The 57671-nt window shown below is 48.2% G+C and carries 50 protein-coding genes and 2 tRNA genes (1 of these 52 running past the window's edge); 37 read left to right on the forward strand and 15 right to left on the reverse strand.

Going from position 1 to position 57671, the window contains the following annotated elements; all coding sequences use genetic code 11:
- From Q0882_RS15795 to Q0882_RS15815, 5 genes are all read left to right on the forward strand, one after another.
- Positions 1-77: transfer RNA gene (locus Q0882_RS15795), tRNA-Arg, on the forward strand.
- Positions 78-151: 74 nt separating this feature from the next.
- The gene (thiI, locus tag Q0882_RS15800) at positions 152-1615 is read left to right on the forward strand and encodes a tRNA uracil 4-sulfurtransferase ThiI (RefSeq protein ID WP_299183680.1); all 1464 of its coding nucleotides are present in this window, start codon (positions 152-154) and stop codon (positions 1613-1615) included.
- A 227-nt stretch (positions 1616-1842) separates the two neighbouring features.
- Positions 1843-2082, forward strand: a complete 240-nt coding sequence (locus Q0882_RS15805) for an OadG family transporter subunit (protein WP_299183683.1) — start codon at positions 1843-1845, stop codon at positions 2080-2082.
- A 55-nt stretch (positions 2083-2137) separates the two neighbouring features.
- The gene (oadA, locus tag Q0882_RS15810; protein ID WP_299183686.1) at positions 2138-3919 is read left to right on the forward strand and encodes a sodium-extruding oxaloacetate decarboxylase subunit alpha; all 1782 of its coding nucleotides are present in this window, start codon (positions 2138-2140) and stop codon (positions 3917-3919) included.
- Positions 3920-3930: 11 nt separating this feature from the next.
- A complete protein-coding gene (locus Q0882_RS15815; RefSeq protein WP_299183689.1) occupies positions 3931-5232 on the forward strand; it encodes a sodium ion-translocating decarboxylase subunit beta in 1302 nt (433 codons plus the stop codon).
- A gap of 110 nt (positions 5233-5342) precedes the next feature.
- Here the strand turns inward: Q0882_RS15815 and Q0882_RS15820 are convergent, their stop codons facing one another.
- A complete protein-coding gene (locus Q0882_RS15820; RefSeq protein ID WP_299183692.1) occupies positions 5343-6266 on the reverse strand; it encodes a histone deacetylase family protein in 924 nt (307 codons plus the stop codon).
- A 291-nt stretch (positions 6267-6557) separates the two neighbouring features.
- Here Q0882_RS15820 and Q0882_RS15825 point away from each other — a divergent pair, with 291 nt between their 5' ends.
- Positions 6558-8162: a tetratricopeptide repeat protein gene (locus tag Q0882_RS15825; RefSeq protein ID WP_299183694.1), complete on the forward strand. Its 1605-nt coding sequence runs from the start codon at positions 6558-6560 to the stop codon at positions 8160-8162.
- A gap of 12 nt (positions 8163-8174) precedes the next feature.
- Here the strand turns inward: Q0882_RS15825 and Q0882_RS15830 are convergent.
- The 4 genes from Q0882_RS15830 to flgA form a co-directional block, all read right to left on the reverse strand.
- A tRNA-Arg gene (locus Q0882_RS15830) sits at positions 8175-8251 on the reverse strand.
- 75 nt (positions 8252-8326) lie between these two features.
- Entirely contained in the window at positions 8327-8806 is a 480-nt protein-coding gene (locus tag Q0882_RS15835; RefSeq protein ID WP_299183696.1) for a flagella synthesis protein FlgN, read from the reverse strand.
- A gap of 7 nt (positions 8807-8813) precedes the next feature.
- Complete coding sequence (gene flgM / locus Q0882_RS15840; protein ID WP_299183699.1) at positions 8814-9128, reverse strand: flagellar biosynthesis anti-sigma factor FlgM; 315 nt, start codon at positions 9126-9128, stop codon at positions 8814-8816.
- Positions 9129-9252: 124 nt separating this feature from the next.
- The gene (gene flgA, locus Q0882_RS15845; protein WP_299183702.1) at positions 9253-9864 is read right to left on the reverse strand and encodes a flagellar basal body P-ring formation chaperone FlgA; all 612 of its coding nucleotides are present in this window, start codon (positions 9862-9864) and stop codon (positions 9253-9255) included.
- A gap of 159 nt (positions 9865-10023) precedes the next feature.
- Between flgA and Q0882_RS15850 the strand changes: the two genes are divergently transcribed.
- From Q0882_RS15850 to Q0882_RS15965, 24 genes are all read left to right on the forward strand, one after another.
- Positions 10024-10962 (forward strand): chemotaxis protein CheV, encoded by a 939-nt coding sequence (locus Q0882_RS15850; RefSeq protein WP_299183705.1) that lies wholly within the window; start codon positions 10024-10026, stop codon positions 10960-10962.
- A 20-nt stretch (positions 10963-10982) separates the two neighbouring features.
- Positions 10983-11834: a protein-glutamate O-methyltransferase CheR gene (locus tag Q0882_RS15855; protein WP_299183708.1), complete on the forward strand. Its 852-nt coding sequence runs from the start codon at positions 10983-10985 to the stop codon at positions 11832-11834.
- Positions 11835-12075: 241 nt separating this feature from the next.
- A complete protein-coding gene (flgB, locus tag Q0882_RS15860) occupies positions 12076-12471 on the forward strand; it encodes a flagellar basal body rod protein FlgB (RefSeq protein WP_299183710.1) in 396 nt (131 codons plus the stop codon).
- A gap of 2 nt (positions 12472-12473) precedes the next feature.
- A complete protein-coding gene (gene flgC / locus Q0882_RS15865; protein WP_299183722.1) occupies positions 12474-12911 on the forward strand; it encodes a flagellar basal body rod protein FlgC in 438 nt (145 codons plus the stop codon).
- A 23-nt stretch (positions 12912-12934) separates the two neighbouring features.
- On the forward strand, positions 12935-13633 hold the full coding sequence (locus tag Q0882_RS15870) for a flagellar hook capping FlgD N-terminal domain-containing protein (RefSeq protein ID WP_299183725.1): 699 nt from the start codon (positions 12935-12937) through the stop codon (positions 13631-13633).
- 10 nt (positions 13634-13643) lie between these two features.
- Complete coding sequence (locus tag Q0882_RS15875; protein WP_299183728.1) at positions 13644-15617, forward strand: flagellar hook protein FlgE; 1974 nt, start codon at positions 13644-13646, stop codon at positions 15615-15617.
- Positions 15618-15751: 134 nt separating this feature from the next.
- Positions 15752-16495 carry a flagellar basal body rod protein FlgF gene (locus Q0882_RS15880; RefSeq protein WP_299183731.1) on the forward strand — a complete coding sequence of 248 codons (744 nt, stop codon included), beginning with the start codon at positions 15752-15754 and terminating at the stop codon, positions 16493-16495.
- A 21-nt stretch (positions 16496-16516) separates the two neighbouring features.
- A complete protein-coding gene (gene flgG / locus Q0882_RS15885) occupies positions 16517-17302 on the forward strand; it encodes a flagellar basal-body rod protein FlgG (RefSeq protein ID WP_299183733.1) in 786 nt (261 codons plus the stop codon).
- A 23-nt stretch (positions 17303-17325) separates the two neighbouring features.
- The gene (gene flgH, locus Q0882_RS15890; RefSeq protein WP_299183735.1) at positions 17326-18003 is read left to right on the forward strand and encodes a flagellar basal body L-ring protein FlgH; all 678 of its coding nucleotides are present in this window, start codon (positions 17326-17328) and stop codon (positions 18001-18003) included.
- A gap of 10 nt (positions 18004-18013) precedes the next feature.
- The gene (locus Q0882_RS15895) at positions 18014-19102 is read left to right on the forward strand and encodes a flagellar basal body P-ring protein FlgI (protein ID WP_299183738.1); all 1089 of its coding nucleotides are present in this window, start codon (positions 18014-18016) and stop codon (positions 19100-19102) included.
- Positions 19102-20145, forward strand: a complete 1044-nt coding sequence (gene flgJ / locus Q0882_RS15900; RefSeq protein WP_299183741.1) for a flagellar assembly peptidoglycan hydrolase FlgJ — start codon at positions 19102-19104, stop codon at positions 20143-20145. The genes Q0882_RS15895 and flgJ overlap by 1 nt, the downstream gene beginning before the upstream one ends.
- An 82-nt stretch (positions 20146-20227) precedes the next feature.
- Positions 20228-22486: a flagellar hook-associated protein FlgK gene (gene flgK, locus Q0882_RS15905; RefSeq protein ID WP_299183743.1), complete on the forward strand. Its 2259-nt coding sequence runs from the start codon at positions 20228-20230 to the stop codon at positions 22484-22486.
- Positions 22487-22497: 11 nt separating this feature from the next.
- Positions 22498-23703 carry a flagellar hook-associated protein FlgL gene (gene flgL, locus Q0882_RS15910; protein WP_299183746.1) on the forward strand — a complete coding sequence of 402 codons (1206 nt, stop codon included), beginning with the start codon at positions 22498-22500 and terminating at the stop codon, positions 23701-23703.
- A 319-nt stretch (positions 23704-24022) separates the two neighbouring features.
- The gene (locus Q0882_RS15915; protein WP_299183748.1) at positions 24023-25810 is read left to right on the forward strand and encodes an acyl-CoA dehydrogenase C-terminal domain-containing protein; all 1788 of its coding nucleotides are present in this window, start codon (positions 24023-24025) and stop codon (positions 25808-25810) included.
- 9 nt (positions 25811-25819) lie between these two features.
- A complete protein-coding gene (locus Q0882_RS15920; RefSeq protein WP_299183751.1) occupies positions 25820-26248 on the forward strand; it encodes an SCP2 sterol-binding domain-containing protein in 429 nt (142 codons plus the stop codon).
- 93 nt (positions 26249-26341) lie between these two features.
- Positions 26342-28006, forward strand: coding sequence for an AMP-binding protein (locus Q0882_RS15925; RefSeq protein ID WP_299183753.1), 1665 nt, complete (start codon positions 26342-26344; stop codon positions 28004-28006).
- A gap of 13 nt (positions 28007-28019) precedes the next feature.
- Positions 28020-28586, forward strand: coding sequence for a DUF2889 domain-containing protein (locus Q0882_RS15930; RefSeq protein WP_299183754.1), 567 nt, complete (start codon positions 28020-28022; stop codon positions 28584-28586).
- A 5-nt stretch (positions 28587-28591) separates the two neighbouring features.
- Positions 28592-29344 carry an enoyl-CoA hydratase-related protein gene (locus tag Q0882_RS15935; protein ID WP_299183757.1) on the forward strand — a complete coding sequence of 251 codons (753 nt, stop codon included), beginning with the start codon at positions 28592-28594 and terminating at the stop codon, positions 29342-29344.
- Positions 29345-29477: 133 nt separating this feature from the next.
- On the forward strand, positions 29478-30050 hold the full coding sequence (locus Q0882_RS15940; RefSeq protein WP_299183760.1) for a DUF3365 domain-containing protein: 573 nt from the start codon (positions 29478-29480) through the stop codon (positions 30048-30050).
- A 307-nt stretch (positions 30051-30357) separates the two neighbouring features.
- Positions 30358-31107 carry an electron transfer flavoprotein subunit beta/FixA family protein gene (locus Q0882_RS15945; RefSeq protein ID WP_299183762.1) on the forward strand — a complete coding sequence of 250 codons (750 nt, stop codon included), beginning with the start codon at positions 30358-30360 and terminating at the stop codon, positions 31105-31107.
- Between the two features lie 13 nt (positions 31108-31120).
- On the forward strand, positions 31121-32050 hold the full coding sequence (locus Q0882_RS15950) for an FAD-binding protein (RefSeq protein ID WP_299183764.1): 930 nt from the start codon (positions 31121-31123) through the stop codon (positions 32048-32050).
- A 68-nt stretch (positions 32051-32118) separates the two neighbouring features.
- Positions 32119-34278, forward strand: coding sequence for a fatty acid oxidation complex subunit alpha FadB (gene fadB / locus Q0882_RS15955; protein WP_299183767.1), 2160 nt, complete (start codon positions 32119-32121; stop codon positions 34276-34278).
- Positions 34279-34290: 12 nt separating this feature from the next.
- The gene (gene fadA / locus Q0882_RS15960; protein WP_299183770.1) at positions 34291-35466 is read left to right on the forward strand and encodes an acetyl-CoA C-acyltransferase FadA; all 1176 of its coding nucleotides are present in this window, start codon (positions 34291-34293) and stop codon (positions 35464-35466) included.
- Between the two features lie 152 nt (positions 35467-35618).
- Entirely contained in the window at positions 35619-36260 is a 642-nt protein-coding gene (locus Q0882_RS15965; RefSeq protein WP_299183773.1) for a hypothetical protein, read from the forward strand.
- A gap of 85 nt (positions 36261-36345) precedes the next feature.
- Here the strand turns inward: Q0882_RS15965 and Q0882_RS15970 are convergent, their stop codons facing one another.
- The 3 genes from Q0882_RS15970 to Q0882_RS15980 all read right to left on the reverse strand — a co-directional run bounded on the left by Q0882_RS15970 (position 36346) and on the right by Q0882_RS15980 (position 39107).
- On the reverse strand, positions 36346-37515 hold the full coding sequence (locus Q0882_RS15970; protein WP_299183776.1) for a PilT/PilU family type 4a pilus ATPase: 1170 nt from the start codon (positions 37513-37515) through the stop codon (positions 36346-36348).
- Between the two features lie 196 nt (positions 37516-37711).
- The gene (locus tag Q0882_RS15975) at positions 37712-38488 is read right to left on the reverse strand and encodes an alpha/beta hydrolase (protein ID WP_299183781.1); all 777 of its coding nucleotides are present in this window, start codon (positions 38486-38488) and stop codon (positions 37712-37714) included.
- A gap of 7 nt (positions 38489-38495) precedes the next feature.
- Entirely contained in the window at positions 38496-39107 is a 612-nt protein-coding gene (locus tag Q0882_RS15980; RefSeq protein WP_299183783.1) for a TetR/AcrR family transcriptional regulator, read from the reverse strand.
- Positions 39108-39225: 118 nt separating this feature from the next.
- Here Q0882_RS15980 and Q0882_RS15985 point away from each other — a divergent pair, with 118 nt between their 5' ends.
- Positions 39226-40086, forward strand: a complete 861-nt coding sequence (locus Q0882_RS15985; protein ID WP_299183785.1) for a crotonase/enoyl-CoA hydratase family protein — start codon at positions 39226-39228, stop codon at positions 40084-40086.
- Positions 40087-40127: 41 nt separating this feature from the next.
- Positions 40128-42152: an NADPH-dependent 2,4-dienoyl-CoA reductase gene (locus Q0882_RS15990; RefSeq protein ID WP_299183787.1), complete on the forward strand. Its 2025-nt coding sequence runs from the start codon at positions 40128-40130 to the stop codon at positions 42150-42152.
- Positions 42153-42202: 50 nt separating this feature from the next.
- On the opposite strand, the gene Q0882_RS15995 is transcribed toward Q0882_RS15990, so the two are convergent.
- From Q0882_RS15995 to Q0882_RS16010, 4 genes are all read right to left on the reverse strand, one after another.
- On the reverse strand, positions 42203-42751 hold the full coding sequence (locus tag Q0882_RS15995) for a hypothetical protein (RefSeq protein WP_299183789.1): 549 nt from the start codon (positions 42749-42751) through the stop codon (positions 42203-42205).
- A gap of 135 nt (positions 42752-42886) precedes the next feature.
- Positions 42887-43492, reverse strand: a complete 606-nt coding sequence (locus Q0882_RS16000) for a membrane integrity-associated transporter subunit PqiC (RefSeq protein WP_299183791.1) — start codon at positions 43490-43492, stop codon at positions 42887-42889.
- Positions 43485-45134, reverse strand: coding sequence for an intermembrane transport protein PqiB (gene pqiB / locus Q0882_RS16005; protein WP_299183793.1), 1650 nt, complete (start codon positions 45132-45134; stop codon positions 43485-43487). Before pqiB ends, Q0882_RS16000 begins: the two co-directional genes overlap by 8 nt.
- A 2-nt stretch (positions 45135-45136) precedes the next feature.
- On the reverse strand, positions 45137-46432 hold the full coding sequence (locus Q0882_RS16010) for a paraquat-inducible protein A (RefSeq protein WP_299183794.1): 1296 nt from the start codon (positions 46430-46432) through the stop codon (positions 45137-45139).
- A gap of 146 nt (positions 46433-46578) precedes the next feature.
- Here Q0882_RS16010 and Q0882_RS16015 point away from each other — a divergent pair, with 146 nt between their 5' ends.
- From Q0882_RS16015 to Q0882_RS16030, 4 genes are all read left to right on the forward strand, one after another.
- Entirely contained in the window at positions 46579-48066 is a 1488-nt protein-coding gene (locus tag Q0882_RS16015; RefSeq protein ID WP_299183796.1) for a glutamate-cysteine ligase family protein, read from the forward strand.
- Between the two features lie 14 nt (positions 48067-48080).
- Complete coding sequence (locus Q0882_RS16020; RefSeq protein ID WP_299183798.1) at positions 48081-49109, forward strand: succinylglutamate desuccinylase/aspartoacylase family protein; 1029 nt, start codon at positions 48081-48083, stop codon at positions 49107-49109.
- Positions 49110-49239: 130 nt separating this feature from the next.
- Positions 49240-51438 carry an EAL domain-containing protein gene (locus tag Q0882_RS16025; protein ID WP_299183800.1) on the forward strand — a complete coding sequence of 733 codons (2199 nt, stop codon included), beginning with the start codon at positions 49240-49242 and terminating at the stop codon, positions 51436-51438.
- 112 nt (positions 51439-51550) lie between these two features.
- Entirely contained in the window at positions 51551-52288 is a 738-nt protein-coding gene (locus Q0882_RS16030) for a glutathione peroxidase (RefSeq protein ID WP_299183802.1), read from the forward strand.
- Positions 52289-52322: 34 nt separating this feature from the next.
- Here Q0882_RS16030 and Q0882_RS16035 read toward each other — a convergent pair whose 3' ends face one another.
- From Q0882_RS16035 to Q0882_RS16045, 3 genes are all read right to left on the reverse strand, one after another.
- Positions 52323-53159, reverse strand: a complete 837-nt coding sequence (locus Q0882_RS16035; protein WP_299183804.1) for a S1-like domain-containing RNA-binding protein — start codon at positions 53157-53159, stop codon at positions 52323-52325.
- 146 nt (positions 53160-53305) lie between these two features.
- On the reverse strand, positions 53306-54649 hold the full coding sequence (locus Q0882_RS16040; protein ID WP_299183806.1) for a DUF1329 domain-containing protein: 1344 nt from the start codon (positions 54647-54649) through the stop codon (positions 53306-53308).
- A gap of 25 nt (positions 54650-54674) precedes the next feature.
- Positions 54675-56480, reverse strand: coding sequence for a DUF1302 domain-containing protein (locus Q0882_RS16045; protein ID WP_299183807.1), 1806 nt, complete (start codon positions 56478-56480; stop codon positions 54675-54677).
- A 313-nt stretch (positions 56481-56793) separates the two neighbouring features.
- Between Q0882_RS16045 and Q0882_RS16050 the strand changes: the two genes are divergently transcribed.
- On the forward strand, positions 56794-57671 hold the 5' portion of the coding sequence (locus Q0882_RS16050) for an AraC family transcriptional regulator (protein WP_299183809.1). The gene runs 181 nt beyond the window's last position; the window shows 878 of its 1059 coding nt (coding positions 1-878); its start codon is at positions 56794-56796; its stop codon lies off the right edge, out of view.

Here is a 57671-nt window from a genome sequence, read left to right on the forward strand (position 1 = left end):
GCGCCCGTAGCTCAGCTGGATAGAGTACCTGGCTACGAACCAGGCGGTCAGAGGTTCGAATCCTCTCGGGCGCGCCATCTGCACTATATATAACACCCCTCCTCGTTTTATAATTGCTATCCAATCCCATTGCCTGTTTGAGCTCAATACTATGAAGTTCTCTATCCGTTTGTTTCCCGAAATTACTATCAAAAGCCGTCCTGTTCGAAAGCGCCTGATTCAGCGCTTGCAGAGTAATTTGCAAAATATGCTGCGCAGAATCGATGAAAGGATACGAGTGCGCGGTCAGTGGGATAAGCTTGATGTTGAATGTGATCAGCTCGAGCCGGAATTGGTAGAAAAGGTTGTTGATCAGCTCTCTAGAACACCGGGTATTCACAGTTTTATTGAAGTGACCGAATACCCATTAGGTGATTTTCATGATGTATATGAAAAGGCCTATGCGATCTATGCCCCGCAGTTGAAGGGCAAAACGTTTAAAGTGCGTGTGAAGCGTTCAGGAAAGCATGACTTCAGATCGGTTGATGTGGAGCGCTATGTGGGCGGCGGTCTAAACCAGCATGCTGATTCAGCGGGTGTTGATGTTCATAAACCGGACGTATATGTCGATCTTGAAATCCGCAATGACAAACTTCATGTGGTAACAAACCTATATAAAGGGTTGGGTGGTTTCCCGCTGGGTACTCAGGAGGCAACACTATCGTTGATTTCCGGCGGCTTTGATTCCATCGTTGCCAGCTATATGTCGATGCGTCGTGGTTGTAAAACGCACTTCCTGTTTTTTAATCTGGGTGGTCATGCTCATGAGATTGGCGTAAAACAGGTCGCTTTGTATCTGTGGCAACGTTACGGTTCATCCGCGAGAGTTAAATTTATCACGATTCCTTTTGATGAAGTGGTCGGAGAGATTCTGCAGTCTGTGCATCACTCTCATATGGGGGTGGTACTGAAGCGGATGATGATGCGTGCGGGCGAGAAAGTTGCGGACAAGATGAAAATTGATGCATTGGTTACTGGGGAGAGTATCGCTCAGGTGTCCAGTCAGACGCTTCCTAACTTAGCAATTATTGATGCGGCAACTGAGAAGCTGGTAGTGCGGCCATTAATTACGATGGATAAGCAGGATATTATCGATGTGACGCGAGAGATTGGTGCCTATGATTTCGCGAAAAATATGCCAGAGTATTGCGGTGTTATCTCGGATCGGCCAACAACCTGTGCCAAGAAAGAGCGAGTCAGCGAAGAGGAAGCTGAGTTTGATTTTGATGTCTTGGAGAGAGCCTTAGAAAGGCGTCAGGTTATTAGTATTGATGAGATTGAAGAGGATGTGAATATCCATGCAGAGGTTGAAGCACTGACTAAAGTCGCGGATAACCAGATTGTGGTTGATATCAGGGCTCCTCATGAGCAGGAGAAAAAACCTCTCAACATTCCTGGATGTGAAATACAGCTGATCCCATTCTTCTCATTGTCTGCAGCTGCAGATGAATTCTCCGAGGAGAAAGAGTACTTACTTTACTGTGAAAAAGGGGTAATGAGTCAGATGCATGCTCATCAGATGCAGGAAAGGGGCTTCTCTAATGTGAAGGTCTACCGCCCCGGTAAAAGTGAATAAATTAATGAATCACCTGAATGGATCGAAAGTTGCAGTGTTTTTTGGTTCATTCTCCTTCTTTGATCGAATTTTCACCTCAATTTATTGCCTGAAATGGACTTTTCGGGTTTAATTGTGGTCCATTTGCAACTAGTACATCCGCCAATTAAGTTCTGCTTACAAGCAGTTGGGCCAAAAGCTACTTAAAATGGCGAATGGGTTTCGATAAGTACAGGAGCACCCATTAGATGGATAATCTGTTATCAGAAGGCCTTGAATTAATGGTCTTTGGTATGGGCTTCGTTGTTGTCTTTCTAACTTTGTTGGTTTTCGCTACGTCAGGAATGTCCAAAGTTGTAGACAAGTTCTTCCCTGAAGCACCACCGCAGCCTAAAGCAAAAAAAGCTGCGCCTGCAGCCGTTGCGGCTAACAACAATGATGAATTAGTGGCTGTTATGACAGCTGCGGTTCATAAATACCGTTCATAAAAAAGAACGGATCAATAACGAATAATCTGCATTAATCGACAGAAGGCCATTACCCATGACCGACGCAAAGAAACCACTTGGCATTACCGACGTAGTTCTGCGTGACGCACACCAGTCGCTGTTTGCTACTCGTATGCGAGTTGAAGACATGCTGCCGATCGCGGAAAAGCTGGATAAAGTAGGCTTTTGGTCCCTAGAAAGCTGGGGCGGCGCAACATTTGACTCATGTATTCGCTTTATCGGAGAAGATCCGTGGGAGCGCATTCGTCTGCTTAAGCAGGCAATGCCAAACACTAAACAGCAGATGCTACTACGCGGGCAAAACCTGCTAGGCTATCGCCACTACGCTGATGATGTAGTGAATAGATTTGTAGAACGTGCTGCAACAAACGGCGTTGATGTATTCCGTATCTTTGATGCGATGAATGACCCTCGTAACCTGGAAACAGCTATCAAGGCTGTTAAAGCTACAGGTAAGCACGCTCAAGGCACCATCTCTTTTACTAAGAGCCCTGTTCATACCATCGATATGTGGGTTGAATACGCTAAGACTCTTGAAGATAAAGGTGCTGATTCTATCGCGATTAAGGATATGTCCGGTATCCTGACGCCGTATGATGCATTTGATCTGGTTTCACGTCTAAAAGCTCAAACTGATCTGGAAGTACAGTTGCACGCTCATGCAACTTCGGGTCTGTCTGATATGACAATTCTTAAGTCTGTAGAAGCGGGTATTGATCGTGTCGATACTGCGATCTCATCTATGTCCATGACTTACGGTCATACAGCGACTGAATCCGTAGTAGCTGCTTTGCAGGGTACTGACCGTGATACAGGTCTGGATCTGCTTCAGCTGGAAGAAATTGCTGCTTACTTCCGTGATGTTCGTAAGAAGTACGCTAAATTTGAAGGTTCTTTGCGCGGTACCGACTCACGTATCCTGGTAGCTCAAGTACCTGGTGGCATGTTGACCAACATGGAAAGCCAGCTGAAAGAGCAGGGTGCTGCGGATAAATTTGATGAAGTACTGGCCGAAATCCCGCGTGTACGTGAAGATTTGGGGCATATCCCGCTAGTAACACCGACTTCACAGATCGTTGGAACTCAGGCTGTAATCAACGTCCTGATGGGCGAGCGTTACAAAACAATCTCTAAAGAAGTTCAGGGGATCCTGAAAGGTGAGTATGGTGCAGCTCCAGCGCCATATAATGCTGATCTTCAGGCTCGTGTCTTGGATGGCGGTGAAGCACTTACATGCCGTCCAGCGGATCAGCTTGAACCAGAAATGGATAAGTTGGTAGAAGAACTTAAAGGCCTTGCAGCTGAGAAAGGTATTGAACTGACGACAGGTGAGAACGAAATTGATGATGTTCTGACCTATGCTCTGTTCCCTCAGATCGGTCTTAAATTCCTAGAAAATCGTAACAACCCTGATGCATTTGAACCTGCACCTACATTAGAGGACGCACAAGCAATGGCTGCACCGAAGAATACAGGTCCACAGACTTACACTATTACTGTTAACGGCCAGAACTACGTTGTTCAAGTTACTGAAGGCGGAGATATCTCTGCTGTCGCTCCTGCAGCGGCTCCAGCTGCAGCTCCTGCGGCACCTGCTGGGGATGCTGAAGCTGTTGCAGCGCCATTGGCGGGTAATATCTGGAAAGTACAGGTTGCTGCTGGTCAGGCTGTGCAGGAAGGTGATGTGCTCGTAATACTGGAAGCGATGAAGATGGAAACTGAAGTACGTGCGGCGCGTGCGGGTACAGTTTCTACCGTCGATGTTAAGGAAGGTGACGCTGTACAGGTTGGCGACACTCTGCTGACTCTGGCTTAAGGTACTGTTTGATGGATAAGTTAATCGAACTGTTTCTTGCCTCTGGTGCGTATAACATCTCTGGCGGTCAGGTCGTAATGATTTTGGTGGGCCTGTTACTTCTGTTTCTGGCCATCAAAAAGAATTTCGAACCTTTACTGCTGGTGCCGATTGGTTTCGGTGGCATCATGGCAAATATTCCGGAAGCTGGTCTTGCATATACAGCGGTAGAAAATGCCGTGCATTTCGCTGTGCCGGAAGTTCTGAATGGATTGGCGGCTGCGCTGAATATTACCAGCACAGACCCACATGACATTCTACATGCCTACCACAGCTCTTCTGCTGCTGAGCATCAGGCCGCAATTAATGTGGCGCTCGACGGTGGTTATGCCAACGGTATGCTGTACAACTTCTATAGCGTTGCAATTGGCTCTACAGCTGCTCCTCTGTTGATCTTCATGGGTGTAGGCGCGATGACCGACTTCGGTCCTCTGCTTGCTAACCCGCGTACCCTATTCCTGGGCGCTGCGGCTCAGTTCGGTATCTTTGCTACCGTACTTGGTGCAGTAACTATGTCTTCTATGGGTATCATGGACTTCAATATTCAGGAAGCGGCGGCAATCGGTATCATTGGTGGTGCTGATGGTCCAACTGCTATTTACGTAACCAGTCTTCTGGCTCCGCATCTGCTGGGTGCTATTGCGGTCGCAGCATATTCTTATATGGCGCTTGTGCCTTTGATTCAGCCGCCAATCATGCGTGCGCTGACTACAGATGCTGAACGCAAAATTAAGATGAGTCAGCTACGTCACGTAAGTAAGCTGGAAAAGATCATGTTCCCGATTGTACTGCTGATTTTGGTAGCGCTGCTGCTGCCAGATGCGGCTCCACTTCTGGGTATGTTCTGCTTCGGTAACCTGATGCGTGAGTGTGGTGTGGTAGATCGTCTGAGCGATACTGCGCAGAATGCTCTGATCAATATCGTGACTATCTTCCTGGGTCTGTCGGTAGGTTCCAAGTTATCTGCAGATAAGTTCCTGGATCTACAGACTCTGGGTATTATGTCTCTGGGTATCGTTGCGTTCTGTATCGGTACGGCTGCAGGTGTCCTGATGGCTAAGCTGATGAACAAGATGATGGGTGGTAATGCCATTAACCCTCTAATCGGTTCAGCAGGCGTATCGGCGGTGCCAATGGCTGCGCGTGTATCTAACAAGATCGGTCTGGAGTATAACTCTCAGAACTTCCTGTTGATGCATGCGATGGGTCCAAACGTAGCGGGTGTAATCGGTTCTGCGATTGCCGCTGGCGTAATGATCAAGTTCGTAAGCTGAGTAACACTCTGTATAGTAAAAAGGCTGCCAATTGGCAGCCTTTGTTGTTACTTATTTCTTCCGGTAGTTCTTCCGGTAGTAGCGGTATCTAAAAGCTATGGAAGAATTTTCTAATGTCCTGCAAGTACTTCTAAATGTGCCTGTACACTGAATGCAAGCGATACAGGGTTATAGCCGCCTTCTAGAACTGACACAAGTCGGTTCTGACTATAGGTTCTAGCGGAATCCATTAGCATCTGAGTAACCCAGCGGTAATCCTCTTCATTCAGTTTGATATCTGCCATTGGGTCTTCATGGTGGGCATCAAAACCGGCAGAAATCAGAATCATATCCGGTTTGTGTGCCTGAATGGCAGGTAGCCACTTTCCTTCAACAAGAGATCTGAACACCATACCGTCGCTGTGTGCATCCATAGGGCAGTTGATGATGTTATCCCTTTGAATATCGCTATAACGTTCTGGGTAAAATGGGTGTTGAAATGTAGAGCAAACCAATACTTCAGGTCGATCTTTAAAGATATCAACAGTGCCATTACCGTGATGTACATCAAAATCAAAAATGGCAACACGCTCAATCCCTGGCTGCTGTAGGGCGTGCATGGCGGCTATAGCGACGTTATTATAGAAGCAGAATCCCATTGGGATATTATGCTCTGCGTGATGCCCTGGCGGACGGACCGCGCAAAATGCATTCTGTGATTTTCCTGCAATGACCCTATTAACAGCCATGACCGCTGATCCCGCTGCCAGGCTGGCGGCATGTAGAGAGTGAGGGCACAGAGCAGTATCATCGTCTGTATAGACAACGCCGTGTTCCGGTAACTTCATCTCAAGCCGCTTTTGATGCAGGTGGGCATGCGCAAGTTGAATCTGTTCGGGGAGAATGTGAACTGATTCCAGCTGCTCCATCTCTTGAATTAAACCGGTTTTTTCTAAAACCTTTTTAATTGCTAGAAGTCTGACAGGGCTTTCTGGATGTTCCGGCCCCATATTGTGAAGGCCACAATCATCGTGCGTAATAAATGCAGTAGTCATAGGTATCTGTTTTTATGGGTTTTTGTTTAGTGTAACTGAAACCTGACAGGCATGATCTCATCATATTGTCTCAATACTTTAGCGTACGCCTGTGCAGATCGTTTTTTCTTGATCTGCGTCATTAGTGTTTGCGGCTTCTGAGGATAGGATGTTTCTACAGCATAGAACTGTCTTGGCACCGTGTGTTTCACCCTACACTCGGTGCTTTTTTTTGTTTGCAGTAAATGCTTTTGTCATAGCTGTTACGCTTTTATACTAACGGGACAAGTCTTTCTGTTGGTGGATAGCTGAGTGGCGAAAGTGGATTATTCAGATAAGCAGGTGTTGCTGATTGAAAGCAGTGGCAACATGCGCTCAACTATCTTCTATATGTTACGAAGTCTTGGGGTGGTTAACCTTAAGGCCGTTACCATCAATGATCGTGTGATTACCGAGGTTTCGGAAAATAATTATGATGTGATTCTGCTAGGTCATAATGTCAGTGATAGTGTAACGGGCATCCAGATTCTAGAAGAGTGCCGCTATCGCGATTTCATAAAGCCCAGTGCGTGCTGGATCTTTATGACGAGTGATGCATCGCAAGAGATTGTTCTTCACGCGATTGATAGTCGCCCTGATGATCTGATCATGAAACCGTTTTCTGTCGATGAGCTTAAACACAGGCTAGACAGTATTCTTTACCGTAAATCTGTTTTCAAGCCAGTAGATGAGGCTTTGGAAATTGGTGACCTCCCTGCTGCAATCAATTTTTGTAAACGAAATTTTTCCACATATGATCCCGAATATGCAGAATCCCAACTGATTCTGGCCAAGCTATTGCTCCAATTCCAGAAGTTCGATGAATCAATCGGTGTAGCTGAGCAGATCTATTGGAACTCGCATGACAAGGAAGCAGGGTTGATCTGGGCAGAAGGTTTGGTGGCAAAGGGGAGCTACACTGCTGCACGAGATACTCTCATTGATCTGATAGAAGAGTACCCATTGTATATGGCTGCTTATGACCTTCTTGCGATAGTCTTTGAAAAGGAGGGGGATCTGGATAAGGCGCGCGATACAGCGGTCGAAGCAACTCAGAAATGTCCAATGGGGATTCCAAGGCAGATGGAGTTGGGTCGCTTGGCTACTCAGACGAAGCAACTTGATGTTGCAGGCGGGGCATATAAAAAATCTATAGTTTTAGGGCGTCACAGTTGCTACCGCTCACCGGAACCTTATCTGCGCTTTGCCAATGTTAAGCGCCTGGAGATGAATGGCGCGCTAGGCGGCGTGGCTAAAGAGCTGGAGGGGGAGTTTGAAAAAACACTGGCTCAGGCATTTCAGGCGTTTCCTAATGATAGAGTATTGCAAGTGAAGGCGTCGCTTTTAAAAAGCGAAATGTATCAGCAGCTTGGTGAAACCGATACAGCTAACCGTGCAACCCGGGAAGCGCAACTGATTAATTCTGAGCTTGATGCGCCGCTGGATCTTGATCGTGAGCTTCTGAGTGTGACTGGAGATGCTGTACCAATCCTGGAGCCTGAAGACTCCAGCGTCGAAGGCGCTTCAAGAGGGAAGAAAGTGGATCCTGAGATGAGTGGTAAGGTGAACCGTCTAGGTGTGAAGCATTACTTATCGGGTAAGATCCCTCAGGCGTTGAAATATTTTGGTTTAGCTACCGAGTATGATGCGAGTAATGCCAGTGCATTGCTCAACTTGGCGCAACTGTTTTTGGAATCTGCTCGCGACAGTGTTGATAAGCGCGAAGAGCGTTTGAAAATGGTAAGGCGTTATATGAAACTGTCTGAACGGCTCAGCTTGGATATCCATGAAAAATCTAAACAGAGTGAGCTGAAGCGTTATCTGGAACATGAAATAGATCAGTTGCCCCATGGAGGGTTGGGAAATTTACTAAGGTAAATGTCAATCTGATGGTGTCCCAGAGAGGATTCGAACCCCTGGCCTGTCCCTTAGGAGGGGACCGCTCTATCCAACTGAGCTACTGGGACACGGAAAATCCTCAGATTGGACGTGGATTCTAGCTTGAAAATTACTATGAGTCACTATCACTCAGCTTAATTCTCTTAGGCTTTGCCAATCCTGCTTTGGGCTTTATAGAGGCCTGAACTGCCTGTTTTGTTATAAAGCTGATCCTGCTTCTTGTGGCCGCGAACTATAGCTAATAGTTGGCTGACATTTTGTTGGTTGCGGTAGATCGCTTGTTCGTTACGTTTGTTTTTCTGCTGGAGCTCTTTTAATAGTTGTTTGATGCGTGTGTTGTGCTCTGCCAGTGTAGGTGCAGGTAGGGATTGATCTTCAGGGGTGGAGTAGTTCTCAGCTTCTATCTCATATCCATAGGACTTAAGCAGTTCAACGCGTTCAAGCGTGAAGTTGTGGAAGTTATTAAGCAGTCCCATCTTCTCTTGAGTCGTATCGCTAAGTAGCTCAAGGTCTTTGCTGCTGAGTGCATTTAGCTCAGTATCGTAGACTTCGCTCAAAGACTCTAAAAGCAAAATACCCTGCTGAAGCAGGGTATCAAGTTGATCTATCTGTTCCTGATTCATATCGAAATCACAGTTGGCTCTCAAAGTTTAGCATCTTGGATGCAACGCGTTCAGCGTTGATCTGGTAGTTGCCACTTTCTATTTCCTGCCTTAGCTGCTCGACGCGCTCACTGTCCACATCAGGTGTGTTAGCCAATTTTGTCTCAACGTTCTGCAGTGTCTGTGCTGCTGTGCTGAGTTTAACTGTATCACCCTTGCTGGACGGCGGTTGTGCAGATGTAGCAGAGCTGCCAGATTTGGCTGCGCTGTTCTGCTCTCCTGTACGAGCGCGGGCATTAGCTGTCTGGTTTGATGCCAGGTTGCCCGGGATGTCGTTAATCATTAGTCCGTCCTCAAACTTGTATCTGAACCAGCTTATCGGCTAATAAGGGCTGAACTTTAGGAAAAAATTGATTTATTTGGATGAATTATAGCAATTTAGGTGGGTATGATCCATTGAGGCGGTTTTAGGGCGCGCGTACCAGTCCAGATTCAATCACCGTTGCCTTAATGATATTGCCTGATCGATCGTTCATAACTTTTATCTGTTGCCCGATGGACCCGTTTTCAAGTGCAGTACCGGATGCACGAATAGTCACAGACTTACGTTTTGCCTCAATAATTACAGCATTTCCCTTAGACACCGCCAGGGGAGCTTTCAGCATCGACGCGGTAAGTACAGTGCCTGATGGGAGGCTTCTTTTGGTGATCCAGCCCAGAATGTCGGCAGACTGTTGAAAGTGGTTGGTACGGATATTGGTGAGTTCTACCTCTTGTGTGACGATATTCTGAGGAGTGAGAGCTGTTTTTTTCGGTAGACTGATTCGGCTGATAACAGCAGGGCCGTATTGTTTGATTTCTGAAACAATAAAAATCTGCCAGTTCGGGTTTTTGCAGCGTGCACGCAGAGTAATTCTGCTACCATTCCCTCTAGGTGTTTGAAATTCTAACGGAGAATGGCAATTTTTTAGTTTGATTTTTCGGCTGATCGGGTTAAGTTTGATCTCTGTACGTACAGACGGATGGGTATTTTTGTAATGTGCTTTCAGAAATGCAGCCGCCTCTTGCTCAAGACGCATTGTCTGGTCATTTGCCGAAAGGTGAAAAGGCACCAAAAGAAAAGTGGTTAGTAATAAAAGTCGTGTTAAATTATGCGTATTCACGTTGTGGTAACTAACATTGTGGTTATGTGTCGACGTTTAACCAGAAAAGAATTCATCTCACGGGATTGTTAGATCATGTCAGGTATCCTAGATAGTGTAAACCTGCGCACCCAAATGGTGGGGCAGAACAGACTCGAACTTTTACTGTTTGGTCTGGAATCAGAGCAGCAATATGGCATTAACGTTTTCAAAGTGCGTGAAGTGCTACAGTGCCCTGAATTGACCGAGGTTCCTCGGCAAACTTCTGCCATTAAGGGAATGGCTCATATTCGAGGCGAAACAATCCCTGTACTGGATCTTTCTGAAGCGGTGGGCCGTAATAAAGTGCCACACGAGCAGAGACAGGATTGTTTTCTCATTGTGGCGGAGTATAACCGTCGTACACTGGCTTTTCTGGTGCGGCAGGTTGATCGTATTCTCAATACCCAGTGGGACCAGATTATGGCGCCACCTACAGAGATCGGTGTGGAGAATTACCTGACTGCTATTTTTGAGCATGAAGGCAAATTGATCGAAATTCTGGATGTGGAACAGATACTTGCAGATCTTTACCCAATGCCGACTGAGGTGAGTAAGGATGTTGCAGATGATCAGGTGCGTGCGAAAGCACGTGAACACCAGATCTTAATTGTTGATGATTCTTCTGTGGCTAGAAACCAGATGCAGCGCAGCCTGGAAAATTTGGGTATCAAGGTAACGTCATGTAATAACGGACGCATGGCTTGGGATCTGCTTCAGGATATGGCCGGACGAGGCACTGATGTTACCAGTCATTTCCTGATGATCATCTCTGATATTGAGATGCCAGAAATGGACGGATATACCCTAACATCGATGATTCGTGAAGATGATCGTATGTCTGGGATGCATGTGGTATTACACACCTCCCTATCAGGTGGATTCAACGTTTCTATGGTGAAGAAAGTCGGCGCGGATGGATTTCTCGCAAAATTTAATCCTGATGATCTGGCGACCGCTGTGGTTCAGCGAATTCAGCAGGTCGAAAATAACTAAGCAGAGGTTTCTTACTCTCAATGAGTATTGCCGGGCGTTCAAGCTTTACCATCACAGATGCTGATTTCGAGTTGTTCAGTCGTTTTCTAGAAGATAATAGCGGTATATTACTGGCTAAGCATAAACAGTACTTAGTACAAAGTCGGTTAGGAAAAATTGTTCAGGAACAGGGATGCCCGGGTTTAAAAGAGCTGATCTCTAAATTGCAGAGTCCGGCATCGAAGCGTTTGAGAGAGCAAGTTATTGATGCAATGACGACCAATGAAACGCTTTGGTTTAGAGATGTTCATCCCTTCGATATTTTAAGAGACAGAATCCTGCCTGAGATGACCGGTGCAGGAGGGATGGGTTCCAGAGTCAGGATCTGGTCGGCCGCTTGTTCAACGGGGCAGGAACCCTACTCGATAAGTATAACCTTTGATGAATTCAAGAAAAAGAATCCGGGTAAACTATCGAGTGGCGAGATTATAGCAACTGATATATCGACCCAGGTTCTTGAGCAGGCACGTCGTGGTGAATATGAGATGTTGGCCATTGGGCGTGGTTTATCTCAGGAGCGCCTGACACAGCATTTCCGTGAAACCCCCAGTGGTAGTTGGGCGGTCAAGCCGGAGATAAAGTCAGGTGTTAGGTTTCAGAGTATTAATCTGCTTGGTCAGTATTCTGCTATGGGTAAGTTCGATGTAATTTTCTGCCGAAATGTTCTGATCTACTTCTCCAGTGAGAAGAAACTGGAAATATTAAGCAAAATGCATGGTGTTCTTAAGCCGGGTGGGTACCTGATCCTAGGGGCTTCCGAGTTTTTATCTGGCCTTTCAGATAAGTATAAAATGATACACTGCCGCCCTGGCATCATCTATCAGGCGATCTGATACTGATACCTAGGTCATCTTAAGAAACCGCTGATTTACATCAGCGGTTTTTTTTATGCTCCGCTTTCCGCTTTCCGCTTTCCGCTTTCCGCTTGCCGCATGTGGCAAGGGGCCGCCGTAATATTGCCGTTATCATGGCGTTATAATTGGTGATAATTTGTAATATATTGAAATATAAAGGTTTTAATTGTTTGGTACATGAATTGCATTTGTTTGAGCATCTTTGAGATGAGGCAAGGTTATGGCTATTAGTTTTGATGCAGCGCTGGGTATACATGAGGACGCACTTTTACATCGTGCTCGCCGGGCTGAAGTCTTAGCGAATAATATTGCTAACGCGGATACGCCTAACTTTAAAGCCAGAGATGTTGAATTTTCCCATGTGTTGGAAAATGCGACTAAGCTGCAGATTAAGCAGACCGCAACTGCTGCGCAGCATAAAACAGAGTTGTTAGAGCCTGATCTTGCTGCCGATATGATGTTTCGTATTCCAAACCAACCCTCTGTTGATGGCAATACGGTTGAACTGCAACAAGAGATGGCACGTTACACCGAAAACTCTCTGGACTATCAAGCTTCATTTCAATTTCTGAATAAAAAATTCACAGGCCTGAAAGCAGCGATAAAGGGTGAATAATCATGTCATTAAGTAATGTTTTCGGTATCGCTGGTTCAGCTATGAATGCTCAGACGATCCGTCTGAATACCACAGCGAGTAATTTGGCCAATGCGGAAAGTGTCAGCTCCAGTGTGGATGAAACCTATCGGGCACGTAAACCGGTTTTTGCCATACAGCCCGTAGATCCGTTAAAAGATCCTGAAAATGTATCGGGTCTGGCGTCGGGGCAGGGTGTGCAGGTGCTGGATATCGTGGAGAGTGATGCTGAGCTGAGGCAGGAGTACAACCCAGGTCATCCGATGGCTGACGAGCAGGGGTTTGTGTACTACCCAAATGTGAATGTGGTTGAAGAGATGGCGGATATGATCTCCGCGTCGCGCTCTTTCCAGATTAATACAGAGATTATGAATACTGCCAAACAGATGATGCAGCAAACCATCCGTCTTGGTCAGCAATAATTTAAGGTACGAGGCGAATAGCCATGAGTAACGTAAATGGCGTTAATCAAAACGTCTTTGATCAAATCAATAAGACGAATCAGTCTTCGAGTACGGCCAAGAGCCAGACAGAAGAAGACAGTGATATGTTTATGCGTCTGATGATTGCACAGCTACAGAATCAGGATCCGTCAAGCCCGGCAGATACCACCGATTTCATGCAGCAGATCGCAACCATGTCTCAGGTTGAGAGTATTAACAACCTCAATCAGACAGTGGCGCAAACTTCGCAGGCGATGCTTTCGAGTCAGGCCGCACTGCAGGCCTCTTCGATGGTTGGACGTTCCGTCTTTATTCCCGGTGATACCTCAGAGGTGGGTACAGCGATGAACCCCTTTGCGAAAGGTGCGTTTAATCTGGAAACCAGCGCTTCTGAGGTGAGAATCAAAGTTTATAACTCCAGTGGTTCTTTAGTAGACACCATGCAGCTAGGTGCCGTTACCCAGGGTGAGCATGAGTTTGCCTGGCAGATGCAGTTTGATGAAGAGGGCAATGCTGAGCACCCTGCAGGGGAGTACACCTTTGTGGTTGAGCGTTTTGATGACAATGAATACAAGGCAATTGATACCAATATGGCTTATCGGGTGAACAGCGTCACCTTGGGTGAAAATGGTATCGGCATGAAAGTAAATACAACTGCTGGCACGTACGATGTCAGTGAAGTGAAACAGATCGGCGTGTGAGGGTAGGACAATGTCAGGTTTTAATACAGCAGTTAACGGTCTGAAGGCAGCTACCACAGACCTGGATGTAACCGGTAACAATATTGCCAACGCGAGTACTGTGGGTTTCAAATCTTCACGTACAGAGTTTGGTGATATCTATGCTACCGCGGTTGTCGGTGCAGGCTCATCCAATGTGGCGGGTGCGGGTGTTACCGTGACAGATATCGCTCAGGATTTTCAGGCAGGTACCATCCAGTTCACCAACAATAACCTGGATCTGGCGATCAACGGCTCAGGTTTTTTCCAACTAGATGATGGCCAGGGTAGTACAACCTATACCCGTGCGGGCTCGTTTGAGCTGGATAAGAATGGCTTTGTTGTATCAAAGACGGGTAACTTCCTGCAGGGCTATGGTCTTGATGCAGAGGGTAACCGTTTGCCGATTGGTAACTTAGCGGTTACGCAAAAAGAGAGCCCACCTAAGGCAACCGAAGGAATTGATCTCTCTTTCAATATTGACTCTCGGGAAGACTCTTCAACCTTACTGCCTGACTATGATAAAGATGAGCCGGGTTCATTTACCTACAGTACGACGATGCGTACATTTGATAGTCTGGGTAATGAGCATACGATCAAGTTTAACATGGCCGAAGCGCGCCCCTATCAAGCTCAGCAGAATGTCACTGGCATTGAAACGGGAGATGACATTTCAGGGGTGGCGATCACTGCTACCGATACTGCGAATGTTATTAACGCGGCGAATGCAGGATTAGTTATAAGTGAAAAAACCACAGCACCAGCAGAAGTTGTGGACTTCTTTGCACGCATGACAGATCCACTCTCAGGTGATCCCAGAATTGAAAGCGTAATTGTTAATGGCGCTGGAGATTTGACTCTACGCTTTAAGGCAGAGTTTCCTGAACCTGACCTAGTTCAAATTACGGATGCAGGTGGTGTTAGTACCCTTGAGGTTGCTGAGGATGTTGTATCTGAAATTGCTGCAAATGAGACCTATAGCTTTGATATCAACGCGGCGGTTGCGCCGTTGGCAGATGATCTTGTATTAGAGATTGGGGGGATCTCATTACCAGCGATTCCTAGCGGCTCCGGAATTGATGATATAGGGGCAGCGGTAGCAGCAGCAGAAGCTAAGATAAAAGATGCTAACCCTACTGTTGAATCGGTTATCTATGACAATATCAACCAAAGTGTCGTCATTACTTATAAAGCAGAGGCGGGTGATATTCCCGATGGTGATGCGCTGCAAATAACTGAAACCTCTGCACCGGCAGTTAATCCATTCGCAGCACCAGAGATTAAAGATGGTGATAATTCCTATTTAGGGGTTTATCGCATGTATGCATATCTGAACGGTACTGAAACTCTGGATATCGGCAAGGCGTTAGATCCTGGTGAAGCGGGTACAGGTACGGAGCCAGGCCCCATTCTGATTAAGTTTAACCCGTCCAACGGTTTGCTTAGTGGGATTAATGGGCAGCAGTTCTCGGTTGGTGCCATTGTGCCTGGCATTACGATAACGGGCGCTGATCCAGCAGATTCAACTACAACTATCGATCTGGATATTTCTAATACCACTCAGTTTGCATCCGCTTCGATTGTGAAATCCTCTCAGCAGGATGGTTACACCAAAGGAGACCTGATCGGTGTGACTTTCAGTGGAACAGGTGAGATGGTTGCGAGCTTCTCCAACGGTCAGAACCAGAATCTGGGTGTTGTTGCGATTGCGACCTTTGAAAACCAATCAGGCCTATCCCCATCCGGTGATACCGAGTGGAGTGCAACCTTTGCTTCTGGTAATGCGATCCTCAACCCGCCAGGAACGGGGCTGAATGGTACCCTGCAGTCTGCTGCGCTGGAGCAATCTAACGTGGATCTTTCTGCCGAACTGGTAGCGCTGATAGAAGCGCAGCGTAACTTCCAGGCAAACTCAAAGACACTGGAAACGCTCAATACGGTAACGCAGAATATCCTGCAGATCTGATTCAGCCTCCCGATAAAAAAGCCGCATTTATGCGGCTTTTTTGTTTTTGGCACAACGATTGCTTTTATCGATATTAATAATGTTTTTTTCTTGAGATAAAAGTGCAGTGTTGCTGCCAAATCTAGGATTAAGAGATGGATAAGGTTCTGTATTTAGCGATGAGTGGAGCACGTGAAAATATGCTCGCGCAGCAGGCTCACGCGAACAACCTTGCGAATGCAAATACCACTGGTTTTAAGTCTGATCTGGCGCAAGCCCGCGCTATGCAGGTGTTCGGGGAGGGGCATGCGTCACGCGTATATGCACAAACTGAGCGCCCGGCAACCGACACATCCAGTGGGACATTGATCGAAACGGGTCGACAGCTTGATATAGCGATCGCCGGCGATGGCTGGATGTCGGTTATCCGTGCTGATGGAACTGAAGGGTATTCCCGTGCCGGTTCGCTGCAGATCAATGCCGCTAACCAGTTAGTTACGGGCAGTGGTTTGCCGGTAATGGGCAATGGCGGCATTCCTATCACGTTGCCGCCTTTCGAGCAGATCGAAATTGCAACCAACGGCATCATTACTCTGCGCCCCCTGGGTGAAGGTACAGCTGAATTGCTGGTAGCTGACCAGATTAAACTGGTTAATCCTGATCCTAAGACGCTGTTTAAAGGGCCTGATGGTCTGATGACCAGTGGGGATGCGGTACCGCTACAGGCCGATCAGAATGTCAGAATCCGTTCCGGCTTTCTGGAGTCCAGCAATGTCAACGCTGTAAGCGAGCTGACAGGGATCATCAGTTCATCCCGTCAGTTTGAGATGCAGGTCAAGATGATGAAAACCGCCGAGGAAAACTCCGAAGCGGCTACATCCATTTTGAAAATAGCTTAACGATCACCTGAGGATAGATAGATGCACGGTGCACTGAATGTAGCAAAAACAGGTATGACCGCTCAGGATACTAACCTGAAGGTGATTTCAAATAACCTGGCCAACGTTGCCACTGTTGGTTTTAAGAAAGATAACGTTGTCTTTGAAGATCTGATGTATCAGATCCGTCGCCAGCCCGGTGCGCAAACAGCGGAAGAAGCTCAGCTACCTTCCGGTTTGCAGGTGGGCTTAGGGGTTCGAACGGTCGGAACTCAGAAGATCTTTGCCACAGGAAATATGGAGATTACCGATGAGCCGTTTGATGTAGCTATCAATGGGCGTGGTTTTCTTCAGGTAACTCTGCCCAGTGGTGATCAGGCGTATACCCGAAATGGCCAGCTCCATCTGAACAGTGATAACCAGTTGGTGACCGCTGAGGGTTACCAGATTGAGCCAGCGATCACTCTGCCTGCTGATGTGGTGAATTTTTCCATCAGTACTGACGGTATTGTCCAGGTAACAACAGCGGGTAATGCTCAGGGAACAGAGATCGGCCAGCTTCAGCTGGCAGATTTTGTAAACCCTCAGGGTTTGCAGGCGTTAGGTCAGAACCTCTATCAGGAAACTGCTGCCAGTGGGGCTCCACTGGTCAGTACGCCAGGTGAGAATGGCACCGCAGTATTGATTCAGGGATCCCTGGAGGGGTCGAACGTTAATTCAGTTGAAGAGCTGGTGGATATGATCACCACGCAGCGTGCGTACGAGATGAACTCTAAAGTGATCTCTACCGCTGATGAGATGCTCTCCTTCGTGAGCCAGCAGCTGTAATTGACTGAACAGGGGACGCTGAGATGAAAACACTGATTTTAAGCCTTGTATCCGCCAGCCTGCTATTGAGCGGTTGTGTACAGAAACAGGTTAAACCGAACAACCCAGAGTATGCCCCTGTCAGACCGCAAGCGCTGATTCAGCCAAAACCGGTGAATGGCTCTATTTACAATGCTGCGACCAGCATCAATTTATACGGTGATGGTCGTGCACATCGTGTCGGTGACATCCTCACAATCACGCTTCAGGAAAGCACCAGTTCACAGAAAAGTGCTAAAACCGAAATTGATAAAGAGGGTTCTACCTCGCTACAGCAAGCAACCGCTTTCGGAGAGCCTGTGACCGCTTTCGGTAAGCCGGTGAGCTTCTCGCTGCCATCCAGTACAACAGAGTTTGATGGTGAGGGTAAATCCGATATGAGCAACAGTCTGACCGGTAATATCACGGTGACTGTGCATGATGTGCTACCCAATGGGACATTGCTGGTTAAAGGTGAGAAATGGCTCACTCTGAATCAGGGTGATGAATATATCCGTATCAGCGGGATGGTGAGGCCACAGGATATCAGTTCCGATAATACCGTGGTATCGACCAAACTGGCTGATGCACGTATCGCCTACAGTGGTACCGGTGCAGTGAACGATTCTAATGTGATGGGATGGATGTCCCGGTTCTTCATCGGCGCGATCTGGCCATTCTGAGGTAGATGATATGAAAGCTACATTAGTACTTATCTTTAGTTTGCTTTTCAGTCTGGCTGCTGAGGCGGGTCGTCTGAAAGATATGGTAAGCATCTCAGGCGTGCGCTCTAACCAGCTGGTGGGCTATGGCTTAGTGGTGGGTCTGGATGGCACCGGGGATAAAACGTCTTTTACCTCGCAAACATTCCGTAACATGCTGAATAATTTTGGCGTGGCTATCCCGCCTTCGATTAATCCTAAGTCGAAAAATATCGCTGCGGTGGCGATCCATGCTGAGCTCCCGGCGTTTGCAAAGCCTGGTCAGTCGATCGATATCACTGTGTCTGCAATCGGTGATGCTAAAAGCTTGCGCGGTGGTAGCTTGTTGATGTCCCCGATGAAGGGGGCTGACGGGCAGGTTTACGCACTGGCTCAGGGTAACCTGGTTGTGTCTGGTTTTGGTGTGCAGGGGGCCGATGGCTCGCGCTTATCACTGAATGTACCCAGCGTCGGTCGTATACCGAATGGGGCAACGGTCGAGCGATCTGTACCGAGTGGGTTCGCCCAGGGAGATAGTCTGGTACTTAACCTCCATCGTCCTGATTTCACAACATCACGTCGTGTAGCTGAGCAGATCAACCATCTATTGGGGCCCGGTATGGCGGCCTCTATGGATGCAACCTCTATCCGGGTAAGAGCTCCGCGTGATCCCAATCAGCGAGTTTCATTTCTGTCGGTTCTTGAGAATCTGAATGTGGAACCAGCGAGGAATGCCGCCAAGGTCGTGATCAACTCACGTACCGGTACCATCATCATTGGCCAGAATGTTCAGGTGACGCCGGTCGCGATTACTCACGGTGGCCTCACGGTTGCGATTGCGGAAGAGTTTGATGTAAATCAGCCGAATCCACTGGCTGAGGGAGAGACTGTAATCACCCCGCGTACCGGTATTCAGGTAGATGCAGGCTCCGGTCATATGTTTGAGTTTGCTCCGGGCACTAACCTGCAGGATATCGTTGAAGCGGTTAATCAGGTAGGCGCTGCGCCGGGTGACCTGATGGCTATTCTGGAAGCCTTGAAGCAGGCCGGTGCGCTAAAAGCAGAGTTGGTGGTGATCTGATGATTAAAACAGGTGCCGGTGGCGATAATTCACAGCTCTATTCTGATTTGGCAGAGCTGCAAAAACTGAAAGCTAAGGCGAAAACCAATAGTGATGAAGGGTTACGTCTGGCGGCACAGCAGTTTGAACAGCTGTTCCTGAATATGTTGCTGCGTTCAATGCGTGAGGCAAACGCGTCGTTTGGCGAAGATAACTTTATGAATAGCAGTCAGACAAAACTTTATCAGAGTATGTTTGATAACCAGATCGCTATGGAGATGGCTAATTCCAAAGGGATCGGCCTGACGGATGTGCTGGTACGCCAACTGGGTGGCAAGGTTGCAGAGAAAACTACACCGGAATTAAAAGCATTAGATCTGAACAGTCGTCAACTCAATCAGGCGTTTGATCAGGCTGCAGCTATCGCTGCTTCTGCGCTTCTTGCCAAGGCAGAGGGGCAGGAAAACCCACCTGGAGTGACTCTGACTGAGGAGCAGAAAAGTACGGTTAAAGAGGTGTTTCAACAGCAGCTTGATGCTGCGGCAAAAGCACCTCAGCAAACACTGCCGGATCGTTTTGAGTCACCCGAAGAGTTTGTCGAAAAACTGATGCCGTTAGCGCAAAAGGTTGCAGGTGAATTGGGTGTTGATCCCCGCGTGCTTCTAGCGCAATCAGCTCTTGAAACGGGGTGGGGGAAATTTATGGTTCGCTCTGTCGATGGTGGCAACAGTAATAATCTCTTCAATATCAAAGCGGATAGCCGCTGGAATGGAGAGAGTGCTCAGGTTTCTACGCTTGAGTTTCGTGAGGGTATCGCTCAGCGAGAGAAAGCTCATTTCAGGAGCTATAACAGCTATGAGGAGAGCTTCAGGGATTATGTCGATTTTTTGAAAAACAGTCCCAGATATCGCATGGCATTAGAGAGTGCGGGTGACCCTTACGACTACGTGAAGCAGCTTCAGGATGCTGGATATGCAACAGATCCTGAATATGCGGAAAAGATTAAAAATATATTTGAGGGTGAACTGCTAGCCAGTCGAAGCACCTCAACTAAAGAGGGATAGAGAGTAGCCGATAAGCTATATCTCAGCTCTCCTTAATTGATGCTTCAGTCATATAGCTAGAGATCCTCAAAGGAGTCAGATTATGTCAGGTTTTGGTTTACTATCACTGGGTTCACAGAGTCTTCTGGCCAACCAGACTGCGTTATCCATAACGGGTCAGAATATCAGTAATGTGAATACTGAGGGTTACACACGTCAGGCTCCTGTATTTCAGGCGCGTGCAGGTCAGGGTGGGGTCGCCGTTGATGATATAGACCGGATCGCTGATGCCTTTCTGAATCGTCAGATCTGGGCGGATAGTGCAACTTTCAGCAGTTACGATATCTTCGAAGATTTCGCCAATGAGCTGGACAATCTGATGGCTTCCGATGTGACCAGTATCTCGAAAGCGATGGATGATTACTTCGGAGCACTGCAAACAGCGGTAGATGATCCGGTCAGCTTGCCTAACCGGGAGCTGTTTATTGCGCAGGCTGAAGCGTTGGTTCAACGTTTTAATGACCTCGACGCCAATATTCGACGTCAAAGTGAGACCATCAATGGTCGCCTTGAAAGTAATGTTGCTGCCATCAACACCATAGCGATCAATATTGCTGAGCTGAATGACGATATCAGGATCGCTGAGGCTGCAGGAAACGTTTCAAGTGAACTGCTCGATCAGCGTGATGCCAAACTTGAAGAGCTGTCACAATATATCGGTTTCACCACGATTGAAGATGGCAACACCAGCGAAGTGAGTGTGTTTATCGGTAATGGTGAGCCTCTGGTTGTCGGCCAAAGCGCAAATACGTTATCTACGATTATCAGTCCAGCGGATCCCAGTCAGTTGAATATAGGTGTTCAGATCGGTAATACGGTTGGCGATATCACCAGTCAGCTCTCAGGAGGAAAGATCGGGGGGATGCTGGATTATCGTGATAATACCTTGAATGAATCGCTCGATGAACTGGGTCGTATCGCACTTGTGTTTGCTGAAACGATGAATGAGCAGCATCAGAAAGGGATGGATCTGGATGGGAATGCCGGTGGACTTCTGTTTACCGATATCAACAGCTCTCAGGCGACATACAACCGAGTTTTAGCCGAGCGAGATAATATTACCCAGGCGACTGGCAGCGTGGTGATTAACGATGTCACTAAAGTCGAAGCGACTGAGTATGAGTTGATTTTTAGTAATGACTCAAACTTCACCCTGATACGTGGTAATGATGAGGTACGTTGGACGCCTTTAGATCTGAACCAAAATGGTCCGGCACCGACCAGCGCAGCCGAAGTTGATGAGGATGGGGAGTTCTATCTGGATAATCTCTCCGGAGATCTTACGCTTCGAATTGATGGTGTGACGTTGACGCTGGATGGAAATGGGTCTTTTGTGACCGGGGATAAGTTTCTGATCCGGCCGACCCGGATGGCCGCAGCCGAGATTGATACGGTGATCAACCAGGCAAGTCAGCTTGCGTTGGCAGCGCCGCTTGCGGCTTCGGAAGATGCCAGTAATAAGGGGACCGGGGTTGTAACAGTTAGTATCACCGATCCAGAGTATGCAGAGCAGTCTGGTCTATCAGGCGAATTAACGCCGCCTTTAGATGTGAGCTTTTTAAGCCCGTTAGAGATCACCGCTGCAGGAGGGAATACTGGCACTGCGTCAAATGTTCAGGTTTCTGCGGCTTCAGGTATTACGTATCCGGTAACCATTACCGCGGTTGGGGGGGCGTTTAATGTTACGGATTCATCCGTACCGCCATCTACTGTTACGGGTGTTGGGGCGATCGGCGATGCTCAGTTAGATCTGACTGATGATTACGGCATTACGCTGGATATCAATGCGGTCGCGAATGGTGATGTTTTTACTGTTGATCATGACGGTTCAGAGAGCGTGGGGCTTTATCAATTTACCGATGCTGATGGCGATCGTCAGATCGGTCAGTATGTTTCCGGTCAATCGATCCAGCTTCAGGGGTATGAAGTCACCATCAGCAATTCACCTTCGTTGAACGATACGTTTGCAATCAACCTGAATATTGGAGGTGTATCTGATAACCGGAATGCTCTTTTAATGTCAGACCTGCAGTTTGCCAAGACGGTTGAAGGGGCATCTTATCAGGACAAATATGGGCAGTCAGTCGAGCGTGTAGGTACAGAAGCAGCGGTCGCTCAGGTGAACGCACAGGCGGGTAAAGCGGTGCTTGACTCGAATAAACAACAACGTTCCAGTATTGCGGGTGTCAATCTGGATGAAGAGGCAACAAAGCTGGTTCAGTACCAGCAGGCATATCAGGCATCTGCCCAGCTTATCCGGGCAGCACAAACGATCTTTGATAGCCTGTTGCAGAGTGTTTAAGGAGATAGCAGATGAGAATCTCTACACAGCAAGTATTTTTAAGCAATATCGATAATCTGAGTAAGTCCAGTGCGGACCTGTTTAAGACACAGCAGCAGCTATCAACGGGCAAGCGCGTGCTGCAGCCCTCTGATGATCCACTGGCGTCGGCTCAGATTCAAAAATTCAAAAAAGAGGTAGCCCGCACCGAACAGTTCTCTGGCAATATCGAGGTGGCTGATCGTCGATTGAGGCTCGAAGAGATCACGATCGAGCAGGTGAATAACCTCTCGATCCGTTTGCGAGAGCTCACCATCCAGGGGAAAAACGGAACGCTGACCGAGACCGATCGTGAAGTGATCGCATCCGAAGTTGGCGAGATTATCAAATCTCTGGACAGTCTGATGAACACTAAGGATGTTCAGGGTGAGTATATTTTCTCTGGTAACAAAGGGTTTACTAAGCCCTATACCGTAGACTCCGCTTCAGGTCGTTATGTTTTTAATGGCGATGATGGCCAGCGTTTTCTGCAGATTGGTCCTGAAAATAAAGTAGCTTCGACCGATTCCGGGTTTGATATCTTTGAAAAAGTTCCTCTGGTACCGGGGTATGTGATTGCGGACGTGGAGCAGACCGTATCTGTAATCGGAGGGGTAGATATTCAGGGTGGTGATGCGGAGTCCTTTGGTAGTTTTATGGATGCAAATGGCCCGCTTAATTTTGAAGTATCTGGCGGCGCATTGACCGTTACAGATAAAAACGGGACGACGGTAGGTTCATGGCCTCCCGGTACAACCAGTATCTCTCTGTCAGGTGTCGATATTGAAGTCGATACCTCAGTAGATGGTGATGCGACTCTGGATGTTTTTGATCAGCATAATATACTGAATACCGCTCTGGATCTTAAAGACGCGTTGAATAATTCTGATCTGTCGACTGCACAGGGTAAGGAGCAGTTTAATCAGCGTATGGATCATATTCTTGATAGCCTAGCCGGCATTGAAGAGCGAAATATTGCATCGCGTTCCAGTATTGGTGGACGCTTAAATGCGTTGGAGCAGCAGGATCTCGTCAACGAAGATTATAAGTTGTTCACACAGGAGGCGCTCTCCTCGTTTGAAGATCTGGACTATAACGAAGCGATTAGTCGTTTTGCCTTGCAGGAGACTGCACTGCAGGCGGCATATTCCAGCTTTGCCAAGGTACAGGATCTGAATCTATTTAACTTCCTGCGTTAATCGTTTAGTCCTATCCAAAACCGGCCAGTTGCGCCGGTTTTTTCATTTCTATATCCCTGTTAATTTCATTTGATTGAAAATGTCATTCTGTATGCTCGGATCTGTCAGATTAACTGCTTTGTATTTGCGGTAATCAGAGCTTATTTCAACTGATGGCATATTTTGTTATCGAAACTGGTGTCTTTTGTTATTGGCTGATCTGAGTCTTTCAACCATCCTTAATACATGTAATTAAGCAGTTAGCGGTGGTTGTTTCCGGTTACCTGCCCTTCTGAAAAGTTGTTTCAGAAGCGATAACAATAATATTGAGGATAATGTCATGCCAGAATACAAAGCTCCCCTAAGAGATATGGACTTTGTTCTGAATGAGGTGCTGGACTCAGCTAAGCACTACCAGGCTCTCCCTGATTGCGAAGAAGCTACACCGGATATGGTGGCGGCTATTATGGAGGAGGGAGCTAAGTTTTCTGAGCGAGTGCTCTCACCCTTAAATCAGATAGGTGATCAGCAGGGGTGTACCTGGAATGATGGTCAGGTGACTACGCCTGAAGGGTTTAAAGAGGCTTATCATCAATTTGTTGAGGGCGGTTGGCCCTCACTGGCCCATGAAACTGAATATGGCGGTCAGGGGTTGCCGGAATCACTGGGTATTATCATCAATGAGATGGTAGGTACCGCAAACTGGTCGTGGAGTATGTATCCGGGTTTGAGTCATGGCGCGATGAATACGCTCGGTGCTCACGGAACGGATGATCAAAAAGAGACCTATCTGACAAAGCTGGTCTCGGGTGAGTGGACCGGTACGATGTGCCTGACAGAACCTCACTGTGGTACTGATCTGGGGATGCTGCGTACTAAAGCTGAACCTCAGGAAGATGGCAGCTACAAGATCACCGGAACCAAGATATTCATCTCTGCCGGTGAACACGATATGGCGGATAATATTGTCCATATTGTGTTGGCTCGGTTACCTGGCGCCCCAGAGGGGACGAAAGGGATCTCTCTGTTTATTGTGCCGAAACATCTGCCTTCCTCTTTAGGTGAGGGGAACGGTGTCAGCTGTGGATCACTGGAACATAAAATGGGGATTCACGGCAACTCAACCTGTGTCATGAATTTCGATAATGCGACAGGCTACCTGATCGGCGCAGCGAATAAAGGTCTGAACTGTATGTTCACCTTTATGAATACTGCGCGCTTAGGAACCGCGCTGCAAGGGCTGGCGCACGCAGAGTGGGGATTTCAGAACTCTCTGGCATACGCGAAAGATCGCTTGCAGATGCGTGCCCTTAATGGCGCCGCTTGCCCTGACAAAGCCGCCGATCCGATCATCGTTCATCCTGAAGTGCGAAAAATGCTATTAACTCAGAAAGCGTTTGCTGAGGGAGGCCGGGCATTGATCTATTACTGTGCTCAACTCGTGGATCAGGTGAAAATATCTGAGGGCGAGGACAAAGCACAAGCCGATGCTCTGCTGGCTTTTCTTACCCCAATCGCAAAAGCTTTTCTCACTGAGGTCGGTTTCGAATCGGCTAACCATGGTCTACAGATCTTCGGTGGTCACGGTTTTATCGCTGAATGGGGGATGGAGCAGAATGTGCGTGATAGTCGTATCTCCATGCTGTACGAGGGAACGACGCAGATTCAGGCGCTTGATCTGCTTGGTCGTAAGGTGCTGATGACCCAGGGTGAAGCACTGAAAGGTTTTACCAAAATTGTACATAGATTCTGTCAAACAGAAGCAGATAACCCGCAGATGAATACCTTTATCGAAGAGTTGGCATCACTCAACAAAGAGTGGGGTGAGTTGACGATGAATGTGGGTATGAAGGCGATGCAGGATCGTGATGAAGTTGGCGCAGCTTCGGTCGATTATCTGATGTACTCCGGTTATGTCGTACTGGGTTATTTCTGGGCGCGCATGGCGAAAGTTGCTCAGGATCAGCTTAGTGCGGGTGAAGGTGATGCTGCCTTTTATGAAGCGAAGCTTAAAACGGCACGATTCTATTTTGAACGGATCCTGCCTCGTACCCGATCATTGGTTGTTACGATGCAATCCGGCGCTGAAAATTTAATGGGTATGGAGCCTGAACAGTTTTCTTTCTAGGGCGTGATTATGAAAAAGCGATTGCACAAGTCGCTCAGCAACACGCTATTACGTGGCCTGCTTGCTTTAAATGCAAAGCGATATTCATACAAAAATAAAAAATCTACAGAGGTAGTGAACATGTCGGAACTATCAGCGGTATTTACCGAGATGCAAAGCAGATTTAATGCCGAAGCGGCTGAAGGCACAGACGCTGTATTTCAATATGAGATCAGTGATGGGGGAGAGTGGTATGTCACAGTCCATGATGGCGGCTGCTCAGTATCAGAGGGCTGTAGTGATGAAGCAACAGTGACGCTACGTATGGACAGTGCAACATTGGGCGAGGTAATGTCGGGAGAAACCGATGGTATGCAAGCTTTTATGAGCGGGCGTATCCAGGCTGACGGAGATATTATGCTTGCAACTAAGCTGGCTACGATTTTTCCGGTAGCCTAAGCTGAAAGAAGATGTTGTAACACAAAATTCCCCTCTGGATGAGGGGAGTGCATCTTTGAATACTCAATAAAAATAATTATAGAGGGGTTTGTGATGGTACAGCCGTTACCAACTGCTGATTCAATACCTGATGAATTAAATGATTATGGTTTCCAGACCATACCCGATGTTTTGGCGTATGCGTGTAGTCAGTTCCGTGAAAAACCGGCCTATACCAGCTTTGGCAGAACAATCGATTACGAGGAGCTTGATCGACTCTCTGCCGCCTTTGCCGTTTACCTTCAGCAGGAAACAGATCTTCAGCCCGGTGATCGTGTTGCGATCCAGTTACCTAATCTGATTCAGTACCCAATCGTGCTCTTTGGTATTCTCAGAGCCGGTCTGGTGGTAGTGAATACCAACCCCCTTTATACCTCCGCTGAGATGGAGCATCAGTTCTGTGACTCCGGTGCCAAAGCGCTCATCATCCATAAGAGCATGGCTCACAATGCAGAAAAAATTCTGGATAAAACCCAGATTCAGCATCTGTTTGTTACTCAGGTTGGGGATCTGCATGATTTCATTAAACGGAATCTTTTGAATGCGGCGGTTAAGTATCTGAAGAAGATGGAGCCGGACTATAACCTGCCGAATGCGATCCCACTTCGTGCTGCGCTCTATAAATATCAGGGGCAGTTACCGGCAGTGGTCAAAAGAACCCCGGCAGATACTGCTGTACTGCAATATACGGGGGGGACTACCGGTGTGTCTAAAGGGGCTGTGCTCACGCATGCAAATTTGATTGCCAATATGTTGCAGGCAAAAGAGCGTCTCACTGTTCCCGGTGTTGATTGGACTGAAACCGTTATATCGCCTCTGCCGCTCTACCATATCTATGCCTTTACCGTTGCTCAGGTTGTCAGCCTGTTGGGTGGACACAGTGTCTTAATCCCCAATCCGCGTGATATTCCCGGATTTGTTAAGGAGCTGGGACGCTGGAGAATGAGTACCTTCATCGGGCTGAACACGCTATTTATTGCTCTGTGTAATCACGAAAAGTTTCGCGATGTGGATTTCAGTAACCTGAAATTTACCGCTTCAGGGGGAATGGCACTGAATCTGGCTACAGCGGAACAGTGGAAAGCGGAAACCGGCTGCGAAATCATTGAAGGGTACGGCTTAACAGAAACCTCGCCAGCGGTCTGTTTCAATCCGCCGAGTCAAAACAGAGTGGGTACCATTGGATTGCCGATGACGCATACTGATATCCGGATTATCGGTACGGATGGTCAGGATGTGGCGCCTGGAGAGGCGGGTGAACTCTGCGTCAAAGGACCTCAGGTGATGAAAGGTTATTGGCAGCGAGAGAGAGAAACCCGCTCCTCGTTCACTGAGGACGGTTATTTCATCACTGGAGATATAGCGACAGTCGATGAAGAGGGGTATTACCGTATCGTTGACCGGGCGAAAGATATGATTATCGTCTCGGGCTTTAATGTCTATCCGAATGAGATCGAAGATGTAATCACGCAGCACCCTGATGTAATCGAGTGTGCAGCGATTGGCATACCGGACACTAAAGCTGGAGAATCGGTGAAGGTCTTTGTGGTCAGTGAAAATGCTGAGCTGTCACGTGAACAGATTCGTGACTGGTGTAAGGATAAGTTAACCCGCTACAAGGTCCCTAAACAGGTTGAGTTTGCCTCTGAGCTGCCCAAATCAAACGTGGGTAAGGTGCTACGTCGTATGCTTAAAGACGATAGCTCTACAGCCGCATGAAGAGAGAACTCTGATGCCACTCTCAAAACCGGTTAAGCGGATGCTTCATCACCAGCGAGTCGTACGCTGCCATGGTTATCTCAGAGAAGATGGTGACTGGGATATTGAAGCCAGGATGACCGATACAAAATCCCATAATGTGGATAATCCAGAGCGTGGTGGCTATGTCCCTGCGGGAGAGCCCTTTCATGATCTCAGTATTCGGCTAACCATGGATAATACTTTGCTTATCCGTGAGGTCGAAGCCAGCATCGATTATGCGCCCTTCAAGATCTGTTCCGGTATCATTTCTGCCTTCAAAAAATTGGAAGGAAGTCGGATTGGGCCGGGCTGGCAACTGCTTTGTAGAGATCGTCTGGGGGGAGTTCAAGGGTGTACGCATCTCAATGAGTTGCTACCGGTACTCGCAACAACTGCGATTCAAACTCTTTGGCCAAACAGCGATAAAGATGTCTTATCTGAAGGTGCCAGGTTGATGCTGAACAGTTGTCATTCCTGGAGCCAGAGCGGTTCGATGGTTAAACGCTATCTGCCAAATCATTATCAACCAGAGAACCTTATTACAGTCTCAGGAGCCTGACGGGAATGGATGATCTAATCCAACAAGAGCAACGCGATGCGGTCGTAGAAATTCAGTTAAACCGGCCAGAAAAGAAGAACGCTCTGACACTGCCGATGTATCGGCAATTGAGTGAGCGCCTGAAGGCTGCAGATGAGAATCCGAAGGTGAATGTCATTCTGTTAACAGGTGCGGGAGATTCCTTTTCAGCGGGCAATGATATTGGTGATTTTGTAGCTTCAGTGGATGATCCCCAGTCGGTTAAGGTGATCATCCACTTTCTGCACACCCTGGCGGCAATGAAAAAACCTGTGATAGCCGCTATACAGGGGGATGCGGTTGGTATTGGTACAACCCTGCTGCTCCATTGTGATCTTGTTATCGCCGCAGATAATCTGCGTTGTCTGATGCCGTTTGTTAGGATGGGACTTCTGCCAGAGGGGGGATCGACACTGTTATTTCCCCGTATGATCGGTCATCAGAGCGCTTTTGAATTGATGGTCGAAGGGAGCGCATTCGGAGCTGCACGCGGTAGGGAGATCGGTTTGATCAATCAGGTGGTTGGATTAGATGAGCTGAAGGAGGTCGCCCGCTCCAGGGCTCAAGCTTTGGCTGACCTGCCGATAGAATCAGTGAAAGCCTCTAAGCAGCTGATGAAAAAGGATTATTTAGAACAGCTCCACAGCGTGATGGATGAAGAGGGCGAGCTTTTCTATCAGAGTTTGTTCTCCAGAGAAGCCCGTCAGGCTTTCTCAGCATTTCTGCATAAGAATCGTTAGCATCTGCACTATGGGGATGAGTGCCTCCTCTGATATTCAGCATTAATTCCAAATATAAGCATTTACTAATTTAGATGAAAGTATATAATTGTCGGCAATGACAAATGGCGCTGTATTCAGAGGGGAGCCAGATATGAAAAGGTTTTTAATTGTTGCGGGTATGCTGATGGCAACTGCAACTCAGGCAGAAAATTTCTCGGTCAATATTCCAGAATTGCAGGCAGAAGCAAAAGGTGTGATCAAACAACTGGTGACGACTCTGGGTGGAGAGCTTAAGCAGGCTAAAGCTGAAGGTGGAGCACCTGCAGCCATCAGCGTCTGTAATACTAAAGCGCAGGGATTGACCGCTGCTGTAAGCGAGAATGCAGGTTGGGATATCGGCCGAACAAGTTTAAAACTGCGCAATCCTGATAATGCACCGGATGCGTGGGAGAAAGATGTTTTGGATCAATTTGAGAGTAAAGCAAAACAGGGCGCAAACCTGAAGACGCTTGCCTTTTCTCAAGTTGTGATTGATGAAGATGGGCGTAAAGTTTTCCGTATGATGAAAGCTATCCCGGTTGGTGAAAACTGCCTGGCATGCCATGGTGGTGAGATTAAGCCTGAATTGAAAGAGCGTATCCACACGCTTTATCCGGAAGATAAAGCAACCGGGTTTGTAACAGGAGATCTACGCGGAGCGTTTACGCTTAAAAAATATCTTTAAGATATTTATTTAAAGATAACAAAGGGGCCTATGGCCCCTTTTTTTATGGGAGATTTTTGTTTGATTGCCAGGCTTGATCTTATTTGAACGTTTTTTTATATCTTGAGATTAAATTTAATTTATATTTTTCAGATGGTTATGTTTTTTTGAAATTATTTGTCATCGAATGCGCCTATTTTTGTCATTGTTGAATTCTGGTTGAAAACTAAGATAGTGAATAGTTTCAGGAGGTAATGAACTTCCGTGTATGAAGGCTGGAAACTCGATAGTCACCAGAGTTCAAACTTAATAATGATATGAGGCAGTTATGAAAGTACTGGTTGCCGTAAAACGAGTAATTGACTACAACGTGAAAGTTCGCGTGAAAGCGGATAACAGCGATGTCGATCTGGCCAATGTGAAAATGGCCCTGAATCCATTCTGTGAAATTGCAATCGAAGAGGCGGTTCGCCTGAAGGAAGCTGGTACTGCTTCAGAAGTGGTTGTGGTTTCTATCGGTAGCAAAAGTTGTGAAGAGCAGATCCGGACAGCACTGGCATTGGGAGTTGATCGTGGTATCCGTATCGATACTGAAGAGGGTCCTGACTCCCTTTCTGTAGCCAAACTGCTTGCAAAAGTGGTTGAGAAAGAAGCGCCGGGTATGGTGATTCTGGGTAAACAGGCGATCGATTCTGATAATAACCAGACAGGTCAGATGTTGGCCGCGCTACTGGATCGTCCGCAGGGTACCTTTGCTTCTGAAGTTAAAGTAGAGGGCGATAACGTACAGGTAACCCGTGAAGTAGATGGTGGCCTGCAAACCGTTGAGTTGGCTATGCCGGCGATTGTTACCACGGATCTGCGTCTTAATGAACCCCGTTATGCCTCGTTGCCCAATATTATGAAAGCTAAACGTAAACCGCTGGAAGTGATCAGCCCGGATGATCTGGGTGTAACTGTATCCAGCAATATTTCACTGCTGCGTGTGGAACCTCCTGCTGAACGTCAGTCAGGCATTAGGGTGGGCTCTGTAGATGAGCTGGTAGAAAAGCTGCGCAACGAAGCCAAAGTGATCTGAGGAGGTTTACGTCATGACCATTCTGGTAATAGCAGAACACGATAACAGCGAACTTAAACCGGTCACGCTGAACACACTGTCGGCAGCTACTGCGATAGGTGGTGAAATCCATCTGCTGGTGGCGGGAAGTAACTGTCAGGGTGTGGCTGAGACTGCTGCGCAGATTCCAGCTGTGGCAAAAGTGCTGTTAGCTGATGATGCGGCGTATGAGCATCAACTAGCTGAGAATCTGAGCAAACTGGTCCAGACATTTGCTGCGGATTACGAACATATTCTGGCATCGGCGACTACAACCGGTAAAAATTTCCTGCCACGCGTTGCAGCCCTGCTGGATGTTAACCAGATATCCGACATTATTACGGTTGAGTCAGCGGATACTTTTAAACGTCCTATCTATGCAGGCAATGCGATCGCAACTGTACAGTCTGCTGATGCTGTTAAAGTGATAACAGTGCGTGGTACAGCGTTTGATGCGGTGGAAAGTACAGGCGGTACTGCACACATTTCTGTGATCGGCGAAGTATGCGATGCCGGTATCTCCTGTTTTGTTGGTGAGGAGTTGGCAGAGAGCGATCGACCAGAACTAACGGCTGCTTCAGTGGTTGTGTCAGGTGGTCGAGGTATGGGCAATGGTGAAAACTTTGACCTGCTCTACAGTGTCGCTGACAAGTTAGGCGCTGCGGTTGGTGCATCGCGCGCAGCGGTAGATGCAGGCTTTGTACCTAATGATATGCAGGTAGGTCAGACCGGTAAGATGGTGGCTCCTGATCTTTATATCGCTGTGGGTATTTCCGGAGCGATTCAGCACCTGGCTGGTATGAAAGAATCCAAAGTGATTGTTGCGATCAACAAGGATGAGGAAGCACCAATCTTTCAGGTGGCTGACTACAGTCTGGTAGCGGATCTGTTTGAGGTCGTGCCAGAACTGGAAACTAAGCTTTAATTAAGTATAAGAATCCTAAAGAGCTCAGCCCGTGCTTGAGCCCAAAATAAAAATACGGAGCAACTTAGATGCTTTTCGAAGGACAAACGATTCAGGTGAATCTGATCGAAGATGGAATCTACGATGTGGTTTTCGACCGCAAAGAAGATGCTGTTAATAAACTCGATCAGGCAACACTGGCAGAGCTGCGCGAAGCCGTAACTCTTTTGACAGATACTCAAGGTATTCGTGGTGTCATCTTCTCCAGTGCTAAAGAGAGCTTTATTGTCGGTGCGGACATCACAGAATTTATGCAGATGTTCTCGGCTACTGAAGAAGAGATTGTAGAAGGCCTGCTGAGCATTCATCAGATCTTCAATGCGATCGAAGACCTCCCTTGCCCGACGGTTACTGCGATCAATGGTCTGGCACTCGGTGGTGGTTTCGAAGTCTGCCTGGCGACCGATTATCGCGTACTGGCCGATAATGCAAAGGTAGGTCTTCCGGAAGTGAAACTGGGAATCTTCCCTGGTTGGGGAGGGACTGTCCGTCTGCCACGCCTGATCGGTGTTGATAATGGAAATGAATGGATCTGTGGTGGCGTTGAGAAAAGAGCTGCAGCGGCACTGAAAGATGGTGCGGTTGATTCTGTTGTGGCGGTGGATCAGGTTGCGGCTGCTGCACTGGATCTGCTGAAGAACTGCGTCACGGGTAAATTTGACTACATCGCTCGTCGTGAAGAGAAGAAGAGCCCAATCAAGCTGAATCAGATTGAACAGATGATGGCGTTTGAATCTGCCAAAGGTGTGATCGGCGGTAAAGCAGGGCCACATTACCCAGCGCCAATGGCTGCGCTAAAAGCGATACAGAAACATGCAAATCTACCTCGTGATAAAGCGATCGAAGTAGAAGCGAAAGGCTTCGTAAAAGTTGCGAAGACTGATGTTTGCGCGTCTTTGGTTGGCCTGTTCATGAAAGACCAGTACGTGAAGAAGGTCAGCAAAGGCTTCGAAAGTAAAGCTGAGCCGGTTAAAAAAGCAGCGGTACTGGGTGCGGGTATCATGGGTGGTGGGGTTGCTTACCAGTCAGCCTCTAAAGGTACACCGATCCTGATGAAAGATATTAACGACGCTGCGCTGGAGTTGGGTCTGGATGAAGCCACTAAATTGCTGAACAAGCGTGTTTCCCGTGGTCGTATGGATGCCATGAAGATGGCAGGTGTCCTGAATAAGATAACCCCTACTTTGAATTACGGTGATTTTGGCTCGGTAGATCTGGTTGTAGAAGCGGTTGTAGAAAACCCGAATGTTAAGAAAGCGGTGCTAGCTGAAGTGGAAAGCGAACTTCCGGAAGGTGCGGTACTGACTTCGAATACGTCGACTATCTCGATTACTGAGCTGGCGACTGCACTGAAAAAGCCGGAAAACTTCTGTGGTATGCACTTCTTTAACCCGGTGCATCAGATGCCATTGGTGGAAGTTATTCGTGGTGAGAAAAGCTCTGAAGAGGCGATTGCACGCACGGTGGCATATGCAAAAGCGATGGGAAAAACACCGATCGTGGTGAATGATTGCCCTGGCTTTCTGGTTAACCGTGTTCTGTTTCCATACTTCGGTGGCTTTAGTGCACTGTTATCCGACGGAGCCAACTTCCAGCAGATCGACAGAGTGATGGAGCGTTTCGGCTGGCCTATGGGCCCTGCTTATCTATTGGATGTCGTCGGTATTGATACTGCTTACCATGCTGATGCGGTGATGGCAGCTGGCTTCCCGGATCGTATGACCCATGAGGGTGAAAACGCAATCGACCGGATGTACAAACTGGAACGCTTCGGTCAGAAGAACAGTAAAGGTTTTTATCGTTACGAGCTGGATCGTAAAGGTAAGCCGAAGAAGCTTGTGGATGAAGAGGTACCTGCTCTGTTGGCAGATGTGGTCGCTGAGTCACGTGAGTTCACCGATGAAGAGATCATTGAGCGTATGATGATTCCGCTTTGTATTGAACTGGTACGCTGTCTCGAAGATGGCATCGTGGCTACTCCGGCAGAAGCCGATATGGGGTTGATCTACGGTATCGGTTTCCCTCCATTCAGAGGAGGTGCTCTGCACTATCTGGATCAGATGGGACTGGATAACTTCTGCGAAATGACGAAGAAATATGATGCGCTGGGTCCGCTGTATCAGCCGACTGAGAAAATGAAACAGATGGCCGCTGCGGGTGGAAAATACTTTTCCGGCGAAAAGGCATAAGGGGTAGAAATAATGAACTTGAAACCAACTGACGTAGTGATCGTTGACGGTGTTCGTACCCCGATGGGTAAATCCAAAAACGGTTCTTTTCGAAATGTACGTGCAGAAGCACTGTCTGCTGCGGTGATGAAAGCACTGCTTGAGCGTAACCCTTCACTCAAGCCTGCTGCCATTGAAGATATCATGTGGGGCTGTGTAAACCAGACCAAAGAGCAGGGCTTCAATATTGGTCGTAATGCTGCAGTTCTGGCAGGTATCCCGCACACTGTAGCGGCGCAGACGATTAATCGCCTGTGTGGTTCCTCTATGGCTGCGCTGCATGCATCTGCCCAGGCGATTATGACCGGCAATGGCGATATCTTTATCGCCGGTGGTGTAGAGCATATGGGCCACGTATCGATTATGCATGGCGTTGATGTCAATCCCGAGATGTCAAAACAGGTTGCCAAGGCCGCCATGATGATGGGGGTGACCGCTGAGATGCTGGGCAAAATGAACGGCATTAGTCGTGAGATGCAGGATGAGTTTGCAGCGCGCTCACATCGTCTGGCTCATCAGGCACATCTGGATGGCCTGTGGGATAGTGAGATTATTCCGGTTGAAGGTCATGATGAGAATGGCTTTAAATCCCTGTTGGAAGCTGACGAAGTGATCCGTCCGGAGACTACTGTAGAGGCGCTCAGCACATTGAAGCCGGTCTTCGTACCTAAAGTGGGTACAGTGACTGCGGGTACCTCCTCTGCTTTCTCTGATGGCGCATCAGCAATGCTGGTGATGTCGGCCGCTAAAGCTGAAGAGCTGGGTCTGACACCACGTGCGCGTATTGTGAGTATGGCGGTAGCGGGTTGCGATCCATCAATCATGGGGTACGGTCCGGTTCCTGCGACTCAGAAAGCACTGAAGCGTGCCGGACTGACTATCGATGATATCGATTATGTTGAGTTGAACGAAGCCTTTGCCGCACAGGGCCTGTCGGTCCTAAAAGGTCTCAATCTGCTCGATAAGATGGACGACAAAGTAAACCTGAAAGGCGGTGCGATCGCACTGGGTCACCCACTGGGTTGTTCCGGTACCCGTATCACGAATACCCTGATGAATGTCCTGGAGCAGCAGGACGCGACATTAGGTCTGGCCACCATGTGTATCGGTATGGGCCAGGGTATCTCCACCGTAATTGAACGTGTCTGATCCACTTCAGTTACGCATCCCTGTGTGACTTTGCTCTGAACTATGTTTGCCCCACAGACCTGTGGGGCTTTTTTGTTGCGACTGGGTAGATGGCAGCATTTCCTTTAGAATCAATCATGACAACTTTAAGGGTCTAGGAATTGGATTGAGGGATGAAGCTTAAAACATTGCTTTTGTTAGGGAGCGCCGGGTTGCTCGTGGCGATTGGGGTTAATCAATTGGGCCAGCGTTCCGTCGAGATCTCTGCTATCACGGTTGATCAGTTGGTCGATCCGCAGTTGATAAAACAGCCCCTGCAACAACCTTTGCCGGATTATGAAAAAACACCCTTTGATATCGATGGTGAGTACACGGTTGAGCCGTTGTATGAGTTTGAATTGGCTGCTGTTGTGTTATCGACGAAAACCTATTCCGGTAGTGGCCATGAAGCGAATCTCTCCCCGGTAGATTTTGCATTGGGGTGGGGGCCTATGGCTGAGTGGGATCATATCGATCAGCTTGAGGTTAGTCAGTCAGGGCGCTGGTATCGCTGGCGTACAGATCACTGGTTTATCCCCCGCAGGGCGATTGAAACGCATAGTGCGAATATGCATATGGTTCCTGCTACGGATGAGATTGAAGAGCAGTTAATGTCGGTCGATCCCCATGATTCGCTCTATATCAGAGGGAAGCTGGTTCGGATACGTAGTAATGAAAGTAACTGGCGCTGGCAGAGTTCCACCACCCGGAAGGATACCGGTAACGGAGCTTGTGAGCTGGTCTTTGTGGAAGAGATAAAAAGACTGGAACGCTAAGATCTTGCGTCGTTCGGATATGTAAAAAAACCGCCAAACGTCATTGTTAGGGCGGTTTTTTACGCTAACAGTTCGGAGATCTCTCTTAGATCTCTTCATCCTCATCAAGGAGCTGGATGCCAGCCAGAGGGTTTTCTTCATCGAACATGGGTTGCGGTTCGCTCTCCTCTTTCTTCTCCCCTTTCTCCTCTTCGACGACAGCCAGATTCATACGCAAGCGCATATCATTGGCGGAATCGGAGTTGATTATTGCCTGATCCTGAGTGATTTTTCCCTGTTGATAAAGTTTAAACAGGGAGTCATCGAAAGTCTGCATGCCCGTGGTATCGGAAGCCTTAGCCATCACCTCCTTGATCCCTTTGACATCGCCTTTCATGATCAGCTCCTGCACAGTGGAGCTGCCGAGAAGAATCTCAATCGCGGCACAACGCTTACCATCGATGGTAGGAATCAGTCGCTGAGAGACAATCGCCTTCAGGTTTAATGCCAGATCGTGGAAGATCTGCTTGTGGCGGGCCTGGGGGAAAAAGTTAATAATTCGGTCGATCGCCTGGTTCGAGTTGTTGGCATGGAGCGTGGAGATCGCAAGGTGGCCTGTTTCAGCATAGGTCAGGCACTGTTCCATGGTTTCCTGATCCCGGATCTCCCCGATAAGGATTACATCGGGGGCTTGGCGCAATGCATTTTTCAGGGCGTTATGGAAACAGCGGGTGTCTACACCCACTTCGCGCTGGTTAACCAGTGATTTGCGATGGTTGTGCACAAATTCAATAGGGTCTTCAATCGTAATGATATGACCGCCACTATTACGATTACGGTGGTCGATCAAAGCCGCCAGTGAGGTGGACTTACCAGAACCGGTGGCACCGACAAACAGAACCAGACCGCGCTTCTCCATAATCACATCTTTGAGTATGGGAGGGAGGCCCAGATCTTCCATCTTGGGGATATCAGCCTTGATATTACGTGCAACAATGGAGTACTGGTTACGCTGTTTGAAAATGTTGATACGGTAACGGGCGACTTTAGGGATTGAGTAAGCCAGATTCATCTCAAGCTCCTCCTCAAACACCTCCAGCTGATGCTCATCCATGAGTTCGTGAGCGATCGCTTCAATTTCACCCGGTTTGTATGGTTCTTTACTGAGTGGTGTGAGTTTCCCTTCGAATTTTGCACAAGGGGGAGCACCGGTGGTTAAGTAAAGGTCGGACCCATCGCGTTTAGCCAAGATGGTGAGATAATCCTGAAACTCCATAATGGTGAAATCCTTGAAGAACAATAAATAAACTCAGTGAAGTTTAGTGTATTGGTGAGAGCTAGTCATCTGCTCTGGCCCGAGAATATTGCCTCCAGAAGAGGAATAGGCGCCAGATGTTGTTGAGCCAGGTCATTGTGGGTCTGATTGGTTGTATTCTGGAAAGGGCCATGACAAAAGCGTCATTATGACCCTGTCACTCTTTATGACCTGTTAAAAGTTGTTGCAACATCTCAGCCGTCTCATCCGGTTTCTCGAAAGGGAACAGGTGTCCTCCATCGATCTCCCGAATCTGTATATGTGGAAAGTTGCGCTGCCACCATTTCTTGTCGCTTTGGCTGAACAGATCGCTGTGCTTACCAAAGATCAGAGTTCCCCTGACCTGCTTCAGCCAATTGGGCGCCCTGAGGGGAACATTACGGAAGATGTCGGCTTCGATCTCTGGGGAGATACTCAATCTGAGCCCTCCATCACAGGTCTCTAGCCCGTAGCTGATATAGTCGTCAAAGCAGGCGGGATGGAAGGGTTTAAACAGCGCCTTTGTGCTGAAATAGACTCTGGCTTCTTCGCGGTTTTTGAACTGTGCTCTGCGCCTTTCTGCCCGTTGCGCGGGGGTGATCTTATCGAGCACCCCTAAACCTTTCATCAGCTTCAGCAGGTATCGTTTTCTTTTGCTGAACAGGACAGGGTCAAGCAGAATAACCTGATCAAAAAGATCGGGACGTAACGCCGCTGCCATCAGAGTTACGACAGCACCTGCAGAGTGCCCCGCGCCAATGAGCGGAAAGCTTTGCTGCTTTTCAACAGTGTCGATCAGCTCCTGAGCATAGTTTTTCAGATCATTGTTGAGTGGGTAATCCCCATGTCCCATTTTTTCGACATAACTGACTTCAACCCCTGATAGCTGGTTGAAAAGGTAGTTGTAACTACTGCCGGGAAAACCGTTGGCGTGGCTGAATTGGATCTGTTTCATCGGGATACTAAGAGGTTCGTCTGCCAATCATCATCTGTACGGTGTTAAGCGCGATATCTTCAATATCTTCACGGTCGATGTATATCCCGTCATTGAAAAGGCGGCATAAGCCATGCAGTGCAGCCCAGCTGGATTGGGCCACCCGTAATGATGGCTGCCCAGGATCGAAAACGTTGTCCTGCTGAAGCTTTTCAACCCAGTGTAACCAGTTACGAAAACACTGCTTTGATATGCTCTGTAATCTCTCTGTTGGCTGACCGCTTTTCCAGATCTCCCGGCCATACATCAGGTCATATGTCTCTTTCTCTTCGTTGGCAAACCGGATATAGGTCAGTACGTACTGTTCGAACTGTTCTGAGGGTGATTGACCGGATTGCTGTTCGGTAAATGATTGGACAAGCTGATCCTGCTTACTAAATCCCTGTTCTGCAATGGCACACAGGAGTTCATTCTTATCTTTAAAGTGGTGATAGGGGGCTGTACGGGAGACACCAACCCTGTCTGCCAGTTTGCGTATCGACAGGTTGTCAACGCCACCCTCCGCAATCAGATCGGTAGCGCTATGCAACAGAGACTCTCTGAGATCTCCGTGGTGGTATGGTTTTTTCGAAATATTCATGGGGGCAATCTAACAATCAATCTTGACACTGTCAAAATAGAGTATTATCTTGACGGTGTCTAGATTGTTTTTTAAACAGTTTTGTCGAGTAATCCATTAAGCATAAAAAGGGACGGAGATGAGCTATCAGACATTTACTCTGAGTGTTGAGGAACATGTTGCACATCTGCAACTGAGTCGACCTGAGCAGCGAAACGCAATGAATCGTGCGTTCTGGAGAGAGTTTCCGGAGGCTGTTCGCATGTTGGATCGTGAAGCAGATACTCGTGTGCTGGTAATTTCTTCCAGTGGAAAACATTTTAGCGCCGGTATGGATCTTGATGTGTTTGCTCAACCGGACCCGGCTATGTTCAATGGTGAACCTGGGCGCAGAGCCGAAGCGATCAGACGTTTAGTGTATCAGCTACAGGATTGCTTCAATGTATTGGAGGAGGTGCGCTTCCCAGTGATCAGCGCGGTGCAGGGTGGTTGTATCGGTGGTGCTCTGGATCTGGTGTGTGCTACGGATATGCGTTATTGCACAGAGGATGCTTATTTCACCGTAAAGGAGACGGAGTTGGGAATGACTGCGGATCTCGGAACCTTGCAACGATTACCACAATTGATCCCACAGGGGATTGCACGAGAGTTGGCCTACACTGCCAGAAAATTTATCTCAACCGAAGCACTCTCTTCCGGTCTGGTTAATCATGTTTACCCGGATCAGGAAACTATGCTTATCGAGGTATTTGATATTGCTCAACGCATCGCTGCGCAGTCCCCGCTGGCCGTTACCGGCAGCAAGCAGATGATCAATTATGCCCGTGATCACAGTGTCAGAGACAGTCTGAATTATATGGCGACATGGCAAGCGGGCATGTTTCAGCCAACAGATATTATGCAGACCTTTACGGCCAAAATGTCAGGCAAAAAACCTGAATATGAGGGGCTTCGCCCGATCACTGCTCCATTGCAGACGCGCGAACCTACAGAAAAATAATGAGAGGCCTTTGACGCCCGAATAATGATGAGATTTGACTGATGACAACGACTATTTATCCACATTTGATGGCTCCTCTGGATCTGGGGTTTACGACGCTGAAAAACCGTATTCTGATGGGGTCTATGCATCTTGGCCTGGAGGAAGCGCCAAATGGGTTTGAGCGGATGGCCGCGTTCTATGCCGAGCGTGCCCGGGGTGGGGTTTCATTGATTGTAACCGGAGGAATCGGCCCCAATAAAGAGGGGGCGGTGCATGGGCATGCAGCTCAGATGGTAACGGCTGAAGATGTGGAAAATCATCGTATTGTGACAGATGCTGTGCACAAAGAGGGCGGGAAAATCTGTATGCAGATCCTGCACACTGGGCGTTATGCTTATAACCCTCAACCGGTAGCACCCTCTGCACTCCAGGCTCCGATCAATCCATTTCCACCAAAGGCGCTCAATGCCAGCGAGATTGAGGAGCAGATTTCAGATTTTGTCCGCTGCGCATCTCTGGCAAAAGAGGCGGGTTACGATGGTGTTGAGATCATGGGATCTGAGGGGTATCTGCTTAATCAGTTTATCACTGCCAGAACCAACAAGCGTGAAGATGAGTGGGGGGGCGAGTATGAACAGCGTATCCGCTTTCCGCTTGAAGTTGTGCGACGTGTGCGAGAAGCGGTAGGTACCGATTTTATTATCATCTACCGTCTATCGATGCTGGATCTGGTTGAGGGTGGGAGCAGTTATCAGGAGATCGTTGAACTGGGCAAAGCGATCGAAGTGGCGGGTGCGACCATTATCAATACTGGGATCGGTTGGCATGAAGCGCGCATTCCTACGATAGCAACCAAGGTTCCGCGAGCTGCCTTCACCTGGGTCACGGCTAAGGTACGTGAAGCTTTGTCGGTACCGGTGATTACCTCCAACCGCATTAATATGCCCGATGTGGCAGAAGAGGTATTGGCCCGAGGTGATGCGGATATGGTTTCAATGGCCCGTCCCTTCCTTGCAGACCCTGAATTTGTTCGTAAAGCAGCAGAAAATCGCGCTGATGAGATAAACACCTGTATCGGTTGTAATCAGGCATGTCTGGATCATATCTTTGCGGGCAAACTGACCAGTTGTCTGGTCAATCCGCGTGCCTGCCATGAAACCGAGTTGCTCATCTCACCTGCGGATAAACAGAAAAAAATTGCCGTAGTCGGGGCCGGACCTGCAGGGTTGGCTTTCTCTACAACTGCAGCAAAACGTGGGCATCAGGTCACGCTTTTTGATGCGGCCTCGGAGATTGGTGGGCAGTTCAATGTGGCGAAACGCATACCAGGTAAAGAGGAGTTTTATGAAACGCTCCGCTATTTTGGCAAGCAGATCGAGTTGACCGGGGTCGAGCTGCGCCTGAACACTCAGGTCTCCGGAGAGATGCTCAACTGCTCCGACTTTGATGAAGTTGTACTGGCTACCGGGATTACACCACGTCGTCCGGAGCTGGAAGGTGTGGATCATGCAAAAGCGCTGACCTACCTTGATGTTATGCAGGGGGCGGCAGTAGGAAAGAGAGTGGCTGTAATCGGTGCAGGCGGTATCGGTTTTGATATCTCTGAAGTCTTGGTACATCAGGGTGAGTCAACCAGTCAGAATATTCCTGCTTTTATGAAAGAGTGGGGGGTGGATATGACGCTGGAATCGCGAGGCGGTGTTGAAAATATGCAGCCAGAGTTTGAGCCCGCTGCCCGGGAGGTTTACCTACTTCAACGCAAGAAAACTAAAGTGGGCACTGGATTAGGTAAAACCACGGGTTGGATCCATCGCACTGATCTGGCTAAGAAAGGCGTTAAGATGCTGAATAAATGTGATTATCTGAAAATTGATGATGCCGGATTGCACCTGCTGGTGGAGGGGGAGCCGCAGCTACTTGAAGTGGATAATGTGGTGATCTGTGCCGGACAGGAGTCGCGCCGAGATCTGGTAGATCAGATCAGCCAGAAGCCGGTACATCTGATCGGTGGTGCTGATGTTGCTTCGGAGCTGGATGCCAAGCGGGCGATAGATCAGGGGACACGGCTCGCTGCAGAGATGTAAGGTGATCAGTGTAAAAAAAGCCGGTTTTCCGGCTTTTTTTATGTGAGTGCTTAAGCGCTGGTCCTAATAAGAGGGGGGAACTCTGTGCCGGGGTCCGTTGGAATCTGTTCCGCCAGGCGAGTTTGCAAACGTTGCTGGAGTTCAAGCTCCTGCTGCTCGTTGGCATCGGCAGGGGTGGGACTGCTATTCCCAGTGGCCGTCGCAGAAACTTCACTCTCCGGGGAAGTGGAATCAGCGGTTCGCCCTCTCAGCGTTTCCTGAATCTCAAGTGCAGATTGTATGTCGATGCCTTCAAAATTTTCCCGACTTTCACCGGTCTGTTCTGCCAGAAAAGTGGCAATCTGCTGCTGTTGAACTTCACGCTCTGGCAGTTGCTCTGCATTATTGGTCTGATTAGTCCGCCCTTCTGCGGGATTACTAACCTCAGGAATCGAACTGGTTTGTGGAAGGTCCTGATTAAGTTGCACTTGGGCTTGTTGGGTCGCCTGTGCTGATGCTTCGCTACCAGTTGTTCGTGGCACATTAGATGCTTCATTGCCATTACCACGCTGTGCAGTAAGCGCTAGATTCAGGCCCGTAGAAATAATGCTGTTTTCCATAAAAAACTAACCCAATTGCCCGACGGGCAGTATTGCCTGTCTGTTGAAGATCTCTAATTATAGACGATTCAGCCTGTAGTGATGCTGAATTTCACTCAAAAAAAGCTCAGAATCTTGATTTAAATTAAAACAAAATTAGTTATCAGTTTTGTAGTTCTTGATAAATTCCGAGATTGTTTTTGTTTGCTCTAAGGCTAGTGAACTTAAGTGCTTACGCAGTTTTGATACAAGTGGATCATAGCCTGGACTATCAATTTTTTCAGAGAAATTAAAACGCTGTTTAGTTAAAATTTTATCTTTATCTTTCAGGGACCAATAGCCTGACAGGGTTGCATCCCCCTGCTCTGATCCGTGAAACTGATCGATCTGGATCAGCAGGGTATAGTCCCATTCAGATGCCCCTGAATGACGATCCGTTTCTATCCCGATGTGAGGCAGGGCTCTCTCTATTTCACTGTGCAAGACACGGGGAATTGCCCTGTTTGGTAGCTCTGCCCATAAATGGTATCGGGCAAACTGGATCTGGTTACTCTGAGTGATTAACGCAATGCCCTGAGTGTTGAGGTATTCGGCAACTTCGATCGGGGCGATCCCGATGGTCAGTGTTGTAGCTGCTTTCTGATAGCTTTCGCTATTACTGTGGAGCAGATAGTAACGGCTGGTTTCATGAGTGCTTTGGTTAGAGCAGCCTGTCACGAATACGCATGTGAACAGGAATGCGATAAAGGGCAATCTATTCAAGGTTGATCCCTCCGGGAATGGGGTCAGCGATATGAGGTTTATCAAAAATCAGCGCATTGGGTTTTTCGTCAAGCGTCTTTATGACCGGCTGAAGTTGATTCAGTGTGTGTTCCAGAGTGCTGAGTGTCTGATTTAACTCTTGATAGATAAGGCTATCCGGGGAGAGCCCCTGAGCAGCGTTACGGATCTCACGCAGGGTAGCTTTCAACTCGGCGGGCAGGGCCTGAGTGTGTTTGTCTCTGGCGAGTATCTCAACCTGTTGCAGGGATGTTGTCAGCTGGCTGATCGCACGTTCAGAAGAGGCCAGTGTACTGTCCAGTTGAGCAAGCACCGGTTCTACTCTGAGTTGTTCAATCTTATTGAGGACCGCAATCAGTTTATTCTCAAGCTGAACAAAGCCACCGGAGATAGTAGGGATAATGGGATAACCCTCAAACTCGATCACATTGGCCTTCTCAGCATCGGGGTAGAGGTCAAAATCTACATAGAGGCTGCCGGTAATCAGGTTTCCTGATTTTAAACTGGCACGCATACCCTGATCGACCCAGTGGCGCAGCTTTGTGTGGGCGCTGGTGAGAATTGACTGCTGATCATCAAAGCCGAGCCTCCCCGGTTCTAGTCGGATAATGACCGGTATTCTGGGATCTGTCCCCCCCGTCAGTTCATCTATCTGGAAGGAGATACGCTCTACAGTACCAATGCGCACACCGCGAAACTCAACCGGAGCACCGGCGACGAGTCCACGGACCGATTGGTCAAAGAGCAGCAGGTATTCGTTATAGAAAGCGTAAGGTTGCTCTTTGACACTGGTAAAGTCAGCGTAAAGCCGGTATCGGTCTCCGTCCTGCGCGGGACTGCCTTTACTCTCTCCCTCAATAACATCAAAGGTTACACCGCCCGTTAACAGCGTATCGAGTGTTCCGGTCTGGACTTTGACGCCTTCAGCAGAGAGGTTAAGGTTGATGCCACTCATATTCCAGAAGCGGCTATCAGTGGTCACCAGTTGATCATACGGAGCTTTAATAAAGAGATCATAGATCGCCTGCCTTGCCTGAGGATCAAAGCTGACCTGCTCAATTCTGCCCACGGGGAATCCACGATAGACGACTGTATCACCGATACTCAGAGAGTGTGCGTTGTCGCTAATTAACTGCAAACGCAGCCCCGGCTCACTTTCTGAGGTAACAGGGGGGTCTTCCAATCCTGTGTATTGGGAGGGTGGTAAGCCGCTATCGCCAGGGGACATCTCGATAAACGCCCCGGAAAGCAGGGTGCCTAATCCACTGACGCCGCCGGCACCCACGCGTGGGCGAACGACCCAGAATTTTGTATTGCTGTAGAGTAAAGGCTCAACCTCAGGCTCAATCCGTGCTTTAACCAGTACATTATTTTCTAGGTAGTTAAGTTGTACCGATTCAACCTTGCCAACCTCGACATTACGAATTTTGATCTTAGTTTTTCCAGATTCAATACCATCGGCCGTGCTAAAGCTGATCGTGATTAGCTGGCCTCGATTAGCCCAGTCCTGATAGATCATCCAGCCACCCAGGCACAAAGCGATCAGGGGTAGAATCCAGATGCTGGAGATAGATCGCTTGGCGCTGAGTACCGGTTTAGGGTCGGTGGTGTTTTTCTTCGACATGGTTACCTGATCTTATCGAGTAAGTCGTTTAAAGGTTCGGTTCCCTGATTAACCGCATCCATTTCCTGCGGGTTCAGGTTATCCCAGATGAGCCTTGGGTCAAAGCTATGTGCTGAGAGCATTGTCAGGATGACCACGCCTGCAAATGCGGTCGCAGCGATCCCCGGTTGTATGCTGACAATATCCCCGATCTGTACTAGTGACACGAGAACGGCGACGACAAATACATCAATCATAGACCAGCGGCCAACCAGCTCGGTCATGCGGTAGATCCAGGTGCGCTCCTCCAGACGGTGTTGATGCTCTGCCTGGACGCTGTAGGCGAGCCACAAAATCGACAGCATCTTTGCTATCGGGACGAGGATGCTGGCAACAAATACAACCGTTGCAATAGGGTAAGAACCGTGTTGCCAGAGCAGTACTACGCCACCAAGTATTGTGCTGGGGTCGTCAGCACCTAGCAGCGTAGTATTCATAATGGGATAGGTGTTTGCAGGAATATAGAGCACGATCGCAGTAATCAGATACGCCCAGGTTTTCTGCATGCTGTCAGGTATCCGTGGATGCAGCTTGCTGCCACATCGTTGACAGTGGATCTCTTCATGCCTGTGTAGCAGATGACAGTGGTGGCAGCTTTGAAATCCATTATCTAATGCACTGCCACTACTGATCTGTGGTTGTTGCCTGATGTTGCCTGAGTAGCTATCCAGAGTATGCCACAGCTGGAGTTTGTCCATTGAGGTGATTGTGGCGGTCAGGCAGATTGAGAACAGGACGTAAGCCCAGAATGACATGCCGATCACCAGATCTGCCATGCCGGCAATTTTCACCAGGCTCACCAGAACGCCTATCAGAAATACCTCTGCCATACCCCAGGGATGAAGGGTGAATAACCCGCGGGTGATAGTGTACATCCAGGGGTAACATCGGCCCATTTTCAGAGGAAGAAGGACTGCCAGATAAGCTGAGAGCATTAGTGCCGGAATCAGCAATATAAAGAGTGACAGGATCAGAGCGAGAAAGGGAAATCCTAAATCGAAAAGATCATAGGCACTTTGAAGCAGAGATATCTCCTGTTCTCGCCCCTGAGATTGGAATGCCATAAATGGAAAAGGGAGGGAAAGCAGTAGGAAAAGTAGTGCGGAAGCGGCGAAAGCTGCTGCTTTATCTAGTGCATGCTCAGTTTTTGCTGTCAGTAGATGCCCGCATCGAGAACAGTGGGCTTTAAATCCTGGCTGGAGCTCCGTCACTTCCTGTATCAGGTCGCAACAATGACAGGCAATTTTATCAACTGGCATCAGGCTACCCTCCGTGTATCGATGGTTTATTCTAACGCAAAAGCGACGGGCATGGACTATTAACAGAAATAGACGAGAATAGGTGGTAGTTACAGGTCAGGCTGGCTAATCTTATTAGATGTAGATGAATCTGTGCTGAAGGGCTTATGGGACAAGAGATCAGTTCTCATACATTTTCTGCGGAAGACTACGAGGCGTTCAAGCAGAGATTGATGGTTAATCTCGATGGCTTGAAAGCGATGCTGCAGCGTCCCGGTTTTGGTGTGGGTGATGCATCGATCGGAGCTGAATTGGAACTCTATCTGGTAGATCAACAAGCTCGTCCCCTACAGCTGAATCGTGAGGTGATCGCTCGTAGTGGCCATAAACAACTGGCGCTCGAATTAAATCGTTTTAATCTCGAGTACAATCTGACCCCTGTTCCGGCTAAAGGCACTCCCTTCAGCCATCTGGAGCGGGAGATGCTGTTTGCGATCGATCACGTTAACCAGAAGTTGTTGCCAGAGCTGGGTAAAGCGCTGCCGATAGGTATTCTACCAACGCTTAAACGTTCAGATTTTGGGATTCAGGCGATGACCGATGAATCTCGCTTTTATGCCCTTTCTCAAGCGCTCCAAGCCCTTAGGGGGCGACTTTTTTGTGTCAAAATTGAGGGTGATCCACCCATCTCACTGCGTTCACGCGATGTTACCCTGGAGGGGGCAAACAGTTCGATGCAGGTCCATTTTCGTGTTAATCCAGAGCGTTTTGCCTGTACATTCAATGCATTGCAGTTGGTTACCCCGGTCGTTGTTGCGTTGGCGGCCAATTCGCCTTTTATGATGGGGCACCAGTTGTGGCATGAAACCCGTATCCCTCTCTTTCGTCAGGCCATTGATGGTCGCTCCTATGAGGAGTGTGACCGTGGCGTACCCTCTCGGGTTGATTTTGGAAACGGCTGGGTAAGGGAGGGGGCTTACGAACTGTTTGCCGAGATGGTGCATCTGCATCAACCCATCATCCCTGTTTGTGGTAGTGAAGATGTCCTGTCGGTCATCAATAAAGGGGGAGTGGCTGGTCTGGATGAGTTGCGGATGCACTCGGGCACGGTTTGGCCCTGGAATCGAGCTGTTTATGATGAAAAAGAGGGTGGTCATCTGCGTATTGAGATGCGAGCGTTGCCCGCAGGGCCGACCCCCTCTGATATGGCAGCCAATGCCGCTTTTGCTCTGGGGGTTGCTAAAGGGCTTCAGGGTGAGATGGATACGATCATTCCTGCGATGCCGTTCAGTGTCTTGGTGAATAATTTTTATCAGGCTGCTGAAAAGGGGATGAAAGCGCTCCTGATGTGGCCGGTGTTAGAGAAAGCGGGTGGATTACAGAAACTCAGCATTACCGATGTGGCAACACTGTTGATGCCGGTTGCTGCAGATGGGCTTGAACAGTTAGGCGTAGATGCTGATGAAGCGGAGCATTATCTCGGTATTATCAGGGGGCGTATTGAAAGTGGTATCACCGGCGCTGTATGGCAGCGTCGTGAATATCAGCGCCTGAAAAGGAGAATGAGTGAATCGCAAGCGTTGATGCAGATGGTGCAGAACTATATGGATCACTCAGCGGATAATATTCCGGTTTCAACTTGGAATAAAAGGTAAGAGAGCCGTAACGGATGAAAAAATTATTTAATCCAACCGCTGCCGAGTTGAAGAATACTCCCGAGGCTTTTTTACGGGAGATCTCCGAAGCGGTGATGATCTTTATTGAGGGCGAATCAACTGACCGGACCCGAGGGTTGGTCACACTTCTGCATGGCAATGAGCCCTCAGGCTTGCTGGCGTTACATAAGTGGCTCCTGCGTGCGGAGAAGCCGCTCTGCAATCTGATCTGTTTTATCCCCTCTGTACCCGCCGCAATTTTGGAGCCGATGTTTCGCAATCGGGTTTATCCTGGCCAGAGAGATATGAATCGCTGTTTCTTTCCTCCTTATGATGATCTGCCAGGGGCTCTTGCCGAGGAGATACTTGAGCTGTTTGAAGAGTATAAGCCCGAGTGTATTCTCGATATTCATAACACATCGGGTCATAGTCCTGATTTTGGGGTTGTCACCTATGAGAGCCGTGAACATGAAGCGCTGGTATCGCTGTTCTGTGACCGCATGGTGGTGACTGATCTGCGTTTAGGCGCGTTGATGGAGAGAAGTGTCAGACGTTGCCCGGTTGTGACGATCGAATGCGGTGGTGTGGATGATGCCGGTTCAGCCGCTGTAGCCTGGAATGGGTTACAGAAGTACTTTTATCAGGAGGATGTGATGACTCTGGAACACGGTCATCATATGGATCTCTATCGGCACCCTGTTCGCCTGGAGTTAAAACCCAAAACCGTCATCGCTTATGCAGACAGTTATGTGATTGGTACCGATATTACGGTACCGACGACACTGGACCGGTGTAATTTTGGGACGGTAGAGCGTGGTCAGTTGATCGGCTGGATGGGTAGCCGAATGGGGCGGGATTGTTTGCGGGCACATGATGCGAATGGTGAAGATGTGTTTGAACGCTTCTTTGAACTCCGTGGTAACCAACTCATGACGGCGCAGCCGCTTAAGCTCTTTATGATTACGACCCGACCCGATATAGCGATTGGGGATTGCCTGCTCTACGCTGCGGAGGAGAGGGAGCATCAAGTGGTTGATACCTGAATCTTTGAATTTGCAGTTATTTGCTATTACAAACCCAGATGGGTGATGCTAAAGTCGAATGCTTAATAGATTGAGAGCAGAATTACAGCGGCTAAGATTGTTTGAACCGCTGTCATGGGTAAGCATTGTGATGTTCAGTTCGGTACTAAAACTTTTAACCCACAGACCCTTTGCGTTTTCAGTAACGGTCTTCTTCACGGTGCTGTTCCTATCTACCGTCTTTATCAGTCATGATTTCAATCGGATTCGGGAAAATATCAAACATCAGGCATTTGTTGATCTGCTGACTCTGGGGGCTCGTCTGGAGGGTGAAATTAATGCCCATCTGGTTGTTTTAAGGGGACTGAAAGCCGAGGTTGCGATTAACCCGGATATCACACAGTCTGAGTTCCAGCTGCTCGTAGATGAATTCCTACAGACTCAGTTAAGTATTCGCCACTTAGCCTTGGCGCCTGATCTCATAGTAACCAATATCCACCCCTCTGAAGGTAATGGCAAAGCGCTCGGTCTGAACTACCGGGAACACCCCGATCAGTTAACTGCCGTACTCTCAGCAATAGAGCAGAAAGATATTGTACTGACAGGCCCGGTTGACCTGGTACAGGGCGGATCAGCTCTGATAGCGCGTATTCCAGTATTTATTGGAAAAGAGCGTGACCAGTTATGGGGAATTATTTCGGGCGTAATCGATGATCAGAATCTATTTCAGCGTGCCGGAATAGATAAACGTCTCTGGGGGTTAGATATCGCAATACGGGGGCGCGATGGTTCCGGTCAGGAGGGAGCCGTCTTTTATGGGGATTCTAGTACATTCCACCCCGATGCAGTGACCGTTGATGTGGTGTTGCCGACGGGTAGGTGGCAGATGGCTGCCTATACAGATGGCGGATGGCAGGTGACTGGATCACAGGTGAAAACATACTGGTTGATAGCGTTGTTGATAAGTTTAGCAACGGCGATGGCTGCTTACCTGATTGCAAAAAACTACCGGGAGAAGCTAGAGGCGATTGAGACTGCCAATTACCGGGCGAATTATGATGTGTTGACTGGCTTGTCCAATCGTTACCATTTTAATCAACAATTGAAGCTGATGATTCAGGAGCACCGGCGTCATCGCCAGATATTTGCGCTTTTTTTTATCGATCTGGATTATTTCAAAGAGGTGAACGATAACTGGGGTCACCCTGCGGGCGATACACTTTTGAAGCAGTTTGCAGGCCGAATGACAGGGATCGTGCGTAGCGATGATCTGGTAGCCCGTCTGGCGGGGGATGAATTTGTAATTGTGCTGAAAGACCTTGAATCAGCAACGCAGGCAGAGTTACTGGCAGAAAAGTTACAGCTGGAGTTGGGCGAGCCTTACTTTATTGATGGTCAGTATCTATCCGTTACCCATAGTTTGGGGATCGCAATGTACCCGGATGATGGTGTGGATATGGAGCAGTTGCTTCAGAATGCTGATCGGGCGATGTATGAAGCTAAGCGCGCCGGTAAAAACCGTATCTTCTTCTTTAATGAGGGATTGAGCCAGGAGGTCAAACGCCATGTTCAGGTTCACAATGAGATCCTTGAAGGGATCAGGACAGGGCAGTTTGAGGTCTATCTGCAGCCGATAATGGAGCTGGGCTTGTTGAGTACGAACAAGTGCGAAGCGCTGGTTCGCTGGTTCCATCCGAAGAAGGGATTGGTCTCACCCGCGGAGTTTATTCCGATTGCTGAACAGACAGGTGCGATCAGAGCTCTGGGAGAATGGATTCTGGATGAGGTGGGCTTTCTCTCTGAACGGCTGACTCAAGCCGGGCTGGATATTCAGATTTCGGTGAACCGTTCGGTGGCAGAGTTTTACCCTAAGGATGCGGCCCAACGCTGGATGGAGATCATCAGCAAACATGAAGTGCCCTATGACAAAGTCGTGTTTGAGATTACAGAATCGCTGCTGATGGACGGTGGTGACAGTCAACTGGATAAGATCAACCGGCTACGTGATCAGGGGATCGCTTTCTCTATAGATGATTTTGGTACCGGTTACTCTGCTATCAATTACTTACGACACTACCCGGTTGATTACCTGAAAATTGATCGTAGTTTTGTGACCGATCTACTGGAAGATGAGCAGGACCGCACTCTGGTAGAGGTGATCATCAAAATGGGCCAGACCCTTGGAATCAAAGTCGTTGCAGAGGGGGTCGAGGATCAGGCACAGCTTGATGTATTAAAGGCGTTTGGTTGTGACTTTGTTCAAGGTTTTTATCTGGGTAAGCCGATGCCGTTTGATCAGTTCCTTGAGTTTTTGGAACAAGAACGTACCGTACTGCTTGCTGATAGTTAATTTCTATTAATATTCTAAATTTATTTAATTTCATCAATTCTTCTCTGTTGCATATAGTGTTCTCAACGCGTGAGGCGATCACGGATACATAACGGCATAGAGGAATTGGATCATGTTTCAGAATCGAGAAGGTCAGGCTGTCCCTCAGGTTACCTTTCACACCCGTCAGGGAGATGAGTGGGTTGATGTTTCAACCGATGAGATTTTTCGCAATCGCAATGTCATAGTTTTTGCGCTGCCTGGTGCTTTTACACCCACCTGTTCCAGTACGCATCTGCCACGCTACAATGAACTGGCAGGTCTGTTTAGGCAGCAGGGCATCGATGAGATTATCTGTCTGTCGGTTAACGATACCTTTGTTATGAATGCGTGGGCCAGTGATCAGAAGGCGGACAATATAACTTTTCTACCGGATGGTAATGGTGATTTTTCAGCAGCCATGGGGATGCTGGTTGATAAAGATGAATTGGGGTTTGGTGAGCGTTCATGGCGCTACTCGATGCTGGTTCGAAATGGTGTTATCGACAAAATGTTTATCGAACCGGATCTGCCAGGCGACCCGTTTCAGGTGTCTGATGCCGATACTATGTTGAACTATATCAATCCGGAAGCTGAGCTGCCCAAGCGGATTACCATGTTGAGTAAAGCTGGTTGTGGGCACTGTGTTCGCGCAAAGCGAGCGTTGGAAGAGCAAGGCTATACATATGAGGAGATTCAGCTGGGAGATCAAGGTATTAGCTTTAGCTCTCTTCAAGCAGTCTCCGGTCAGGGGACAACGCCTCAAGTCTTTATTGAGGGGCAGTTGATCGGAGGGGCTGACCAGCTTGAAAATTGGTTAAGCAATCAGTAGGAAAAACGCACCGAAAGGTGCGTTTTTTTATCTGTTAATCTTTAAGCCTTAACCCGCCAGGTTCGATGGTGATTTTGCCCTGTTTAAGTAGCGCACCGACTGCCATCTTAAAGGCTTTCTTACTGATGCCGAACAGTTGGAAAATGGTCTCCGGTGAAGACTTATCGTTCACGGTAATAAAACCATCCTGATCCTCCAGCATCGCCAGAATCTCCCCCGTTGTATCCACTACTTTGGCGTAACCCGGCTTTTGCATCGAGAGGTTTATCTTCCCATCAGGTCGAACCTCTTTGATATAACCCTTAAATTTCTGTCCAGGGTAGATCGTTTTTAGAACATCACTGCGGAAGATCATCCCCCAATGCTGATGGTTGATAATCGCTTTCTGACCCAGATCAGTACGGTTGGCGATGACCAGTTGAACCTCCTCTCCCTCTTTGTAGAGTGGAGGGGTTGTATCGAGGAATTTATCGATCTTGGTGGAGGCGACAATTCGATTGGTATTCTTGTCGATATAAAGGCGCACAAGATAACGCTTTCCAACCTCGACAGGGCGCTGTCGTTGTTCGCTGAAGGGCAGTAGTACATCTTTGGGTAGGCCCCAATCCATAAAGGCCCCTACATCATTTACAGCCGAGACCTTTAACATGGCAAATTCGCCAACAATGGCCGATGGCTTTTCCGTTGTTGCGATCAGGTAGTCGTCTGTATCGAGGTAGATAAAAACACGGATATGTTCTCCCACAGCAAGATTCTCAGGGCAGTAGCGTTTCGGCAGAAGAATCTCGCCCAGCTCACCGGCATCGAGGTAAACGCCAAAATCTTTCTCTTTGATCACTTCAAGGGTGCTGTATTTGCCGATCTCGGCCATGGAATAACCTTCAGGAGTTGGTGGAAAAACAATGGGTATAGCTGATTCAGCTATTATCCTAGTCCATAACTCAAGTTAAAAGCATTTAAACAAAAAAAAGCCCATTCCGAAGGAGTGGGCTTTTGCGGATATAAGGTGGGTTGATACTATTTACCCAGTCTGCGGATCGCCTGAGGGGTGAAATCTTTATGTTTAAAGCGTTTCGTAAAGTCGAAACCCTCACCCTCTTCATTGGTCAAACTACCGACCAGATAGCGTCCAGACTGGAGATCATAGAGCGCCTCTGCAGTTAACCATGAGACATTGGCATCACGGTATTGAAACTGATGAGCCTCGCCGACTCGCCAAAGCTCACCGCGACCATCATAGTGATCCACGACAGCGATCTGCCAGCTGTCCTCATCGATATAGAATGTACGTTTGGCGTAGATGTGGCGCTCTCCCTCTTTCAGGGTTGCTTCAACCTTCCATACGCGATGAAGCTCATAGCGCGTATGCTCTGGGTTGATATGGCCTGGGTGTAAAATATCAGAATACTTTAACCCGCGATCCGCCAGTTTGTAGCTGTTGTAGGGGATGTATAGCTCCTGCTTGCCAACCAGGTTCCAGTCATAACGGTCAGGAGCACCGTTAAACAGGTCAAGGTTGTCGGTAGTACGTTGGCCGTCACTGGCGGTGCCCGGTGCATCATAGGCGATCTGCGGGGCCCTCCTGACTCGTCGCTGGCCAGCATTGTATGTCCAGGCCTGACGTGGTTGTTTCACCTGATTGAGGGTTTCATGCACAAGTAGTACGTTACCGGTCAGGCGGGAGGGTGCTTTTACCTGTTGCACAAAGTAGAAGAGAATATTGGCATCTTTCTTTGTATCTGCGCCGCCTTTTAAGGAGGTGGGCCAGGACATTTTTTCATTGATCTTAACCGCTGTGAAGTTGCCGTTAGCCTGGACCGGTACCTGAACAAAGGTGCGCTCCAGAGCTCCGCCGCGATAACGGGTCATATGATTCCAGATTACCTCCAGGCCATTGGCGGGAATTGGGAATGGGATCGCTGTTGTAAAGTTCTCCACCCCGTTGCCACCATCGGTCAGAGTGGTTGATGTTGCGTTGGCTCTGGCCGCATCATAGACCTGTTGAGGAAGCGCCGTTGTTCGATGTGATGGGTAGACCGGGATCGAATATGTTTCCGGATATCGCTTCAACATCGCTAACTGCCCAGGGGTCAGATTCGCTTGATATTGCTCCGCATTCTGGGCCGTAATCGTGAAAAGCGGGGACTCGGCAGCAAAGGGGTTATTGTAGCGATCAGCGGATGTTTCCAGGCCACCGTCCCACTCGGGAATGGTGCCAGCAGCATTGCCAGCCTTCTCCGCACCGACAGGCGTCAGAGTTGTACCCAGTTTATCAGCGTTGCTTTCGCTGGTGGCTGCTGAAAGGGTTGTCGAAGCGATCAGTAGGGTTGTTCCCAGCAGCATTTTTCTTGAATTAAACATTGTTTTCTCCATCGGGCTGCTGCTCTTAGAAAGATACAGAGGCGCTAAGTGAAATAAAGTCACGGTCTTCAATTGAATTAAAGTCCCCGCCAAAATAATCGGTATAGGAAAGCTGGACCGAATATTTATTCAGATAGTCTGCCGTTAAGCTAAGGCCTAACGTTTTTTCATCTTCATTGAATGCTGCACCAGGCTGAGGGCCGTAGCCTTCCAGACCGTGTTTAAAGCTGATTTGAGGGGTCAGATTAATACCCGCAAATGCATTTGGGTATGAGAGATTGGCACGCACGACATAGCCATATGAGTCCTGAGTGACGAAGCCATCATTGTCACCGGCAGCGTAGCCAAAGGCACCGTTACGGCCATATTTAATTGCATCAGCGCTTTCATCGAATTCATGAATATGAGTCCAGCCAAATTCGCCTATCAGAGTAAGGCGGCTGGCACCTAACACCTGATCGTGAAAACTGATTAAACTGGTTTGAAATTGTGAGATATCAAAGGACTGATAACCATCTACTTCACTACCTGGCGCCAAACCGAAACTGATTGCATTGTTGATATAGCTATCTAAAGCTGGGTTGCCGGTGGCACCCACCGTAAGGATGCCTGCGACCAGTGATGTACCATTGATCTGGATAGGTACATTCTGTTTATGACTGAATTCACCTGACCAGGCGATATCACCGACGTTTGTGTTAAAACTTAACCCGAGCATCTTAATATCTTCTGGGTACTCGACAAAATATTCTGATGCCAGGGTTGTAATGAGAGGGGCGCCCAGGTTGTATACGCCGCTGGCGATAGGTAAGCGGCTATGATATTTGGCCGCATAGAAGCCAAACTCTGTATTGTTGAGCTCTTCTGCGAAGTATCGGAGTGCAATACCAAATTGGCCGTCATCATCGGCTTCCCTGCGCCCATTCGGATCCCGGTAGACAACCGGGTCAAAAGGGTTGTTAAAATAAGCCTGATCATTCAGTGCAGCTAAGGGGCCAGAGCTTATGCGGATGCCGTTGCAGCCTTCAGCAACAAAGTCATTGGTGGAAAAATAGGTGCCACATCCATCAATAGCGGTGGGCTCCCACTTTATCTGGTAAAAGCCTTCAACACTGAGGTTGTCAGTTAAACCCAGAGAGGCAAATGCCATGTTGACAGGCAGTAGTCCCTCTTTTACCTCAGCACCGGCACGGCGGAAGGCGTTAACATCTACAGGGTTGATTGCATTTAATCCCCCTTGGATAAAGGTGCTTTCCCCCCAGTTAACAACCTGGCGGCCGATTCGGATATCCAGCGGTTTCTCGCCCAGATCAAAGGCCCCATACCAGTAGGCATCCAGAAGCTCAATGCCAGAAAATTTTGCATAATCATTAAAGCCAGAATCGTCAAGTTCTGTATCTGGAGCATAGAGGTTAGCGGCATGTCCATGCCCTCTGGATCCAGATTCTAGTTCTGCGTCATACCAGTATTTAGCTCGGGCGAAGATCCCCATATTTTCATATGTGAGCTCCAGGTCATGAATGCCCTTAACTATTTGGGAGAAGGTCTCTCCTTTATCAAAGTTCTGGGTAGCATCGTCGTAGCTGCCAGCACCTAAACTACTGCCACCATTCGCCGGGGAGATCAGTCTGGAAGCAGGCGCATCCATCCTCCAGCTGGCTCCTACTGAGATCTGTGAATCGAAACGACCTTCGATGTCGCCGATGTTAAATTCTACTGCGTGTGCCTGGTTGGTACTGACAACAGCTCCAATCAGAAAGGGTAAAGCACAGCGCTTAAACGCTGGAAGCGGGTTTTTGCTGCGTTGCAAAATCCTGTTTTTTATTGCCATTTCGTTCACCTAGCGATGTTATTTTTTTTAATGACGCTGATAGGTTTAAACTCCAATGTAGCTGATCTATAAGAAAATTCAGCAAATATAGGGCGTTATTACATAAAATTAGAGTCTTAATCGGTATACATAATCACGTTCAGTCCTGTTGTGCTCAATGACATTTGGGCGCAATGTTAGTAACAAAATTGTTCTTGATGTTGCAAAAACAAACATAATACTTCACAAATATATAAGGGAAGTGCGTTTCGAATTGATTTTATTGACCGGAGGTTGGGGAACCTTTGGGTATTTGGTGACAGGTTAACTCTCTATGGAACGTAAAATTACAGTGCCGGTTGGCTATGTACAGCACCTATTGCAACTGGTTAAAGAACAGGGCTTCAGTGTTGAACAACTATTGCAGCAGGTGGGTATAGACCCTGCCGAGATCGGTGTGCAAACCGAGTTCCCCGCCGATAAGTTTGGATTGCTATATCAGCGTATCTACTACATCGCGCAGGATGAGTATTTTGGGATGCTCAGCGGCGGCAAGGTGCCTAATGGTACTTTTCGCATGATGTGTCACTGTTTGATCCATTGCACGACTCTGGAAAAAGCGATCTATCGAGCCAGTGACTTTCATGAGATCTGCAGGGGAACTCAGGTTAAACCACACCTTGTTCGCAAAGGGAGGTACGCGAAGGTCTCATTCAACACGACGGATGCGTCTGAAGTGTCGATAGAGGAGATCCTGCGTGATGAAATTCCTGGAAGAATTCGTACTTCGTTGTCTATGTGGCAGCATTTTCTCTGTTGGCTGATCGGGAAGCGGCTCGAACTCAAAGCAGCCTATTTTACCTTTTCAGAACCGGAAGATGTGAACCAGTACAAAACGTTGTTTCAGTCGGAAGTGAAATTTGATCAACATGATAATGCGATCGTTTTTCCGGCTAAATACCTTGATTTTCCAATTGTGCAGACACCGGAAACACTCCGCAGCTTTCTCAAAACTGCGCCGTATCAGCTGATTGTGATGGTGGATGATGATGCCAGTCTGAAATCTCAGGTCATCGCCCTGATCGGTAATGATTTCAGCCAGGAGTTGCCAAGTGCTGATGAGGTTGCTTATCGCTTGCATATGTCAGTTTCAACTCTGCGCCGTCGTCTGTTAGAGGAGGATACCTCCTACCAGAAAATCAAAGATGAAAG

This window comes from uncultured Neptuniibacter sp. (assembly GCF_947498015.1).
Lineage (GTDB): Bacteria > Pseudomonadota > Gammaproteobacteria > Pseudomonadales > Balneatricaceae > Neptuniibacter.

Bases quoted from the DNA above. Each gene is read 5' to 3' on its own strand.
- thiI (WP_299183680.1), top strand. From the start codon at position 152: ATGAAGTTCTCTATCCGTTTGTTTCCCGAAATTACTATCAAAAGCCGT.
- Q0882_RS15805 (WP_299183683.1), top strand. From the start codon at position 1,843: ATGGATAATCTGTTATCAGAAGGCCTTGAATTAATGGTCTTTGGTATG.
- oadA (WP_299183686.1), top strand. From the start codon at position 2,138: ATGACCGACGCAAAGAAACCACTTGGCATTACCGACGTAGTTCTGCGT.
- Q0882_RS15815 (WP_299183689.1), top strand. From the start codon at position 3,931: ATGGATAAGTTAATCGAACTGTTTCTTGCCTCTGGTGCGTATAACATC.
- Q0882_RS15820 (WP_299183692.1), bottom strand. From the start codon at position 6,266: ATGACTACTGCATTTATTACGCACGATGATTGTGGCCTTCACAATATG.
- Q0882_RS15835 (WP_299183696.1), bottom strand. From the start codon at position 8,806: ATGAATCAGGAACAGATAGATCAACTTGATACCCTGCTTCAGCAGGGT.
- flgM (WP_299183699.1), bottom strand. From the start codon at position 9,128: ATGATTAACGACATCCCGGGCAACCTGGCATCAAACCAGACAGCTAAT.
- flgA (WP_299183702.1), bottom strand. From the start codon at position 9,864: ATGCGTCTTGAGCAAGAGGCGGCTGCATTTCTGAAAGCACATTACAAA.
- Q0882_RS15850 (WP_299183705.1), top strand. From the start codon at position 10,024: ATGTCAGGTATCCTAGATAGTGTAAACCTGCGCACCCAAATGGTGGGG.
- Q0882_RS15855 (WP_299183708.1), top strand. From the start codon at position 10,983: ATGAGTATTGCCGGGCGTTCAAGCTTTACCATCACAGATGCTGATTTC.
- flgB (WP_299183710.1), top strand. From the start codon at position 12,076: ATGGCTATTAGTTTTGATGCAGCGCTGGGTATACATGAGGACGCACTT.
- flgC (WP_299183722.1), top strand. From the start codon at position 12,474: ATGTCATTAAGTAATGTTTTCGGTATCGCTGGTTCAGCTATGAATGCT.
- Q0882_RS15870 (WP_299183725.1), top strand. From the start codon at position 12,935: ATGAGTAACGTAAATGGCGTTAATCAAAACGTCTTTGATCAAATCAAT.
- Q0882_RS15875 (WP_299183728.1), top strand. From the start codon at position 13,644: ATGTCAGGTTTTAATACAGCAGTTAACGGTCTGAAGGCAGCTACCACA.
- Q0882_RS15880 (WP_299183731.1), top strand. From the start codon at position 15,752: ATGGATAAGGTTCTGTATTTAGCGATGAGTGGAGCACGTGAAAATATG.
- flgG (WP_299183733.1), top strand. From the start codon at position 16,517: ATGCACGGTGCACTGAATGTAGCAAAAACAGGTATGACCGCTCAGGAT.
- flgH (WP_299183735.1), top strand. From the start codon at position 17,326: ATGAAAACACTGATTTTAAGCCTTGTATCCGCCAGCCTGCTATTGAGC.
- Q0882_RS15895 (WP_299183738.1), top strand. From the start codon at position 18,014: ATGAAAGCTACATTAGTACTTATCTTTAGTTTGCTTTTCAGTCTGGCT.
- flgJ (WP_299183741.1), top strand. From the start codon at position 19,102: ATGATTAAAACAGGTGCCGGTGGCGATAATTCACAGCTCTATTCTGAT.
- flgK (WP_299183743.1), top strand. From the start codon at position 20,228: ATGTCAGGTTTTGGTTTACTATCACTGGGTTCACAGAGTCTTCTGGCC.
- flgL (WP_299183746.1), top strand. From the start codon at position 22,498: ATGAGAATCTCTACACAGCAAGTATTTTTAAGCAATATCGATAATCTG.
- Q0882_RS15915 (WP_299183748.1), top strand. From the start codon at position 24,023: ATGCCAGAATACAAAGCTCCCCTAAGAGATATGGACTTTGTTCTGAAT.
- Q0882_RS15920 (WP_299183751.1), top strand. From the start codon at position 25,820: ATGAAAAAGCGATTGCACAAGTCGCTCAGCAACACGCTATTACGTGGC.
- Q0882_RS15925 (WP_299183753.1), top strand. From the start codon at position 26,342: ATGGTACAGCCGTTACCAACTGCTGATTCAATACCTGATGAATTAAAT.
- Q0882_RS15930 (WP_299183754.1), top strand. From the start codon at position 28,020: ATGCCACTCTCAAAACCGGTTAAGCGGATGCTTCATCACCAGCGAGTC.
- Q0882_RS15935 (WP_299183757.1), top strand. From the start codon at position 28,592: ATGGATGATCTAATCCAACAAGAGCAACGCGATGCGGTCGTAGAAATT.
- Q0882_RS15940 (WP_299183760.1), top strand. From the start codon at position 29,478: ATGAAAAGGTTTTTAATTGTTGCGGGTATGCTGATGGCAACTGCAACT.
- Q0882_RS15945 (WP_299183762.1), top strand. From the start codon at position 30,358: ATGAAAGTACTGGTTGCCGTAAAACGAGTAATTGACTACAACGTGAAA.
- Q0882_RS15950 (WP_299183764.1), top strand. From the start codon at position 31,121: ATGACCATTCTGGTAATAGCAGAACACGATAACAGCGAACTTAAACCG.
- fadB (WP_299183767.1), top strand. From the start codon at position 32,119: ATGCTTTTCGAAGGACAAACGATTCAGGTGAATCTGATCGAAGATGGA.
- fadA (WP_299183770.1), top strand. From the start codon at position 34,291: ATGAACTTGAAACCAACTGACGTAGTGATCGTTGACGGTGTTCGTACC.
- Q0882_RS15965 (WP_299183773.1), top strand. From the start codon at position 35,619: ATGAAGCTTAAAACATTGCTTTTGTTAGGGAGCGCCGGGTTGCTCGTG.
- Q0882_RS15970 (WP_299183776.1), bottom strand. From the start codon at position 37,515: ATGGAGTTTCAGGATTATCTCACCATCTTGGCTAAACGCGATGGGTCC.
- Q0882_RS15975 (WP_299183781.1), bottom strand. From the start codon at position 38,488: ATGAAACAGATCCAATTCAGCCACGCCAACGGTTTTCCCGGCAGTAGT.
- Q0882_RS15980 (WP_299183783.1), bottom strand. From the start codon at position 39,107: ATGAATATTTCGAAAAAACCATACCACCACGGAGATCTCAGAGAGTCT.
- Q0882_RS15985 (WP_299183785.1), top strand. From the start codon at position 39,226: ATGAGCTATCAGACATTTACTCTGAGTGTTGAGGAACATGTTGCACAT.
- Q0882_RS15990 (WP_299183787.1), top strand. From the start codon at position 40,128: ATGACAACGACTATTTATCCACATTTGATGGCTCCTCTGGATCTGGGG.
- Q0882_RS15995 (WP_299183789.1), bottom strand. From the start codon at position 42,751: ATGGAAAACAGCATTATTTCTACGGGCCTGAATCTAGCGCTTACTGCA.
- pqiB (WP_299183793.1), bottom strand. From the start codon at position 45,134: ATGTCGAAGAAAAACACCACCGACCCTAAACCGGTACTCAGCGCCAAG.
- Q0882_RS16010 (WP_299183794.1), bottom strand. From the start codon at position 46,432: ATGCCAGTTGATAAAATTGCCTGTCATTGTTGCGACCTGATACAGGAA.
- Q0882_RS16015 (WP_299183796.1), top strand. From the start codon at position 46,579: ATGGGACAAGAGATCAGTTCTCATACATTTTCTGCGGAAGACTACGAG.
- Q0882_RS16020 (WP_299183798.1), top strand. From the start codon at position 48,081: ATGAAAAAATTATTTAATCCAACCGCTGCCGAGTTGAAGAATACTCCC.
- Q0882_RS16025 (WP_299183800.1), top strand. From the start codon at position 49,240: ATGTTCAGTTCGGTACTAAAACTTTTAACCCACAGACCCTTTGCGTTT.
- Q0882_RS16030 (WP_299183802.1), top strand. From the start codon at position 51,551: ATGTTTCAGAATCGAGAAGGTCAGGCTGTCCCTCAGGTTACCTTTCAC.
- Q0882_RS16035 (WP_299183804.1), bottom strand. From the start codon at position 53,159: ATGGCCGAGATCGGCAAATACAGCACCCTTGAAGTGATCAAAGAGAAA.
- Q0882_RS16040 (WP_299183806.1), bottom strand. From the start codon at position 54,649: ATGTTTAATTCAAGAAAAATGCTGCTGGGAACAACCCTACTGATCGCT.
- Q0882_RS16045 (WP_299183807.1), bottom strand. From the start codon at position 56,480: ATGGCAATAAAAAACAGGATTTTGCAACGCAGCAAAAACCCGCTTCCA.